The sequence below is a fragment of the Saccharibacillus deserti genome (genome assembly GCF_013618475.1).
GTDB classification, from domain to species: Bacteria; Bacillota; Bacilli; order Paenibacillales; family Paenibacillaceae; genus Saccharibacillus; species Saccharibacillus deserti.
Map to the genome: position 1 here is coordinate 518,757 of NZ_JABJVN010000001.1, position 57,671 is coordinate 576,427.

A 57,671-nucleotide genomic window follows, 5' to 3' on the forward strand; every position below is an offset into this window, starting at 1 on the left:
TCAAGGAAGCGGATGCGCCTTGGCGGATCGGGATCCGGGTCAAGCTGTATAACGGGCTGTGGGCGCTGGAGATCCGCGACAACGGCGACGGATTCGACGACGAGACGATCCGGCAGGTACTGGGGAAGATACGGGAGACGGAAACCTGGGAAAATCAAGAAAACGGACTGCCCAAACAGGCCCATGCCGTATCCGGCGATTCGGAGTCCGTGTACGGCGAGACGGGAATCGGCGGCATGGGCATCGTGAACACGGTGCGCCGGATGCAGCTGATGTACAAAAACCGGCTGTTTTTCAATATGTACAACCATTCGGACGACGGCGGGGGAGCGGCGGTTCAGATCATTGCTTCGCTGACGGAAGATTTTTATTAGCGGCAAGGAGGAGACGGCATGTACAAGGCCTTGATTGCGGAAGACAGCAAGCCGATTCTGCGCAATATCCGGATGCTGATTCAGGCCGCCGGTCTGCCGGTGGAGGTGACGGCTACGGCTTCGAACGGTCTGGATGCGCTGCGGCAGCTTCAACAGAGCCACGCGGATATTCTGCTGACGGATATCCGGATGCCGAAGCTTGACGGTCTCGGTCTGATCGAACAGGCCAAACGATTCGATCCGCGGCTGCAGACGGTGCTTATCAGCGGATACAGCGACTTCGAATATGTGCGGCGCGCACTGAATCTGCAGGCGTTCGATTATCTGCTCAAGCCGGTGGATCAGCAGCAGGTGACGGATGTGCTGCGGCGCCTGCTGCTGCAGCTGGAAGAGCAGCGGCGCAGCGACCGCAAACTGCTCGAAGGAGCGGTATCGCCGGAATTTCTGGTGGATATGCCCCCGGATGCCGGCAGGATCGCCGGCGAACACCAACTGCTGCTGGTACAGCGCAGGCCGTTTGCGGGAAGCTTCGCAGACCGATGGAGCGTGGAACGAGCGGCCGAAGCCCTGCTTGAATTGAGCGGTGCGGAGCGGACGATCGTACTGCCAGCGCTTCGCGAAGGACAATTTCTGGTACTGGCGGGTACGATCCGGCCGGAGCGGGACCTTGAATCCGAACAGCCGGAAGTGCCGGGATCTGCGGAAGTGCCGAAAAAGCTGTCGGCCGACCGTGTCCGGGCGGCGCTGGAAGCGGCCGGGCTTCCGGCCGCGGTGCTGGAGGCTTCCGAGCCGGCGGGACTGCGGACGCTGTCGGCCGTGTACGGCAGCCTGGATCGCACGCTTCGCGAACGGCTGACGCTGGGCGGGCAGCTGGTACCGCCGGGAGCGGGCGATCCGGAAAGCGATCTCCCGCCGGGCGGCGAAGCTTCAAGACTTGCGGTGCAGGCGCAGCTGGCAGAGCTGATCGCGCAGCGCAGCAAAGAGCGCTTCCTGCTGCTGCTCCGCCAAAGTCTGCCTTCCTGGACAAGCGATTCGTCCCGGCTTGCCGGGCTTGAGCGGTTTGTGCGCCTGCTGGCGGACGGTTTCGCAGAAGCGGGCCGTGCGGAGGCGGAGCCGGAAGAAGCCGGATGCGGGGACGAAGAGATTCGGGGTTTGTTTGCGGCAGGCAGCCGCGAAGCTTTTGCCGAGGCGCTGCAGGATTGGTGCGCACGCCGTTTCGATCGGCTGCAGGAGCCGAGCAGACGCGGCGGAGAAGAGCTGTTCGGGCAGCTCGACCGCTATCTGCGGCAGAATCTGTACGCGCAGCTGTCGATCACGGAAGCGGCGCAGCAGTTTCATGTCAGTCCTTCGTACATCAGCCGCCTCGTCAAGCGGTATACCGGCAGCACTTTTGTCCACCGCTATATGGAGCTGAAGATCGACGAAGCGCGCCGCCTGCTTGTCTCGGACCCGGAAGTGAAAGTGAAGCACGTGGCCGAAGCGCTCGGGTTCGGCGATCCGCATTATTTTTCCAAAGTGTTCAAGGAGTATACGGGCTGCAGCCCAAGCGATTACAAAGAAAACCAAGATCAAGGAGGGCCTACACATGGAATCGTCTCCACGTGACGAAGCGGTTCGGCAGGGAGCGGAAACTTTGGCCGGAACGCTGCACTTTTTCAGTCTGGGTATGGGCATTCTGCTGCTCGCTTTCGGCATTTACGTGATCTGGCCGAAGAAATACGACCGGCACCGCAGCGGAATAAAAACGTTCGGCGGCGTACTGTGCGCGCTGTTTGGCTTGGTGCTGCTGGTGAACGGATTGATCCAGCTGTAGAGGCGGATGATCCGCGGGACGAACCGCAGGGCTTAAAGCTGAAGACGGCCGCGAATGTGATGCTGGCGATCGTTCCGATAGGCATCGGGGTTGTTTTTATGGGGATCGGAGCGGTGTTGAGCCGGGCGGTGATATGAATTCAGGGGAAAGACCATAGATCCACAAAAGACCCCAAACCAAAAAAAGAGCTGCGGATCTCATTCCGGCAGTTCTTTTTTGGCTTTTTGCAAAGTTAACTGTACATATATTGCAAAGTATACTATGCTTAATGTGCAAAGCAAACATTGCAATTCGTAAGGAGGCGTCTATTGAAAACCCGAATTCCCGAACTGCGCAAGCAGCGCAAACTTTCCCAGGAGGAACTGGGCATGGCCGTCGGCGTAACCCGCCAGACCATTACGTCGCTCGAAGTGGGCAAGTACACGGCTTCCCTGGTCCTCGCTTACAAAATCGCCCGTTATTTCGGATTGACGATCGAAGAAGTGTTTGATTTTAGCGAAGTGGAGGAATAGAACATGGAAACATTCAAGAAGAAAGTACGAATTCGGATTCGCGTCTTGTGGCTGCTGGCCGCAGGCATCGCTCTGATCTACGCGGGATTTATGTTTTATCGTTTCGAGCTGCCCGTCTTGAACAGTTTTACAAAAGGGTTCCACCAAGGGATTTTCTTCGGTCTGGAGCTGATTATTATCGGTTTCCTGGTGCAGTATATCCGAAGCTCCAAAAGTGAGGAAGCGCTCAAAAAGATGTATATTAAAGAAAACGACGAGCGGGAAAGCGCGATTATCCGCAGCGCCGCAGCGCTTGGCACGTCGATCGCTTTTGTAGGACTCGCCGTCGCCACGGTCATCGCAGGTTTCCTCGATACCACGGCGTTCATCACCCTGCTGGGTACCCTGCTGTTCATGCTGATCGTATTTTTCTCGCTGTGGGGGTATTACGGGAAACGGATTTGAGCGGAGAAGCAAGGGCCTGACGGTTAGTTGGAAAATCGCAAAGGAGGCTGTTCATGAATCTTGGAATCAATGACCGCAACCATCCGCTGACCCGGCTCAGCTGCCTGTCCGCATCGGAAGAACTGCGCGGAATCGATCTGGCATTCTTCCTGCTGCGCAAGCAGAAAGAGTCGGATCGCTATTACCGGGCCAAAGAATTTGCGCTGTCGGAAGAAGTGGGCGAATGGCTCAAAAGACAGATCGTGCAGGAAGTGCGGCGTCTGCAAATCAAGGAAGAAGACGGTTCGCGGCGTTTCGAGATCGGCGAATACCATCTGGAAGTGAAAAAGCGCGACCGGCTGGCCAGGCTGAAGCTGGAGAAGGAAATCGGGCTGCCGTACGAGCGCAAGACGGCTCTGCTGCGCGCGCTGGCGAACCCCGATCCGCTGCTCGATCCGGCCAAGACCGAGTTTCAGATCGTGCAGACGGAACTTGACGGGAAACGGCTGCATTTCTTTTTCTACCGCAAACCCAAACAGAGCGCTTCCCGCAAAAGACTCGCTTTCGGCCGTTCCGGCGAACTGGATTTTGCCAAAGAAGAACTGGTCGAGTTGGGTGGGAATATCGAATTTGTATTGTGGGACAACGAACTGTATATTTCGAGACTCGATGCGTTCGAGAATGCGTTCGATTACCGCGATCATGTGCTCAAAGCCAAAGAACGCAATCTGGAGGCAATTACGTCGCTGCCTTTTTTCGAGATGGAAGAAGCGGACAAAGACCGGTTCAAACGGGACTGCGGAGCTTTTTTCTACACAAGGACCCTCGCACAGATGGGACCCAAGCAGTTGGAAGCGATCGAGCGAAGCTTCGGCGAACGCTGCGGCGAACTGAGGATGATCCGCAAACGTGTGCCCGCGCATCCCGAACGGGCGGAGGAATACCGCCGTATGTATGCGCCGCTGTGGGAATTGTACGATTTTCTCGATCTGGAGCGGGAACGGGTCGTGTATCCGGAAGGGCGGCGGCCTACCGTTCTGCTGCATTTTTTCGCGGACAAGATTGTACAGTCGTTCCTGACCAAAGAGTTCGGACTGACCGACTTTATCGACCGTGCGGAAGAACAAGAAAGCGATCGCGCCTAGAGGAAGGAGCCGGATCATGTGGAGCAAAAAAGAACCGGTCATCCTCTGGACGACCGCTTATGCGCCGCTGATTGTCCTAATGATCGGCGGATTTCTGTACCGGAACGGCCTCCTGCGGCAAGGGTTGAGCGAGGAAGAATGGTCGAAGCGGCTGGGCGGACAGATCTGGATGGCGGAGGCGCTGTTTCTGCTGGCGGTTCTTGGCGGTTCGCTGCTGCTCTACCGTCTGGTCATCGTCTGGCTGCTGGGCAAACCCGTCCAAAAAGTGCGTGCGAACCGCGGCGGACGGAGGTATGCGATTCGCCGCTTCGAGAAGCTTCCGGCGGGCGACTATACCTTTTTCCTGATGACGCTGCTGCTGCCGAGACTGGCCCTCGACTATTCGTCGATCACCCATTTCGCCGTATCGCTGCTGATGATTGTCTTCATTATTGCCGTATTCGTGAAGACCGATACGATCGCGACCTGTCCGCTGTTCTTCGTGTCGGGATTCCAGGTGTTCAAAGGAACGATCTCGGAACACAGTACGGAAGCGGAAAAAGAAGACAAAGAGCTGCGGCGGGAAGTGGTTCTGCTGGTGCGGGAGAAGGATCTGGATCTTGGGAAGAAGTACCGGGGGGAACGCTTGACGGGGAATTTGTATGTCGTGAGCCGGGAAGATACGGAGAAATGAATATAAGAATTCAAACAGAAAATGGATCATACAGCTGTCTAGTAGCCTGGGCGGGAGACTTGAGTGAGAAGGCACAGCCACCGTACCTTGCATTTGGAGTTGGGACTATTCGTGATCTTCTGAGTTTTTCCAAGTTCTACCTCATGTTTACTTGGATTCCGGCTTCTTGGCTTGCCATTTGAGTTCCGTTTCCAGCTGGGTGATCTGTTCTTTTAGGGTGAGTTCGTGTGTGGAAGGACGTAGGGAAGCTTGCTCACTGGCATCGACAAGACCTGTGATTCCCTTGCTCTCTTAAGCCGTCCGCCAATTAATAGAAGGCTGTTTGGCTCTAAAATCTCTATGTCAAAGCCATCTTATTGAAAAATATCATATGGGAGTCTATCTTGTTGGCGCGTTTGGATGACCTTATCGTTAAGTGCTATTTCTATTGAGCTGCTTCAACAAACCTGACTGATTCAAATGTATCACTAGGCTTGTTTGAATCTATGCTCTTCTCAACGCAGCCGCCTGGGCGATTAATAAAAAATATTAATCCACGCTCCCGCATGGGGAGCGACCGGAAGTCGTTTATGAAGGAAAAAAGCTCGGGCTTGTTTCAATCCACGCTCCGGCATGGGGAGCGACGAGATTCTGCAATTGCAGGATCTACCGGAAGATGTTTCAATCCACGCTCCCGCATGGGGAGCGACTGTTACTCCCACCTCTACCCTTCTGAGATCGTCGAGTTTCAATCCACGCTCCCGCATGGGGAGCGACTAAACCAGTGATACGGTCCCGCCGGGTTGCAGTTGTTTCAATCCACGCTCCCGCATGGGGAGCGACCGAACGAGCGCGGCATCAGCGCAACCTCGTCGAAGTTTCAATCCACGCTCCCGCATGGGGAGCGACTTGTAATTGGGGTGGGGTCATCAGCCCGAATCATGGTTTCAATCCACGCTCCCGCATGGGGAGCGACAACGATCGACGATGTATTGGATCGCGTATGGGGCGTTTCAATCCACGCTCCCGCATGGGGAGCGACTGATACTGCGGATAACCCGGCGTCAAATCGAGTTCGTTTCAATCCACGCTCCCGCATGGGGAGCGACACTCCATTATGGTACTTGACTTGAATGTTGTACAAGTTTCAATCCACGCTCCCGCATGGGGAGCGACAACGAATCTGCTAAGCCCAATGTTTCAACAGATAGGTTTCAATCCACGCTCCCGCATGGGGAGCGACGGTCGAGCGCAACGCGTATTCGGGCGGCCGAAACGTTTCAATCCACGCTCCCGCATGGGGAGCGACACATAACCGAATAAACATTGGCCATGCCCTGTTCGTTTCAATCCACGCTCCCGCATGGGGAGCGACGTATTGGTGCCCGTTTGTACGCTGATTTGCGTTTGTTTCAATCCACGCTCCCGCATGGGGAGCGACGCGGTTATCTGCTGGTCGAGGCGCCCGATCTCCGCGTTTCAATCCACGCTCCCGCATGGGGAGCGACAGGAGTGTGAAGACCCAATGACGGACGACAAAAAGTTTCAATCCACGCTCCCGCATGGGGAGCGACGCCCGCGACCAATGACCCCGGTCGGCCTGCGTTGGTTTCAATCCACGCTCCCGCATGGGGAGCGACCTTCTTCAATACTAAATACGCAATTATCCGTATACGTTTCAATCCACGCTCCCGCATGGGGAGCGACATGATGCTTTGATTGATAATATTAAGTTTTGGCGATCAGGTTTCAATCCACGCTCCCGCATGGGGAGCGACCCGGGCATGGGCCGTTACATGTGCGGCGATTGCCGGGTTTCAATCCACGCTCCCGCATGGGGAGCGACCTCAACATATCGTTCACGCTCCTACCGTCTCATTGTTTCAATCCACGCTCCCGCATGGGGAGCGACGCTAACGTAGCGACACCATTAATGTTGCTTTGAAGTTTCAATCCACGCTCCCGCATGGGGAGCGACCCCAGGCTGCTTGGATATCTGGTAACCAAGCGATGTTTCAATCCACGCTCCCGCATGGGGAGCGACGTTAGCTTTTTTGTAATAAGCAGCAATGTTTTCGCGTTTCAATCCACGCTCCCGCATGGGGAGCGACTGCGCCCACTTTTAAACCAAGCCCAGCAAGACTTCCAGAGCTTAAAAGTGCGAACCTCAAATTCAGCCTACATAAACCGATACAAAAACACAAGTAAAACGATCTCATCCCTTATACCGCACGGGGTGCGAACCTCCCGGGGATTTTATGGGAGCTTCACGTTCGCACTTTTCGGCTGACGTATAAACGCGTACCCTTTTACCTCCAGAAAGTGAGAAATATTAAGTAGCAGATGAGAATATTTAGTTAGTGATCTTTATATTGGGATGCGTGTATAGTTGGAGAAAGACGTTCTCGACAAGGGGGGCCAAGCATGAAATACATCGCACATATTCGCCAATCGGACAAAGAGGAACAGCTTCTCGCGAATCATTTGATTCGTGTCCGGGATTCGGCCGAACAGATAGGAAGCCGGATCGGAGCCGCGCATATCGCCGGTTTGGCCGGTCTTCTGCACGATCTGGGAAAATATGCCGAAGCTTTTCAGACTTATATTCGAGAGGCTGTCTATTCGCCTGATCTTGCACCCAAAAGAGGCAGCGTAGACCATTCGACGGCAGGCGGCAAATGGCTGTTCGACCGATTTCATGATTCTGCTCAGCCTGGTCGGTTGATTTTGAAGCTTTTGTCGGAAGTAGTCGGCAACGCGGTCATTTCCCATCATGCTTATTTGCACGATTTTATCGGTCCGAATTTGGAGTCGAAATATTTGCAGCGTGTAAAGGAGAAAGAAATACCCGAATACGACCGGATGCCGGAGCTTTTTTTTGCCGAAGTCATGAGCGAAGTCGAATTTGATCACTATGTGAATCGCGCTGCCGAAGAGCTGGGAAGTTATATGAAAACGGGCAAAGGGAGCGTGGATCATAAAGCGATGCTGCTCAGCAAATTCATCTTCAGTGCGCTGATCGACGCGGATCGGACGGACGCCCGGTTGTTTGAAGAAAATCGGGAAGGGGAACAGGAGTCGGCTGAGCGAAAAGAATTGTTCGGGCTCTACCATCGGCGGCTGCTGAGCCGGATCGATTTCTTTCGTGCCGCTTCGGACGTCGTCTCGCCGATCAATGCGCTGCGGCAGCGGATGTCCGAGCAGTGCGAAGCTTTTGCTGCTCGCCCCTCGGGAATTTATACGCTGTCGATTCCGACCGGCGGAGGCAAAACGTTGGCCAGTCTGCGTTATGCACTAAAGCATGCCGAACAATTTGACAAAAAGCGTATCGTTTACGTCGTTCCGTACACCACGATCATCGAGCAGAACGCGGCGGAAGTCCGGACGATTTTACAAGACGATGCCAACATTCTGGAGCATCACTCAAATGTTGCGGAACAAGAAAAGGAAGCCGAGGACGAATATGACGAAGCGGGACATTCCATACGGCAAAAGTTGCGGTTGGCCAAAGACAACTGGGATTCCCCGATCGTGTTCACGACGATGGTGCAGTTTCTGAATGCTTTTTATGCGGGAGGCACACGCAGCATTCGCCGTCTGCATAATCTTGGGGAAGCCGTGATCGTTTTCGACGAGGTGCAAAAAGTGCCGGTATCCTGCGTTTCTTTGTTTAACCAAGCCGTAAATTTCCTGAAACAGCGTGGAAACTCCAGCATTTTGTTGTGTACGGCTACGCAGCCGGAGCTGGGATTTGTCCGCAATCGGCTGGAAGTCGAACCGGATGCCGAGATCGTGCCCGACCTGAACGAAGTAGCGCGAGCTTTTCGCCGCGTGAATATGGTGGATCGGACAAAAGAAGGATCTATGGGAACCGAGGCGCTTGCGCAGTTTACGCTTGAAGCCGCGGAAGAAGCCAAGAGCGTGCTGGTTATTTTAAACACCCGATCCGTCGTCAAAAAGCTGTACCGCAGGCTGCGTGAAATCGGGCCAGAAGAAGAAGTCTATCACCTCAGCACGAATATGTGTCCCGCACATCGCAAAGACATTCTGGCTGCCGTAAAAAATCGTCTCAAGCAGCGGCTTCCGGTGATTTGCGTAAGTACGGCGCTTATTGAGGCGGGCGTCGATATCAGCTTCCGCTGCGTGATCCGTTCGCTTGCCGGTCTGGACTCGATCGCGCAGGCGGCGGGCCGCTGCAATCGGCACGGCGAAGAAGCGGAGCGCCCGGTCTATATGATTGAACATGCCGAAGAAAACCTGAATTATCTTCGGGAAGTACGCGCAGGCCGAACGATTATCGGAAAAATGCTGCGCGATCTGCGGACCGATCCGTCTCTATATGGAGGAGATCTGCTGTCGGCGGCTGCGATGGAACGATATTTCAGGGAATTTTATACGGAGTTTCAAGCTGATCTGAACTATCCCGTGTTAAAGTTGGATCGAAATATGACCGATCTGCTGTCGGCGGGGCCAAAAGGGAAGAGTTACTTGATGGCGTACCGGAGTAAACATGGAGCGGCAGCCAAGTACCCTTTGATGCTTGCAGACAGTTACGGAACGGCTGCCGAACATTTCGAAGCGATCCACGGAACAACGACTTCCGTGATTGTGCCTTACAGGGAAGGGAAGCAGCTCATTCAGCGGTTAACATCCGAGGACTCGAGCGTTCCTACCATTGCCGAACTGACGCGGCTGCTGCGCGAAGCACAGGCGTATACGATAAACATTCGAGAGTATGAAAAAGAGAATTTGAAAAATCGGGGATGGTTGATTCCGGGTTTGGAAAACCGTGTGCTGGTGCTGGCAGAGGCAGGGTATCGGGAAGAGTACGGGCTTGAGCTTGGACAAAGTTGAATGTAAAGGAGATGATTGAATGCCGAGAATTAGAAGGCTTCCTGAACTCAATAGGCATGAAATTTCCAAAATCCCTACAGAGCTTCTTATCGTACCTACGCCTGAGAGCGAAAAAGAAGCAGCTCGTAAGGAAGTTTCCGATTACCTCCAGCAAAAACAAGAACAAATGAGACCCACAGCGGTTGCGGAAATGAAGCGGGAATCCGCAGCATTTTATGAACAAATCACAGGTCAGAAAGTCCGTTCAAATTGAACGGGCTTTTTTTGTGCCATGAATGAAGCATGATTAAAAATCTGCCTTTATATGAATGAGGTAGGTTCCTGTATCCATATTGACTAAGCAAGTTAGCTAGTTTAAACTTCTGGTAGATTCTCCTAACCCACACATTTCCTAATTAAACGAAAGGAGGAATCCTTCGCTATGCGCAACAGCATCGAATTTAAAGTTTACGGAAAGTATGCACTGTTCACCGACCCATTGACGAAGATCGGCGGAGAGAAACTGACGTACAATGTGCCTACCTATCAAGCGCTCAAAGGCATATGCGAAAGTATATACTGGAAGCCCACCATCATGTACTACATCGACGAAGTCCGCATCATGAACCCGATCCGCATGGAGTCCAAAGGCATCCGCCCCATGGAATACGGAGGAGGCAATACGCTGGCCAACTACACCTATCTGAAAGATCCCTGCTACCATGTGCGCGCTCATTTTGTGTTCAACATGAATCGTCCGGAACTTGAGCACGACCGCAACGAGCACAAGCACCACAATATTTTGAAACGTTCCGTCAACGCGGGCGGCCGCCGGGATATTTTTCTGGGTGCGCGAGAATGCCAGGCCTATGTCGAATCTTGCGACTTTAATGAAGGAACGGGGTTTTACGACACAATCTCCGAGATTCCGCTCGGCACTATGGTTCACGGCCTCAACTACCCCGACGAGACCAACCGAAACCGACTGGAGGTTCGTCTCTGGCAGCCGGTCATGGAGAACGGGATCATTCGATTTATTCCTCCCGAAGCGTGCACGCAAGTTCGCGATATCGCCGAGATGACGCCCAAGTCTTTTTCCGGGGAACGATTGGAGACGGCGGATGAACTGCTGGCGCAGATGGAAGCGGAGGGACGGTTATGAGCCTGCTGCTGAATTTGTATAAGACCTACGAATCGAATCTAGGCCAGGTCGGCCGGATTGAAAAAAAGTATAACGGACGCGAGTATACGCTGCTGCCGATCGCGCATACGACGCAGAACGCCCATATCGAAGTGACGTTGACGATGGACGGAACTTTTCACGGCGCAGTTGTCGTAGAGAAGGAAGACGCGGATACGCTAATTCCTTGCACAGAAGAATCGTCCAGCCGCGCCGGTTCCAAAATAGCGCCGTATCCGCTGCACGACAAATTGAGCTACGTAGCGGGAGATTTTGTCGCTTACGGCGGTCAGATTAAGAAAGAAGAGCCTTTTGCCGCTTATATCCAGCAGCTTGGCGATTGGGCGAACTCGCCGGATGCCACCGAAAAAGTCAAAAGTATCTACCGTTATTTGAGTCAGCGGCGGCTGATCGAGGATCTGGTGAACGAGAAAGTTCTTTTTCTGGATGAAGAAGATAAGCTGATCGGCAAATGGGACAAAAAGTACGAAGCGCTGCACGGCGAGAAGCCGAAAATCTTCTCGGTACTGGCCGGTGAGCAGGAGAGCGCGCTGGTGCGTTTTACCATCCATTCGCCGCATGAAATTTTGGATAAAGTATGGCGCGACGCGGAGATGTACGACTCGTTTATTCGGCATTACAGCCGGCAGTTGGGCGGGGAGGATTACTGCTACGTTACCGGAGACAAACTTCCGGCTACGGAACGTCACGCGAATAAAATTCGCAATTCCGGCGATAAAGCGAAGCTGATCTCCTCCAACGATACGAGCGGTTTTACGTTTCGCGGCAGATTCACGCAGAGCGGCGACGCGGCTGCGATCGGCTACGATGTCTCTCAGAAAGCGCATAACGCGCTAAAATGGCTGATCAACCGCCAGGGCAAGATTATCGACAATCGGGTGTTTCTCGTCTGGAGCTACCAGGATCTGATCGCCCCCGATCCGATGGACGACAGGTTGGCGTTGGAACAATTTTTGAACCCCGATCAAGATCAAAGCCAAAAGCCAGAAGAGACCGAGACTCCGGTGTATACGAGCCAGGAGCTGGCTAAGGAATTCAATAAAATGCTTGGCGGTTATCGCGGTGACCTGAACTGGGCGGACGATCAAATCAGTATCCTTATTCTCGACTCCGCGACGACCGGCCGTATGGCTGTTTTGTATTATCGCAGTATGAACAAGGAACTCTACTTTGAGCGCCTGCTTGAATGGCAAAAAAGCTCCGCCTGGCTGCACCGTTACCGCAAAAATAACGAAGGTAATCCGGTCGTGTTCTACGGGGCGCCAGCGCCTCGGGATATCGCGTTGGCCGCTTACGGTTCCAAAGCCGGCGACAAAGTCATCAAAGGATTAATGGAACGAATGCTGCCCTGCATCGTTGACGGCGGCAAAGTTCCGATGGACATTGTGCGCAGCGTGACGAATCGCGCTTCCAACCCGGTCTCGATGGATCGCTGGGAGTGGGAGAAGACACTGAGCATCGCCTGCTCACTCATTAATCAAAGGGAGGGCTACCCGTTGAGCCTGGACAAAGAGAATCAAGATCGCAGTTATCTGTTTGGCCGTTTGCTCGCGCTTGCCGATGTGCTGGAACGCAGCGCGCTTGGCAGAGAAGAGAAAAGATCGACGAACGCCATTCGTTACATGAACGCTTTTGCCCGGCATCCGGAGCGGACCTGGCAGACTATTCAAGCCGCGATTCAACCTCACCAAGCCCGGCTTGGCCGAGATGCCACCTATTATTCCATGCAAATCGACGAAGTCGCTTCGCGTATTCCAATCGACGAGTTCAACAACAAGCCGCTTACGGGAAAATATCTGCTTGGTTTTTACAGCCAGCGGCATGAATTGTATCAAAAGAAAGGTAAGAACGAAGATCAATCGACCACAGATTCCGATCAAAATCCTACAGCCGAAGGGGAAAATAATAAATGACGACGCTGGATCATAAAATCGACTTTGCCGTAGTACTTTCCGTGACCAAAGCCAACCCTAACGGAGATCCGCTGAACGGCAACCGTCCGCGCCAAAATTACGACGGCTTCGGAGAAATGTCCGACGTTTCGCTGAAACGCAAAATCCGCAACCGGCTGCAGGATCTCGGCGAATCCGTATTCGTCCAATCCAACGATCGCAAAAACGATGCTTTCGGAAGCTTGAGAGAACGGGCCGACGGCAATGCCGAATTGAACAAACTGATGAAAACGAAAGGCAGTTCGGGCGACGATTTTGCAGCCGCCGCCTGTCGGGAATGGATCGACGTACGCAGCTTCGGACAGGTATTCGCGTTCAAGGCGAGTACCAAAGGCGAAGGCGTATCGGTCGGAGTCCGAGGACCTGTTTCTCTCCATCCGGCCACCAGCGTCAGCCCGATCGACATTACGAGTACCCAGATTACGAAAAGCGTCAATTCCGAACCGGGCAGCGACCGGGGATCGGATACAATGGGCATGAAGCACCGGGTCGACTTCGGCGTGTACGTCTTTTGCGGCAGTATCAACACGCAGCTGGCTGAGAAAACAGGCTTTACGCTAGAGGATGCGGAGAAGATCAAGGAAGCTCTGCGTACGCTGTTCGCCAACGATGTCTCTTCTGCCAGACCGGACGGCAGCATGGAAGTGCACAACGTATACTGGTGGGAACACAGCTCCAAGCTCGGCCAGTATTCGTCTGCGAAGGTACATCGGCTGCTCCAGGTAACCACGCAGATGGATGAGCCGAGAGCTTTTGAAGATTACAAAGTAGAGTTGGGCGAATTGAACGGGTTGAAGGTTGAGGTATTGGACGGGCTGTAAGCTAGGGAAGTTCTGCTATCTTGTAAGAGCCTAAAAAGAATAATGGGTTAGTCGAGGTTAGGCTGTCGGAAAAATATCGACAGCCTTTTTGTCTGGTCTTCCGAAAGTATGAATCGAAGTATACATAAAGAAAGCCAGATACTCCTTATGGAGTATCTGGCTTTCTTGTGCTGAACAGTGGCGTCCAGAACGGCACTGTTTCAATTCACGCACCTGCACGGGGTGCGACTTATGCGCCTCGAAGGCATGTACGATTACCCGTTCTGGTTTCAATCCACGCACCCGCACGGGGTGCGACACAGCAAAGGCAGCAGCCGCAAAAGCGCAAGAGGTTTCAATCCACGCACCCGCACGGGGTGCGACGCTGACGTCGAGTCGTCCTTCAATTCGGTCATGCAGTTTCAATCCACGCACCCGCACGGGGTGCGACCGGATACGACGAGGCGATCGGCAGCCGGATCAACGTTTCAATCCACGCACCCGCACGGGGTGCGACGGAATTGTGGGTGACAAGAGGACAATATGAAGCGTTTCAATCCACGCACCCGCACGGGGTGCGACGCGCATTTAACCCTGTGCCGGTAACGGACAATCCGTTTCAATCCACGCACCCGCACGGGGGGCGACGATAACGACCATAACCGTCGTAGCGATCGAGGAGTTTCAATCCACGCACCCGCACGGGGTGCGACCTGATCCTGCACCTCCAAATCTGCATCGACTGCTGGTTTCAATCCACGCACCCGCACGGGGTGCGACCACACATCAGTCCCCAGAGCGTGCCTCCGTGCATGTTTCAATCCACGCACCCGCACGGGGTGCGACTCTTCTCGGTGCCTGGACGGATTTCGAAATTCTTGTTTCAATCCACGCACCCGCACGGGGTGCGACATAGCCTAAAGCAACTAAATTCGGGATAGCCTGCGTTTCAATCCACGCACCCGCACGGGGTGCGACTGCCACGATCCTGCTGTGCGGATCAACTTATCCCGTTTCAATCCACGCACCCGCACGGGGTGCGACATTATTACGGATACACGGATGCGGAGTTTTTTGCTGTTTCAATCCACGCACCCGCACGGGGTGCGACACGGCGTTTTCTAACAACGGTCCGGCTTGGGCCGTGTTTCAATCCACGCACCCGCACGGGGTGCGACGCTCATGCGGTTGTTCCGGTTGCGTTGGCTGCGCCGGTTTCAATCCACGCACCCGCACGGGGTGCGACTGTTCCCACTTCCGGCCCTTAACCAGCAAGACTTTTAAAGACCAAAAGTGCGAACCTCAAAATCAGCCTACCCAAAATAGGACAAAAATACAAGGGCAATTGCTGCATCCCTTATGTGGCGTGGGGTGCGAACCTCCCGGGGATTTCATGGGAGCTTCACGTTCGCACTTTTGCAAGACTTGCTCTTCCTCTAAAGTGTTATCAAATAAAGGATTACGGAAAACGAAGAGATTACCAACTTGCTGAGAGAATAGGGGATCAAGATAGCATTCGTTTTTGAAATTGGACGAGTTCGACAGCGCGCTCGACGAATCGCGCAAATCGGACGTCTTCGATCTGTATCAGACCGAGCTGTCGCGCAAGATGCTGATTCTGTCTCCAAAATCGCATCAAGCCGATTACCTGAATCATTTTTCGCGAACGTTCGTCATTTATCATAATCCCAAGGTTCCGAGCAGCGACGTGATTCGGATTTTAAATACCAAATCGGAAATTTCAAATTCTAACAATAAAAAGTGGTTCGTATTCGATCCCAGAACTCCTCCTCCATGTTTTCCCACAAGCCAATCCGGTTATTGCTTAGCATAGGGAGGTGATACGGATGTCCAACAACCACGACGGCAAGCATTCTTCGAAGAAGATGTCCGCATTGGCGGCCAAAGTGCTTCACGACAAAACGTCCGAGAAAAAGGCCAAATCGCTGGCGGGTTCGGTGCTGTCCCAGGCCGAGACGCATGCCGACGATCACGCTTCCGATCCGGATTCCGGCAGATTGCACAAATGATTTTCCCTCAAAAAGGCCCATGCAGACCGTCGCAGTGACGTTCGCGCATGGGTTTTTGCCCGGCTTTTGCCGCATGTCCGATCTGCAGATTCCGCATTTACTTGCGCGGCGCCAGCCCGATGGTGTCTTGGGTCGACGGATCGATATACACGATGATCCTCCCGAGTACCGCATCCTGCGTTGTCGGGAAAATCACCTGTGTGACCCGGGGTGGCATGTCTTTCTGCTCCAGTGTGGATCTCATCAGAGGATACGGAACGTCGGTTCCGTCGATGACGGACACTTCCGCTTCCCGCCAATCGATCGTCAGCGTATCCTTGGAGTTCTCATGGATGCCGCTCCAAGCGATTTGGCGCATCTTCATCTCGTCCGTTTGCTCCGGGATCTGCCGGGCAGATTCCTGCGTCACCTGCGGCTGTACAACGGGCAACTTGTCTTCCGTGCATCCCGACAGACCGGAAACGGCCAGCCCGATCAGAATAGACAGGCCTACGAGGGCACGCGATCTTCTCATTGGAATATCAGCTCCTTTCGGGTTATTTTTCTGACGTTGGCGTCTCCTTTAAGGTTGCAGATTCGACTGCCCGGCTGTCCTACGTAACTCTATTAAAGAAATTTTTCAATCCTTTTCTGAAAAGAAGGGGCTTTTTTTCGGTTCGCGGACACTTTATTGGTTTAAAGGAGGTAGAACCATACTACTGTACAGAAGCTGTACATAAGGGAGGCATCAAGATGGACAACAAGCAGCCCGGAAAAGCGAAAAAGTGGCCGTTTGCCGTATTGGCAACGGTCATAGCGGCAGGAGGCGTGTACGCTCTGCCGCAGGTATTCGCCGACGAATCAGCCGGTTCCCGTACGGAATCGGCGCAGACGCAAACGTCTTCCGCCTATACGGCGCAGAAGGTGCAGCCGTCTTCGGCAGCCGTAAATACGTCTTTAACGGACACGTCTTCCGTATCGCCGAACCTTCAGCCGACCCAAATCCGTACGTCTTCCGGCTCGACAGCGGGAAACGCCGAAGTGGTTCTGCCGGTCATTTCGGTTGATCCGAATAAGACATCGGCGTCCGCTTCGCGCAGCGCACTGCTCCAGCTGCAGATCATGGGTCTCAAAACCGAACAATACCTGGCTTTCGGCGCGGCCGAGAAGCAGTCGATCAAACTGATCGAAGCGCGCAACCGGGCGACCGAAGTCTTCTCCGATCCGAACGCACCGGCGGACCGGGTATTCTCGTCTTCGCGCAAGCTCGAAGAAGCGATCGACCGTTACAACGACGAAGCGCTTGGCGGAGCCAACACGATTGCAAGCGCGCTGGCCAAAGCCCAGACCCAAATTCTAAACGGACGCAGCGAGAGCGATCTGGACGCATCCGGAAAGCTGGCGCTGCAAGGACTGAGAGAAGCCCAGGATCGCCTGAACGCCAATTCCACGGAAGCGGGCGCTTTGTCGGCCTATAAATATTTCCTGCTGCGTTCCGCCGAAGCAAACGATATCCAATCGTTTAATCCGGCGGATTACAGCACCGTGCTGAAGCAGTACGAAGCGAACATCAAAGCGCGTACGGAAGCGGCCGGCTCTTATGCCAAAGCGGCGGACAAGCTGAAGAAGGCATACGACGTATCCGCGAAGTCGTTGGCCTCGGCGCTGGAACGTTCTTCCGGCAAAAATGCGTTGGATGCCGCCCAGGCAAGTGTAAAAGTCACTTACGATGCCCTGAACGAAGGACTGACGCTGGCGGAAGAAATTGTTCAGGCGCGGCCGCTGCTCGATTCTCCCGCAGGCAAAGAAAAAGGGCAGTACGGCGCATCCAAGATTGGCACGCTCAAACGCGCGATCGGCAAAGCGGAACGTTCGCTCAAGACGTCGAAAACGATCGAACCGCTCAAGGAAGCGCGTACGAAGCTTGCCGCGGCGGTGACGGAGTTCAAGAACAGCCGGAATTCCTAAAAGCAAGCGCGATATAAACAGCAGAAAAAGCTCTCCCGCATGTTTACGTGGGAGAGCTTGACGCGTCGAGAAAGCCAGACTCCAAGCAAAACGGGAAGGCGAAGGGAGGAATTCAGGGTAGGAACTAAAGCATTTCGAAGAAATGCACTTCGAAAGCTTATGCTAGTGTTCGCCTTTGAAATCGAGAAAATTCCGCTGCAATTCAATCCTTTTTCTCGATTTCAACACGCGACCGGAACGAATTCCTCCCGCAGCCGACAAGCATTTCATACGAATAGGACTTTCTCGACAGCCTGAGCTCTTCCGCATTTTTAGGCGGGGGAGCTTTTTTGCCGTTTCAAAAAAATAAGATTCTGATCGAAAGGAAACTGCCGGGCGGATCGGTCAGTCGACGGCGCCCAATTTCCATACCCCCTCCTTGTCGGCAATATACCAGAGCTGCGGCGAAAAAACGGTTTTGCCGTTTTCGTTGTCCGTGACGTAGTTCAAAGTGAACACAATCCGGTGATCTTCCCGATGAATGCCGTCCACTCCTTTGAAAAGAAGGCCGCCGCTTGTGCCGTAACCGAAATCTTTCATCTCCTCCGCTGCCCGTGCCGTATTTTCGTCGATAAAGCCCGCGGCATATTCGTCCCAATCGTTGTCGATCGCGCCTTCCATGACCTGCAGCAGGCTTGCCCGAATGTCGGCGTTCAGGGCGGGATTTTCGATCCGGTCCATATCGAATTCGATTTTGCGGACAGGGGACGAAGCGGTCTTCAGCTCTTCCATTCCGCTTTGGGCATCAGAGGCCGGAGCTGCCAGGCTGGCCGCAGGCTCCGCCGGGCTTCCGCATGCGGACAGGCCCATGCCCAGACAAAGAAAAAGGACAACAAACAAACCGCGTTTATTCATGACAGAGGCCTCCTTGACTTCAAGTACTTTATAGACTTCAGGATCAAGAAGAAAGTTGCAAGTCGGATTGAAATTTATTTTAGGCAAAAAGAAATATTAAATTTTGTATAGGGGTTTTTTTTCGCTTCTAACGATATAAATCGGTTTATATAATATTCGGCAATTAATTTATACATAGGAGGAAAATGGATCGGAAAGAAAGTCAAACCATTCGCTTGGCTGATAAGTGGAATCCGTCCTGTTTTGGATACATTCGATGCGTGTCAAAAGCAAAAAAATCCCCAACCCGTCAATTTTAAGGAGGACGTACATTGAACAGTACAAATCGTAAAGTCTTCGTCCGGATCTCGAGCACCGCTCTGGTCGCCGCAATCGGCTTGGGGGGTCTGGGCTTCCAACATTCCGCCGTCCGGGCGGCGGAGCCGGCAGTATCGTCACAGGCGCAGGAATCGATCGCTTACCTTAACGATCCTCTTCGACTCGAACTGGCCCGAATCGCCGCGAAGCAGGACCAGGTATTCTCCATAACCGGATCGTACATCTATGATCCCGATTCGTACCAGTATTACGATCTGATCGCGGCGGAGAAGCAGGCGTATGTGGCGGCGATCGATCCGAATTCTTCGTCGGCCTTGTTGTCCGAGACGGCCCAAAATTACGAGCAGAAGCTCAATGCCTATATGGACCGGTATCTGGGTAAACAAAACGTGACGAGAGATTTGGCGAACTGGTATCATGTGCTGTACTATCTTAGAGCGCATGAAGATGTCAACAGCCTGAATCCGTACGATCGCGCCCTCTTTCAAGCCGTATTGGATACGCAGGCCTATTGGAAAAATACCAATGCGGCCACGGACCAAGAACATGTGGACGGCTTTAAAATTTTTCTGAACACCGTCGCACGATTGGGTGATACCAAATCGTATGACGCGCAGGCGTATCTGCAGAAAGCAGCCTCTTATCGCGCAAATATTCAGTCCCTGCTCGCGAATTCGAACGGAGGAGCCGCCGGACACGAAGCTTCGCTGAGTTTGTTCGAACGTTCCGCGTCGCTGCTCGAGCAGGCTTCGTCCGCCGGCTATAATTACAACGTGGTCAATTTGCTCGAAAACAATTTGGAAAGCCGATATGTCGAGCTGGAGAAGGAACTTAGGGAAGACGGCCCGCCGCTGGCCACCGAAGAGAAATTCTACCTGCAAAACATGATCAAGTATTCCTGGACGCTGATGGAATTTCCGGCCGGCATCCGTTCGGGCGAAACTCCGCAGTCCGCGTTCGGCGACCTGCGCCGCGCGATCCGCAAAGCGGAATCCGTCTACGAAAAAGGGACGACATGGTCCGAATTCAACTCGGCACGCAAGGAATTGGAGCAGGCCAATCGCGCTTTCTTCATGCGCAGAAAGCCTTGACGAACCGGCGCGCATGCTGCGGTTCAAACCGAATCTTTTCGGTTTGCGCAGCCGGAAAAGCCTTCTGTTCAAACGAAAAAGCCTTCCGCTCAAGCGGAAGGCTTTTTGTGTCTGCGTATAGGCGGGCAGCAAAGCAGGTTTCCGCTTTGCGTCGGGCTGTTTCGCGGACAGGAGGGACGTCGCGCGCGGTTATCGCCGCGCCCGTACTTCCTCCGACAACTTGGCGACGATCCCGCCGAGCGGCATCCGAATCTGCGCTTCATCGTCATAACGCCGGACGTTGACGCTGCCGGACTCCCGTTCTTTTTCCCCGACCACGAACATGTACGGAATCTTGTCCTGCTGGGCGGCCCGCATCTTGTAGCCGAGCTTGTTGCCGCTGACGTCCGCTTCGGCGCGCAGTCCGGCTTCCCGCAGCTGTCGGCGGACCTCGAAGGCATAGTCGTCGTAATGGGCCGATACCGGCAGGACGCGGACTTGAACCGGCGACAGCCACAGCGGAAACGCTCCGGCGTAATGTTCGATCAGAATGCCGATAAATCGGTCGATCGAACCGTAGATCGCCCGATGGATCACGACCGGCCGATGTTTCGCCCCGTCTTCGCCGATATACGACAGATCGAATTTCTCCGGCATCTGGAAATCGAGTTGGATCGTGCCGCACTGCCAGCTCCGGCCGAGCGCATCAAGCACATGGTAATCGATCTTCGGTCCATAGAAAGCGCCGTCGCCTTCGTTCAACCGGTATTCCGCGCCCCGGCTTTCCAGCACGCCGCGCAGCGCATGCTCGGCTTCGTCCCACAATTCTTCCGAACCCATGGAATCCTCGGGACGCGTCGACAGCTCGATCCGGTAGTCGAAGCCGAATACCCGGTACATCCCGTCGATCAGATCCATGACTTTGCCGATTTCTTCCTCGATCTGGCGCGGCAGCACGAACAGATGCGCGTCGTCCTGACAGAACGTCCGCACCCGCATCAGGCCGCTGAGCGCTCCGGAATATTCGTGCCGGTGGACCTGGCCGAACTCCATCATCCGGATCGGCAGATCGCGGTAGGAGCGCAGCTCGTTTTTGTACATCAGCATATGGCCCGGGCAGTTCATCGGTTTGAGCGCGAAGGCTTCGTCGTCGACTTCGGAAAAATACATATTGTCTTTGTAATGGTCCCAGTGACCGGACTCCTGCCACAGGCGGCGGTTCATCATGAACGGCGAGCGCACTTCGTCGTAGCCGCTGCGAAGCTGCATGCCGCGCGAGAAGTTTTCGAGTTCCGTCCGCAGCAGCATCCCGTTCGGCAGATAGAAAGGCATGCCCGGCGCTTCGTCGGAGAACATGAACAGTTTCAGTTCGCGCCCGAGCTTGCGGTGATCGCGCTTCTTCGCTTCTTCCAGCAGGCGCAGATGGTCGTCGAGCTGTTCTTTGCGGGGGAAAGAAGCTCCGTAAATCCGCTGCAGCACCGGACGGTCCGAATCGCCGCGCCAGTAGGCGCCGGCGACGCCGAGCAGCTTGAACGCTTTGAGCCGCCCTGTCGACGGAAGATGCGGACCGCGGTCCAGATCCGTGAATTCGCCCTGCTCATACAGCGAGAACCTCTCGTCTTCCGGCGCCTCTTCGATCATTTCGAGCTTGAACGATTCGTTGCGCTCCCGGAAAAAGGCCAAGGCTTCTTCGCGTTCGACGACCCGCCGGCGGATCTGCAGATTTTCTTCGGCGATCTTCCGCATCTCGCGTTCGATCGCAGGCAGATCGTCGGCGGACAAAGCGGCAGGCAGCTCGAAGTCGTAGTAAAAGCCGTCTTTGGTCGGCAGGCCGATGCCGAGCTTGACCGCCGGATCGCCGTACCGGCGTTTGACCGCCTGGGCCAGCAGATGGGCGGCGCCGAGCCGGTAGATCGGCAGGCTGTCTTCGTCGCCGGGAAGCAGAATCTCGAGCGAAGAAGATTCGCGCACCTTTTCGCCCAGATCGACGAGGATGCCGTTCAGCCGGGCGGCGACGGCATTCTTGCCGAGCGAAGTGCCGGCGGAGCGGGCGATTTCGAGCACGGAGGTACCGGCTTCTACCCGGCGGATATCGCCGTTCGGAAACGTGATTTCGATCAAGGCGGAGACGGATGGGCTTTGGGAGACGGATAGGGACGGGAATTGTTCGGACATGCTGCATTCCTCCAAGTATAGTGGGATGGCGAGCGCAGACGATCTTCCGGAGAACGCAAAAACGCACTCTCCCCGGAAAGGGACGAGTGCGCTCGGCTCGTGGTTCCACCCTCATTCGGTCCCGGCTCCGGGGGCTTACGCTCCCGGGCAAACAGCCGTGACCCTTACTTGGGATCCGTTAACGGGGATCGGTCGGCGGAGGCTACCGGCCGCCGTGCGCATCCACTCAGGACGGGCATCGGGCGCGGCGTTCGCTTCCGCGGCTGCGGAGAGGTAATTCCGGGCCGCTTACCGAAGAAGCTCACAGCAATCGCTTCTCTCTCTGGACGGTGCGCACGGGGAATATTGACTCCGGTCAAAGCCGAATGTTTCGTTGATTCTGAATTATAGGCGTCCGTTCGGCAAAGGTCAAGCGAAAAAAGAAGAAAGCGAAGCGGCGGTTTGAACGAACCCCCTGTCAGCGGTTATGATGGAGGTATACAACAGATACGGATAAAAGGAGGGCGGGTCATGTACGGACATACTTTTGCCCAGGCATTGTGCAAATTGGGCGGCGACGAACTTCGATTGGTCTACGTGCTGTGCTGCGACACGGCGGTTCAGGAACTGCTCGTTTCCAAGATTCGGGGTTGGATCAAACGCGAACCCCAGCGGTTCGCCGCTCAGCTGCAGGAGAAGGCGCTTGCCTACCGGGAATGGAACGACGACGAACTGCGGCTTGCGATTCTGCTGGAACTTGCCAAACGTTCGCGCCTGCACGGAGCGCCGCTGACAACGGCGGCCGAGCTGGAGGAATTTGCCGGAGGAATCGTGGAACATATCGAGCTCGGGGCGGCCGAAGAAGACCGCGCGTATTTCGGTTACCGGGAAGAACATCCGGAAGCGAGCGCTCTGGAAGCGCTGATCGATTATCAGAACGAGCAGCTGATCCAGGGGCTCGGACGTCTGCTGGACGCGGCTCCGCAGTCCGAATGGGAGGAGTATATCCGGCGGATTGAGCCGTTCCTTCCGGAAGACCTGACCGATCTGCCGGAAGCTTCCTACGTCTCGGATACGGCCGGCTCGGACTTCGATTATTCGCGAAGCGATACCGGATCGGCGGAAGAGTACGGGGATAGCGAACAGACGGACCCGATACTGGATCTGCCGGGCATTGCCGAATCGCCGGCGGCCGCCGCTGCGCAAAACGAAGCGGCGGAAGAAGGACATGTCATCCGGGAAGACGGGCAGATCGCCGGTTCGGCGCCACAGGATGGAGCGGGCGATAAGCCGGCCGCAGCGCCGGTATGCCTCGACAAGGCCGGAGAAGCCGCCGAAGAACCGTTCGGAAGTGCCGGATTGACGGATGCCGAATACGAATCTTTGCTGGGTTCCGCACGGGACTTCGAAGAACCCGAAGCGGCGTCGGAGCCGGCCGCTCCGCTGCGGCCGAGCGGCGTCAAGCTGCTGCTCGCCGCGCTGGAGCATCAGCGGGGCTGCGCGCATTATGAAGCCGTCATGTCGCTGCTCGCTTCGGCGGAAGGGCTGTTCGGGATCGGCGAGATGCCGGAATTGTACGGACGCAGGCTCAGCTTCCGGGTCGTATCGGCGAGTCCCGCTTTCTTGAATGTGCTGCCCGGAGGCGGAGCGAAGAACGCGCCCAAAGCGATTTATCGCAGTCTGAATCCGCAGCGCCGCCGGCTGCCCCTGCTGCTCGTACAGCTGTTCCTGCCGGAGCTGGTCTCCGAAGACGAGACCGAAGCGGATTACGGTTCGCTGCTGGCTTTGTGGCGCTCCCGCGCGGAGCAGCACGGCGCGTTTAAGAGCGAGCTGGCGGAGGAAGATTCGCGAATCGAGTATTATAAGCGCGAATCGGCCAGCTGCTCGGAGCAGCTGGAAGCGGCGCGTACCGAGCGCGCGGCTTCCAAGAAGCGGATCGCGGATATCCGGGAATCGCTTGTGAGCAAGCTGCGCGTGAGCAGCATGCAGCTTCCGCCGATTTCCGAATCGTTCGATCAACTGCTGGAAGAGTATGCCGATAACCGGCACCGGATCGAAGAAGCGGAAAGTTCCCGCCGGGAACGCGGTCAGGGTTTCTCCGCGCTGATCAAATATACGCTGAATTATGCGGCGTCGAGCGTCAGCTTGATCGATTTGAAGCGCAAGCAGGATCGTCTGCTGGGTCAGATGGCCGAAGAAGCGCTGCGCACCGACGGCGAATGGGGGCAGGGTGAGCGTTACGTCGTGGCGGCGGAACAAGAACGGATCGGTTTCCTCGAAGCGGAAATCGATCGGCTCGAGAAGCTCCAGACCGAATATCGCGAAGAGCTGCGCCGCTCCGAACAGGCACGCAAAACGCTGGAACAAAGCAAGAAAAAGCTGGAGAAGCAGGTCTACGGGCTGATGGATCTGTAATTCCGGCAGAGCGGGCAGGCGGAGAGTCTGTCCGGACGATTCAACTCCGCGCGGCCTGTACAAAAAGGCGCAGAGCGGCAAAAAGCCGGGGTCCCATAAACGGGACTCCGGCTTTTTGGTATGGATTCGACTTATTGCCGAGTCGGCTGTTCAAGCGGCGGTTCGGAAAAACAGATTCGTTCCGGGTGCTCCGTTTATTGGGTGACGGGCGCGTAGAAGCTGATGGTGCCTGTACTTTCGTCCGCACTGATAAACAGATCGCGTCCGTTGACCCGGTGAATGCCTTCCGGCGATTCGCCGGCCGTCTTGATCAATCCCAGATACTTGGGATTCGCGGCGTCTTCGATATCGAAGAACAAGATGGCATCCGCGCGTTCCGCCGCAACGGCCAGCAGGGAACGTCCGTTCACGGTGGACGTTGTCAGGTTTTCGACTTCGCTGCCTTTTTTGCCGCTGCGATCGTCCGGATACAGACCGGCTTTGGCCGTGGCTTCGTCGACCAGGCTCATGCTGTCGTAGACGAGTTTGCCGTCCAGACTCCATACGGCGATGCCCCGGCCTCCGGCGCTTACGCCGTCTTTGAACTCGTTGCCGCCGAGATCGCCTTCATTGGCGGTAATCAGATGCCGGCCGTCCGGCGTAAAAGCGATTCCGTCGGGTTCGAAACGTCCGGTCATCGTGTCGGAGAACGAGATGACGCCGTCGTCTTTGAGGTCGGCGGCATGCTTGGTCGTGCCGAGAGCGAATACCTTCGTTACTTTTTTGGAAGCGAGGTCGACGAGAGCGATCGCGTTGTTCTCCTGCAGCGTAACGGCCGCCATCGTTCCGTCCTTATTGATCGCGACGTACTCCGGCTGCGGCTCGTGCGGATAAACGGCGCCTTTCACGGTACTCAGATCGACCGGAAGATCGGTCAGCGTGCCGCTCAGCGCGTCGCTGCCGGCAAACTCCATCACGGCGATACTGCCCGGACGCTTGGCGTTCGGATAATCGAATTCTTCCGTCTTCGGATCGAGTTCTTCGTCCTCGATCGCGATCACGGCGTATTTGCCGTCCGGCGAAATCGCGATCGAATCCGGCCCGATACCCAGCTTGTACGTTTTGGCGATTTTGTAGGTCTCCAGATCGACGACGGCCAGAAATCCGGGGTTCGCAAGCTGCATCGTGTCGCCGCCGCGGACGGCGGCGAGCGCGTACTTGCCGTCCGGCATGACCGCGACGCTTGTCACTTCCGCCGCTTCGGACAGCGACTTGAAGCTGACCGTTTTCAGCAGCGAGGTCCGGGCGACATCGGAGATGTCCAGCACGCCGATACTGCCTTTGTCGGCTTCCGTCACGATCAGGCGTTGTCCGTCAGGCGTGGACGAAGCGATCTCGGCTTTGCCGGAAGGCATAGGGAACGAAGCGGTCAGGGCGAAGCCTGTCCGGTTCTGCGCGGACGCCGCCGCGCCCAGCAGAGCGTCCAGTGCCGACTGCGGGATATATACCCGGCCTTTATCGACGTAAGGGGCTTTATCGAGCTTGACGGTTTTGCCGTTCAGCGTCATGGAGGAACCGCCGAGCTTGAACATGGCGGCGATTCCCTCGGCCCGAACTTCCACGCTGCCCGCCGCCGAATTCCATGTGGCTTTGCCCAGCATGTTCTGAACGGCGGTGCGCAGCTGCACTTCGTTCGAAGCGGCGTGCAGGGGAGGCGTGTTCAGCGTCAGTACGCCCGAAGCGAGCGTAAGCGTGCCGACTCCCAGCAGGAGGCGGCGGATTTTTCCGGATAGGGTTTGTTTGCGGCGATTCGTATTCATGTAAATTCTCCTTTGTGGGTGCCGGATCGATCGATTTGGGTTCCGGGCTTCCTATGTAAAAAGTTCCGCGAATACCGGCCAAAGAGCCGGCAGGCTTCTGCCATTGTAAAGAGACAGTGTATGCCGGGTGTCAAAAACAAAGCCGCTTTTTGTAAACGTCTATCCGCGCCGGTGCCGGGTTCGGCCGCATATGATAAACTTGGACGAGAAGCGAACGGGACGTTGGATAGGCCAAACGCAAAACGGATGAAGAAAGGAAGAAAGATATGACACAGCAGCAAACGCAGGGAACCTTGTTCAAAAACGGCCGGATCGGCCTCGGAGCTTCGGAAGGAAGTCCGGACGCGATTTATACGGAGAACGGCAGGATCCGGGCGATCGGGACCTCGGCGGAACTTGCGCTCCAGCTGTCGGGCCGATCTTGCGAAGTCGTCGATTGGGCAGGGGCAAACGTACTGCCCGGCTTGACCGACTCGCATATGCATTTGTCGATGCAGGGCGTGAAGCTTGCGGCTCTGGATTTTTCGGAGACGGCCTCCAAAGAGCAGATGCTTTGGCAGATTCGCGAACGTGCGGCGAAGACGCCGGAAGGCGAATGGATCTTCGGGCTTAACTGGAACGAGAACGCCTTCACGCCGGCCGAAGCTCCGACGATTGACGAATTGGACGAAGCGGCCGGCAGCCGCCCGCTGTATTTGACGCGCACCTGCTTCCATGCTTTTCTCGCCAACCGCGAAGCGTTCCGCCGTGCAGGCGTTACCGCAGACACGCCCGATCCGCTTTCCGGCGCGCTGGGACGGGGCGAGTCCGGAGAACTGGACGGCTGGCTCTACGAAGAAGCGTCCAAGCTGCTGACAGCCGTGCAGCCGAAGCCGGATTACGCGGACAAAAAAGCGGCGATCCGCCGCGCCTGCGAATCTGCGCTCAGCCTGGGCCTGACCGCGGCGCATACGGAAGATCTGCGCTATCTCGGCGGAATCGACGTGATGCGGCGTATTCACCATGAGCTGCGCGAAGAAGGACTGCACTTTCGCTCGCATCACCTTATCTTCCACGACTATCTGGACGAAGCGGAAGCGCTCGGGCTGACAGCGGGTGACGGCGACGAATGGCTGAGGATCGGCGCGGCGAAGATTTTCTCCGACGGAGCGATCGGAGGCCGGACGGCGCTCCTTAACGCGCCTTACCACGATGCGCCGACCACGAGCGGAATGGCGATTCATGCCCGGGAGCGGCTGCACGCGATCACGGCCCGCGCGCGGTCGCTCGGATTTCCGATTGCCGTGCATGCGATCGGCGACGGTGCGGCGGATTTGACGCTCGGCGCGATGGAAGCTTATCCGCTTGCGGGCATTACGGCGCTGCCGGACCGTTTCATCCACGCGCAGGTATTGGATGCGGCGCTGCTGGAACGCATGACGAAGCTGCAGCTGATTGCCGATATCCAGCCGCGCTTCGTCGTCAGCGATTTTCCGTGGGTACTGGATCGGGTCGGACCGCAGCGGACCGATTATTTGTACGCGTGGAAAAAGATGATCGACGCGGGTATCGTCTGCGCCGGAGGCAGCGACGCGCCGATCGAGCCGCTGAATCCGCTGCTGGGGCTGCACGCGGCGGTTGCCCGGCGCCGTCCGGACCGTGCCGAACCGGCGGAAGGCTATCTGCCGCAGGAGCGGCTTAGCCTGCAGCAGGCGCTGTGGCTGTTCACGGAAGGCAGCGCGCTTGCGGCGGCCGAAGCCGGCGAACGCGGACGGATTCAAGTCGGTTTCGCCGCCGATTTCACCGTGTTGGACCGCGATATTGCCGCAGGCGAACAAGCGCTTACGGAAGCCCGGGCGCTTATGACCGTCGTGAACGGCAAAGTCGCTTACCGGGCTTGAGCAGGGAGGGACTCAGGTGAGCCGTACCGGGCCTTCTTCGGCGGGATTCATACGTTTGTACGCGCTTGCGTTCATCTTCTTTTTCGCCAATTCGGTACTGACCGTTATCCTTCCTCTGCGCGGCGCGGAAGCGGGATTGGAATCGGGCGGAATCGGTCTGATGATGGGGACGTATATGCTGACCTGCATGCTGCTGCGTCCGCTCGCCGGGCAGTGGATCGGCCGGTTCGGGCCGCTCGCCGCCATGCGCGGGCTGCTTGCGGTACATGTACTCACGCTGCTGCTGTATGCGATCTCGGATATCGGCGGATACGTCTGGCTGCGGGCGCTGCAGGGAGCGGTGACCGCTTTCTTTTCCATGACTATGCAGGCGGGCATTGTGGAGAAGCTGGACGGACGCGACCGGGGGCAGGGGTTGTCGCTCTATACGCTCTCGACCATGCTGCCTTCGCTGGCCGGTCCGCTGCTCGCGGTCGAACTGTGGGAGAGAGGCGGAAGTTGCGGCTTCGGCGGATTCATGCTGCTCCTGGCCGCGGCGGCGGTACTCGCCGGTCTTGCGCTTCCGCTGCCCGGAGCGTCCGAGCGGCAGGGTTCGTATACGCTGCGCGGCATGCTCGGCTCGTTCCGCGAGATTCGGCGCAGCCGCGCGCTTGGCGTCAGTACGCTGGTCATGCTGCTGATTTCGTGCGTATTCGGCGCGACAGCCACATTCCTGCCGCTGTATATGATCTCTTCGGGAATCGGAAACGCGGGCGGGTATCTGGCGGTTCAAGGGGCGGTAGTCGTGCTGTGCCGGTTTGTTTTTCGCAAAAAGATTCCGTCCGACGGACGCTGGAGTTCTTCGCTGATCGCGGGGCTGCTGCTGTGTTCGGCGGCGGGAACGCAGATTCTGGCGATGCCGCAGACACTCGGACTTCTGCTGTACGTCTCGGCGGTATGCAGCGGAATCTCGCTTGCGTTCCTGTATCCGACGCTGACCACGTATCTGTCGTTTGCCCTGCCGGCCAAAGCCCGTTATACGCTGATGGGTTTGTTCATGTCGTCGTACGACCTGGGCTTTGCGCTCGGCGGGCTGGCGTTGGGATGGGTCGCGCAGATCTTCTCCTATCCGGCGGTATTCGGCTGCTGCACGGGGCTTGCGCTGATTGCCGCAGTCATTGTGTGGGCCAACGGCAAACGGATGAACGGGAGTGTAACGGCGGAAGCGGCCGGACCGACTTGACCGGCTGCTTCATGCAGATAGATCCGGAGTCGAATGTATGAGCGTTCCGTCCTGCTCCGTTTTTTTTCTCCTGCCAAAAAACAAAGACGCTTTCCCGCACCCCGGAACCGGTGCAGCGGGAAAGCGTCTTTTTGCGTCGTGCGTTGACACCAAGCCTGATCCGTAGTTAAATAGTAATGATTACTATTAAACAAACGCCTGCAGGGCGCAGCTATAGCAGTGCAGCGAGAGGAGCTTGTCCGCAGTGGGAAAATCCGCAATGACCGCACGGCTGCCGAAGTCCAAAGGGACCGAGATGGCGACCGTTTACGAAGCCGGAGATTGTACGCGCAAGGTGAAGCATCTGGTGCTGCCGGAGCGCAACCAACGCATTGTCGAGGAATTCATGCAGATTCTGGAGATGAGAGAAGAATTCGAGCAGCATGATGTGCCGATTCCGAACAAAGTCGTGATGTACGGACCACCGGGGACAGGCAAGACGCTGACCGCTTTTCACGTGGCGGCGTCTCTGGGACTGCCTCTGATTTTGGTTCGCTTGGATGCGCTGATTCACAGTCATCTGGGTGAGACGGGCAGCAATATCCGCAAAATATTCGATTATGCGCGCGCTGTCCCCTGTGTACTGTTTCTCGACGAATTCGATGCGGTAGCCCGTACCCGCGAGAGCGGAGACGAGGTCAAAGAAATGGCGCGGGCCGTCAATACGCTGCTGCAGTGTCTGGACGAATTCGGCGATGTCAGTATTTTCATGGCGGCGACCAATTTGGAAACCGAGCTTGATCCCGCCATCTGGCGCCGGTTCGATACGCGTATGACCTATCAGCTGCCGAACGAGCAGGACCGGCGGCATTATATCCGGCTGCTGATCGGGGAATTCGGCTGCCAAAACGGAGCGGAAGCCGAAGCCTGCCGGCTGCTCGGCGGCTGCAGCTTCGCGGATATCGAGCAGATCGTGCTGAAGGCCAAGCGCAAAGCCATTATCGATCGACAGCCGCTGGACGCGGCGCATATCGCTTTGTCTTACGAAGAGTACGCGCCGACGCCTACCGAAGTCCGAATGCATGTGTAGATTTCTTTTTGGCAAAAGCAAATCCCAAAAAAGCTCCGCCCTGCGCGGCATCGATCCGTCGATACGCGCAGGGCGGAGCTTTTTCGATTGATGATGCGGCCGGTTCCGTTATTCGTGTTTCTCATCCCCGCGGTTGGCGTGAAGGATCTCTTCGCGGTTCTCCCAGAGCATACTGCGCAGATTGGATTTGGAACCCTGAATAATAAAGTAAGGGACGCCGGAGGTTTTGGCCAGTTCGACGCCTTCCCACGAAGCACGGTGCGAGGTCGACGTAATCAACAGGAACAGGGCCTGCGCACGCCGCAGATCGGACGCGACGAGATCGGGACGTTCTCCGTTCTCGTGGACGTAAGTCGCACCGCTCTCGACCACCACGTCTTCGAACCATTTGCGCTGGCCGCCCAATACGACGATCGTGCATCCTTCGAGGAAAGGCTCGGGTCTGCTTTTGCGACCTTCCTTTTTAGGCTTGGACGAAGCGGGGACGCTCTGCCGCGCAGCGGCCGGATCCCGGCGGGGTGCCGCTTCCGGATCGGAGAAATCGCGGTAGACCCTGGCCAGGCGGGCCACCGTTTCTTCTTCGCCGACATTGAAGATACACGGAGCCCCATCTGCGGGGCGCTGGATATCCAGGTCTTTGGCATGGATCGGATAACGGCGGTCGGCATCGTTCATATCGACCGCATACCACACTTCGTGTTCCCCCAGTTCCACATACCCGTTGTATTGGCGTACGGGGGAATACGCATCGTCTCCCTGGAACAGCAGCTCGATTTCGTACTGCGTCCCTCCATGGCCGTCCTCGCGCGGGGTGCACCAGACTTCGGCTTCGTGCTGAAGCCGGTGCTTGTACACCATCGACTCGGTAATATTAAACGTCTCTCCGGTCTCCAGCACGATATATCCGCCGTGATCCCGTCGATGGAACGTTCCGCCGAGCCCCGGAGCGGCTTCGGAACCGACCTGTTCCAGCGCTTCTTCCATGGAAAAGGTTTCGCTGCGTGACTTTTCCATGGAAGAAGCAGTTTCCGCGTTCGGTTTCTGCTGCGGCTGCGGCGTTTCGATCCCGCGCGGGAAAACGCCGGCTCCGGCTTCCGGCAGAGCCGCCGGAATACCGCCTGTCAAACGCCGGCCTGCGGCGTACGCATCGACGGCGTCGAGCAGATCGAGCGCACGGCGCAGCAGCGTCCGCGCTTCCAGGTCGCCCGCTTCGCTTCCGCCGGGCATACCGGCGGAAGCGAAGCGCATATCCTGACGCAGCAGCGCGCCGAAGCGGCTGAACAGTTCTTCCGCTTCGTCCGAACCTGCCTCTGCGGCCGCATTCGAAGAAGCGGGCTGCGGCGAGGTACGGACGGAGGGTTCTCCGTTTCCGTAAGCCGGGCGAGCCGGGAATCCTTCTTCCGATTCTCCGCGGGACGCCCGGACCTCCAGGGCATGTTCGGCTTCTTTCATCTTTCTCCGCAGATCGGCCAGCTCCTCTTCGGTCCGGCTGCGCTCCTGCCTGTAGTTTCGTTTAAGCTCCGCGAGCCGGCCGGCGGTTTCTTCGCGTTCTTCGGCCAGACGGCGGTTCTGGCGTTTCTCGGCTTCGAGTTCCCGCACCAGACTTTCGGTTTGCTCCCGGAGTCTGCTTGCGTCCCGCCGGGAATCCAGCGCTTCTTTGTCGGCGCGGCGCGCACGCTCTTCTTCTGCGCGGCAGCGCTGCTCCAGCATTTCGATCCGGCGGTTAAGCTTCTCGATCCGGCGCTGCTCCGAAGTTTCGCTTGCGGCTGCCGCCGAATTCGTCTTCGCTTCGTGCTCGCTGCCCATAGGAGCGGGAGAGCTTCCGGCATCGCTTGCGGCCAATCGTTCGAGCCTCTCCCGATCGACGCTTTCGCTTTCTGCGCCGGTTTGGAAATACAGAGCCCAATAGCTGTGCCATTTGCCGTACTTGGCGACCCGGCTGCCTGGATCTTCGTCGAAATGTTCCGGCGTTAAGTCCGATCCTGCCGCTTGAAGCAGCGGTCGAAGCTCGGCCAGCAGCGCGGCGGCCAGGCGGGCGCGCAGTTCGCGGCTGCCCCGGGCCTGGGCGGCCAGATCAAGCATCGACTTGGCGAACAGCGCTTCCGGCCATTTGCGGGTGTTCCTTTTGGCAAAAGCAAAGTCGAGGGTTTGAGCCATCTTTCGCTTCGCCGCTTCGTCCATTTCCCGCAGAAGCGGCAGCACAAATTGGAGCGGCAGAAGCGAGATTTGCTCTTCTCCGGGTTCCCGAGTGTCCGGGGCGCTGTCCGCTGCGGGCGGAGGCGCCTTCGTGGATTTGGCTGACAGGGAAGGTTTGATTCGTTTCATGGGCTCCTCCTTGTGGATGGACGGCGGTTTCCGCTGGGGATTTACACTCGCCGAAGATTTCTATTCTTTTTAATATAGCGGACTTTGCACACGCTTTACAAAGAGAAAATCAAACTTTACGACATTATTCTACAAAAAAACAGAAAAAACTGGCATCTCCCACTCATAAAAGGGAAGAAGATTCTATGCTGTAATCGAAACCGATGCCAAGAGGCCGACCAAAAGTCGAATCCGGCCGGCGAATTTGCCCGATCCGGATCGTCTTCGATTAGAAAGCGGCCGATTATGGGTAAACCATTAGGAGCGTGCAAGCAAAGACAGAATGAGCTTTTTTATCAAAGGAGAATGACCTTGACTTCGCCTTATCATCCAAACTTATCCGTTTATTCACGTATGTATAACAAAATGACAACCGGTGTGCTGATCCTGGACCTTTCGGGCCGCTGCATCGGTGCAAACCCGGCCATGGGCCGTATTTTCGGTTGGGACACGGAAGAGCTGCTTGGAGGCGGCTACAGTACCGTCCTGCGCGCCGATCCCGACACGGAAGCCGATCTGCTGGAATCGCTGGCGGAATGGCTGCACGCGCCCCGGGCTTTCGGGCCGCTACGGATCCGGCTCTTACGCCGCAGCGGCGAAACCGCCTGGATAAAGGTGGAATGCGAACTGCCGGAAGAAGGCGACGATCCGCTAATTCTTGTTTATCTGGACGACATCTCGAATCTTGTGGACGAAGCGGAAGACCGGACAAGAGAGATGTACAAGCTGATTACGCAAAATACGCCGGATATGATCTCTTTCAGCAAACCGGACGGAACGCTCCTGTACGTCTCGCCTTCCGTGGAACACACGCTGGGCTATACAGTGGAAGAAATGCTCGGACGCAACCGGACGGCTTTTTACCATTCCGGGGATGCAACCAAGATGAAGATAGAAGGGACCCTTTTTGCGGAAAATCGGAGTTTCGAGCGCCGTGTACTGCACAAAAACGGAAGCGTGCGCTGGGTCGATACGTCTTTTCGTCTGATTCGCAATACCAAAGGCGAGGTCAGCCGGGTACTCGTAATTGCAAGAGACATCACCGAACGGAAAATGAACGATACCATTTTGGCAAAGGCCCAGCAGCTGGCAAGCATCGGTTCCTGGCATTGGGATATTCAGCAGGATAAACTGTTCTTTTCACGCGAAATGCGGGAGATTTTCGATTACTCGATTCAGCCGGTCGAGAAGAACGCCGACTCTTTCCTGGCGGCTATTCATGCCCAGGACCGCGAGCATGCGGCGGAACGGATCGGATCGGCGCTGAACGGCGGACGCGACGGGGAACTTACTTACCGAATCGTGCTGCCGGGAGGCAGGGAAAAAACGATTTACGGAGTCTGGGAAGTGTCCAAAGACAGCATGACGGGAGAACCTCTGCAGATTATCGGCATCGTGCAGGACGTGACCGAACGCGTCCGGATCGAAGAGAAGCTGCGAAGCAGCGAGAGCCGCTACCGCTCTTTGTTCCTCAATCATAATTCGGGCATCATTTCCATGGATATGAAAGGGCGCATTCTCTCCGTCAATCCGGCCATGGAAGCGATGAGCGGCTATACGCGCGAGCAGATCACCCGTGTGCGTATCGGAGTGCTCCAGCCCAAAGAATACGCCGGAACGTCGCGGGACCATTTCCGGGCTGCCAAAAACGGGGAATCGCGCGTATTCGAGACTTCGTTTCACCGGCGTGACGGAAGGCTTCGCCATATCAGCGTAGCTTATGTTCCGATCGGTTCCAAAAAAGACCAGAGCGGCATCTATGCGATCATTACCGATATTACGGAACGCAAGCAGTATACGGCGCAGATCGAAGCGTTAAGCTATCAGCATTCGCTGCTGCTCAACACGGTATCCGAAGGCATCGTCGGCTTCGATCCGGCCGGCCGGATCATGTTCACCAATCCGGCAGCGGCAGCCATGCTCGGCTACGAAGGCGGGGAAGCGATCGGACGTTCCTACGCCGAGATGCTGCGTCAGGCCAAGACCCAGGAGAGCGCCTACCAGTCGGGTATCACGGCGCTGCTGGACGCGCTGGATTCCGGTGTGGCTCATGCGCAGCCGGAGGCCGTTTTTTGGCGCAAAGACGGAGGAAGCTTCCTCGCTTCCTATCAGGTAACGCCGATTCTGGACCGCGGAGAAAACAAAGGAGCCGTACTCGTCTTCCGGGACAAGACGGGGGAGAAAGAAATCATTCGGGCGAAAGAATCCGCGGAACGGGCCGATCAGGCCAAGTCGGAGTTCCTGTCGATTGTCAGTCACGAACTGCGGACTCCGATGAACGGCATTATCGGCATGGCCGATCTGCTGCGCGAGAGCGGGCTGCAGGGCGAGCAGCGGCAGTATGTCGAGATCATTCACGAGAGCAGCTATGCGCTGCTGAAGATTCTGAACGAAATTCTGGATATCAGCAAGATTGAATCGGGACGCATGGAAATCGAACCCGAGCCGATCGAACTGCGCGAAGTGCTGGGCAATGTGGTTCAGCTGTTTATGCCTCGTGCATCGGAGAAGAAGCTTGCGCTCGAATTCGTGACGGACGAAAGCGTGCATCGGCTTCCTTCGGTCGTTCTGGCAGACAGCGAGCGGCTTCGCCAGGTGCTGATCAACCTGGTGGGCAACGCGGTCAAGTTTACCGACAGCGGCAGCGTGACCCTCTGCGCCGCGCCCAAGGCATTCCGCGCTCCGAACGAAATCTGGATTGAATTTTCGGTGAAAGACACGGGGATCGGGATTGCGGGAGAGAAGCAGCATCGTTTGTTCCAGCCGTTCTCCCAGCTGCATCCGATCCTGAACCGCAAATACGGCGGTACCGGGCTCGGATTATCGATCAGCCGCAAACTGGTCGAGCTGATGGACGGCACGATTTCCGTGGACAGCGAAGAAGGCGAAGGCGCGACTTTCCGGTTCCTGCTGCGTTTCCTGCTTCCGGAAGAAGAAGGCCGGCTGTTCCTCTCGGGCTACCAAACGGAGGGAAAGATCCATGAAACTGCCGGGAAACCGCCCGGTTTGGGAACCCGGATAGAAACACGCGAACTGCGTATTCTGGCGGTCGAAGATCACCCGATGAATCTTAAAGTGCTCCAAGCGATGTTGGCCCGCTTCGGATGCCGCGCCGATCTGTCCGAAGACGGCGAAAGCGCGGTCCGTCAGGCGCTCGCCAAGGATTACGATCTGATTTTTATGGATGTGCAGCTGCCCGGCATGGACGGGATCGAAGCGGTCGGCCAGATCCGGACCCATCTTCTTCCGGGGCATCATCCGCTGATTGTCGGGGTCAGTTCTTTTGTACGCCAAGAAGAGATCGACCGCTGCCTGCAGGGCGGAATGGACGACTTTATCGGCAAACCGGTCTCTGCGGGCGAAGTGGAACGCGTACTGAACGAAGCAAGGCTGCGTTTCGGCAGCCCCGCCGGAACCAGGCGCGGAGAAAGCGAATAAGGGAATCGCTATATTTCGTAGAAAGCCTGCCCGATCTGCGGATCGGAGCCGGGCTTTTTTTTATGAACCTCTGCCTTTATTTTTCCATTTCAAGCAACATTTTTTCTTCTCCGTTCGTTGATAAAGGAAGAACAGGTTCGCAGGCCGAGAACCGGCGGATCTGCAAATCAAGGAGGGATGCATCATCGGGAAGAAGAACAAACGACCCCAGAAGGCAGTTTGTACGCTGACGGCCGCAGTAATGCTGACTGCATCGGGAGGCTGCTCAAACAGCCCGTACCCGGTTGAATCGCTGTCGTACAAGTCGACTTACACGGGAAAAGATGCCGACCCCAAACTTGCGGCGTCGATGAACGCGTTCGCGCTGGATTTCTACGCCATGCTGGAAAAGCAGCCGGGCGAAGACGAAGTCGGTCCGAACCGGATGGTCTCCCCGGCGGGACTGTCGATCGCTTTGTCGATGCTCAAAGCCGGCGCGGAAGGCGAAACGGAACGGCAGATGGACCGAACGCTGCAGCTGAACGGGATGTCTCCGGAAGCGTTGAACGAAGGGCAGAAAGTGCTACGAGATCTGCTGAGAGGATCGGATCCGTCGGTGCAGATGGCCGTTGCCAATTCGCTTTGGAGCCGGGAAGGGTTCGCGTTGAATCCGGACTATGTATCGCAAATGGAGGAAAATTATGCCGCGCAAATTCAGGTGCTCGATTTCTCGTCTCCAAAATCCGTTGACATCATGAACCAATGGGCGTCGGACAATACGGCCGGCCGTATTCCGAAAGTGCTCGAATCCCCGCTGAGCGGCGATCTGGTCCTGCTGCTGATGAACGCCATGTATTTCAAAGGCGATTGGACCGAACCGTTCGAGAAATCGCAGACGGAAGAGCTTCCGTTTGAGACGGCCGGCGGAGAGTCCGTGAGAGTACCGACGATGCGCCAAAGCGGCCAATACGCGTATCTGGACGCAGAGGGCTTCCAAGCCATCCGTCTGCCGTACGGGGAGTCGGAGAACTTCGGGATGGTGCTGGCCCTGCCCGACGAAGAGCGGTCGCTGGACGAATTCAAACGGCAGCATCTGCCCAAGTTCGAGCAGTGGAGCCGAAATCTGTCCAAAAGCGAAGGGAGTATCGAACTGCCGCGGTTCAAGCTCAAGGACAAGCTGCAGCTGAACGACGCTTTATCCGAACTCGGCATGCCGGACGCTTTCGACCCGGCCAAGGCCGAGCTCGGCGGCCTGGCCGCTTCCGGCGCGGCACCCGGCGAAAATTACGTCAGCTTCGTCACGCAGGACAGCTTTGTCGAGGTGAACGAGGAAGGAACGGAAGCGGCTGCCGTCACAAGCATAGGGGATGCGGGAGGAGCTCCGCCTCCGGCCAAGCCGTTCGATTTGAAGCTGAACCGTCCGTTTTTCTTCGCCATTGCCGACAAGACTACCGGCCTGATCGTCTTCATGGGCGAAGTGGGAGATCCGTCGCAGGATTGACGGCGAAGAACCAAAAAGCCCTGCGGGTTAACCCGCAGGGCTTTTTGAGTGAAACAGGTTCAAAACAAGATCGCACCGTAAGAGACGACAGGCGTCTCCAAGGCTAAATGTTACGAGCGTGGACCGAACAGGCCGGAGTTTTTCAGACCGTCCCAGAACGCGCCGAACTGAGGAATATCGAGCTGCTGCCCGGCATCCGACAGCGCCGTTTGCGGGTCGGGGTGAACTTCGATCATGATGCCGTCCGCGCCTGCGGCGAGAGCCGCTTTGGCGCATGGAAGCATGATGTCTTTGCGTCCCGTGGAATGCGTGACATCGACCATAACCGGAAGATGCGTTTCCTGTTTAAGCAGCGGAACCGCCGAGATGTCGAGCGTGTTGCGCGTCGCCGTCTCGTAGGTGCGGATCCCGCGTTCGATCAGCATGATCTGCTCGTTGCCGCTGACCATGATGTACTCGGCCGCATGGATGAACTCGTCCAGCGTCGCGGAAAGGCCGCGTTTGAGCAGAACCGGGATTTTGGCGCCGCCCAATTCTTTGAGCAGTTCGAAGTTGTGCATGTTGCGGGCGCCGATTTGGATGACGTCGATGTAATCGGCTGCGATTTCGATATGCGACGGGTGTACGATTTCGCTGATGGTAGCCAGACCGAACTCGTCCGCGACTTCTTTCAGCAGTTTCAGACCGTCGAGGCCCAGACCCTGGAAATCGTAAGGCGAGGTTCTCGGCTTGAATGCACCGCCGCGCATAACCGTAACGCCGGATTCTTTGAGCGCCTTGGCGACCGTACGCAGCTGTTCGCGCGATTCGATCGAGCAGGGACCGGCTACGAGAATCGGGCTCGGACCGCCGACTTCGACGCCTTTGAACTTGACGATCGTATCTTCAGGACGTTTTTTGCGGCTGACAAGCAGTTGGCGCTTATGTTCTTCCTGCTGAATGTTCAGCGAGGCTTTGAAGATCTCTTTGAACAGATGCTTCAGCGTACTGTCCGAGAACGGTCCTTTGTTCAGGCCGGTGACGCGATCCAGGATTTCTTTTTCGCGTTCCGGTTCGAACTTCGGCACACCCTGGGTTTCTTTGACTTGTCCGATCTGATGTACCAATTCGGCGCGTTTGCTGAGCAGGTCCAGAAGCTGTGAATCGATTCCGTCGACGCTGGCCCGCAGCTGTTCCAATGTTTCATTCATGTCTGCATAGTCTCCTTTGCGCTGTTTTCCCGCTTCGCCGCGTTATTCCGAAGCAGGATTAAAAAGCGTATTTCTACACATTCTAATCCGGTTAGCGCATACATAGCAAGACGTGATAGATTTTTCGGTCAAAAAAACGCTTTCAAAAATCGGATTTCTTTTATTCTCCGGCATGTTAAAATGGAATTAGGAACTTTAACCACCCGTTCAAACGGTTGAAGTCGCCTCTCTTACCGGTTATCCAACCTATCATTCGGGGGGAACGAGCATGATTATCGGAGTGCCCAAAGAAATCAAGAACAACGAATACCGGGTCGGGATGACGCCGGCTTCCGCCAAAGCCTATGTCGCCGAAGGGCACGAGGTCCGGATCGAGAGCGGTGCGGGCTGCGGAATCGGATTTGCGGACGAAGATTATGCGGCAGTGGGCGCGTCGGTCGTACCGAATGCCGGGGAAGCCTGGGCGGCCGACATGGTAGTCAAGATCAAGGAGCCGCTTGCGGCCGAATACGGATATTTCCGCAGCGGGCTTATCCTCTATACGTATCTGCATCTTGCGGCCGAATCCGAACTGACCTTGGCTCTGAAGGACCAGGGCGTAACGGGTATCGCTTACGAAACGATCCAGCTGCAGAGCGGAAGCCTCCCGCTGCTGACGCCGATGAGCGAAGTGGCCGGCCGGATGTCTGTTCAGATCGGCGCCCATTTTTTGGAGAAGCCTTTTGGCGGCAAAGGCGTGCTGCTCGGAGGCGTGCCGGGTGTCGAGCCCGGCAGGGTAACGGTGGTGGGCGGCGGCACCGTAGGCGTGAACGCGGCCAAGATGGCGATCGGGCTCGGCGCGGAGGTCACCATTCTCGATATCAACGCCGACCGGCTTCGCCAGCTGGACGACCAGTTCGGCGGACGCCTCAAGACGCTGATGTCCGATCCGCACAACCTCGAGACGGCCGTGGAACGCGCCGATCTGCTTGTGGGCGCGGTGCTGATTCCGGGCGCGAGAGCGCCGAAGCTTGTCACCGAAGAGATGGTGCGGAAGATGGATGCGGGCTCGGTCATCGTGGACGTGGCGATCGATCAGGGCGGTTCGATCGGAACCATCGACCGGATCACGACCCACGACGATCCCGTTTACGAAAAGCACGGCGTTCTGCATTATGCGGTCGCGAATATGCCGGGAGCGGTGGCCCGTACGTCGACGCTTGCTTTGACGATGGTCACGACGCCCTACGGTCTGCAGATTGCCCGCAAAGGCTTCCGGCAGGCGGCAATAGACAACCCGGCCATCGCCAAAGGCATCAATACCTGCGAGGGCTGCGTCACCTACCGCGCGGTCGCGGAAGCGCACGGTTTGGCGTATACTGAAGTAGAATCCATTCTAAGCGAAAAGGGAGAGAGTCTCGCATGAATCATATTTTCCGGCTCAAAGCGGACTGGAACGGAGGACGGGGCGGCACCGGACGTATCGAAAGCGGACAGCTGAAGACCGAAATCTCGATTCCCGAACCGATGGATGGACCGGGAGTCGGCACCAACCCGGACGAAATGCTGCTTGGAGCCGCTTCAACCTGCTATATCATTACGCTTGCGGCCATGCTGGAACGCGCCTCGATCGAGGTCGAGAGCCTGACGCTGGATTCGGAAGGCGTTGTGGACGTTACGAATAATGTGTTTACCTACAAATCGATTACGCACCGCCCGCTGCTTGTGCTCGCCGGCAGCCAGAAGGAAGAAGTGCTGGCCCTGGCCGAACGTTTGGCGCACAAAGCCGAAAGTTCGTGCATGATCACACGGGCGCTCGAAGGCAATGTCGAGGTATCGGCGGAGCCCACGGTGACTTTCGCGCAGAGAACGCATTAAACTTTCGCAGGCCAAGGAACAGTGTATTTGGAAAGGCGGGAAAGACCGTCAAGGACGCGGCGGTCTTTCTGGTTCTTTTTTGCGCGCCTTCGCCGGCTAATCCTTACGTTTGGACTATCCGATATATTCGCATAGAAAGTCAATTCACGCCGACAGATTCATACACACGGCTTCGGGAGGACGGAAAATCATGCAACCGCAGTTTCGGATCGAAAAAGACTTCCTGGGAGAAAAGCAGGTTCCCGCCGACGCCTATTACGGCGTTCAGACGATGAGAGCGATCGAGAATTTCCCGATCACGGGCTACCGGATTCACGAATCGATGATTCGCGCACTGGGCATCGTCAAAAAAGCGGCCGCACTCGCCAATATGGAAGTGGGACGCTTGAAAGGGCCCCTGGGCGCTTCGATCGTCGAAGCGGCGGGCGAAGTGATGGACGGAGCATGGGACGGCCAATTTATCGTCGATCCGATTCAGGGCGGCGCGGGAACATCGATCAATATGAATGCCAACGAAGTGATCGCGAACCGTGCGCTTGAACTGATGGGCAAACCCAAAGGCGATTACTTCCATTTGAATCCGAATGTGCATGTCAATATGGCGCAGTCCACCAACGACGTGTTTCCGACCGCTATCCATATTGCCGCACTGTCGCTTGTCGGGAATCTGGAAGATACGATGGAGCGTCTTCAGCATTCGTTCGGGAACAAAGCGCGCGAATTCGATCATGTGATCAAAATGGGACGCACGCATCTGCAGGATGCCGTACCGATCCGGCTCGGCCAGGAATTCGCCGCGTATGCGCGGGTGCTGGGCCGCGATCTGCATCGGGTGCGCCGTTCCAAAGAACTGCTGCACGAGGTGAATATGGGCGCGACGGCTATCGGTACCGGCTTGAACGCCGATGTCACCTATATGGAGACGGTCGTCGTCAAACTGGCGGAGATCAGCGGCATGCCGCTGCGCCACGCCGAAGATCTGGTCGACGCGACGCAGAACACGGACGCCTACACCGAGCTGTCCGGAGCGCTCAAGATCTGCATGATCAACTTGTCGAAGATCGCCAACGATATCCGCCTGCTGGCTTCCGGTCCTCGCGCCGGATTGGCCGAACTCAAACTGCCGGAACGTCAGCCGGGTTCTTCGATCATGCCGGGCAAAGTCAATCCGGTAATGTGCGAAGTGGTCAATCAGACGGCTTTCCAGGTCATCGGCAACGACCATACGATTTCGCTTGCGTCCGAAGCCGGGCAGCTTGAGCTGAACGTCATGGAACCGGTGCTGGTATTCAATCTGCTGCAGTCGATCAGTATCATGAATCAGGCACTGACCGTCTTCCGTACGCACTGCATCGACGGGATCGAAGCCAACGAAGCCAACTGCGCGGAATACGTCGAACGCAGCGTCGGCGTCATTACGGCGCTCAGTCCCTATCTCGGCTACGAAATTTGCGCCCGGATCGCCCGCGAGGCGATGACGACCGGACGTTCCGTACGCGATTTGTGCCTGATGCACAATGTGCTCAGCGAAGAGGAACTGGATATCATCTTGAACCCGTTCGAGATGACCAAGCCCGGCATCGCCGGTTCGTCGCAGCTGACCCGCGACTAGGCTTCGCAGGCGGGAATGCGGCGCAGGATCGCGCTCCATGCCATACGGCCGTTTTCGAGAGCCCTTCGGGAATTTCGGGGACGGTTTTTTGGCGCGGAATCGGTGCGGCAGCCGAACATTTGCCGCATGACTTCAAGCCGTATGCGGGCGCATACGGCTTGAAGTCATGCTTTGGGTAGGGGCACAAAAAGCGGAGCGCATCGGCAGCCGCTTTCGAAGCGAAGGCGCTTAGGAGCGAACTTCGCTTATGGCGGCCTGGGTGCCGCTGCCGAGCGCGAAAGCTTCGGCGACCAGACGAACCGATTTCAAGCGGGCTTCGAAATCATGGATCGACGCGACGATCATCAATTCGTCGGTCTGGTATTCTTCGGCAAGTTCCAGCAGCCGGGCTTTGACTTTATCCGGAGTACCGACAACGCGGTAAGCGCGGGTTGCGGCAATCTGCTCGCGTTCGTACGGCGTGTAGGGATAATCCGCCGCGGTCTGCGCGGACGGCAGATAAGGAAGTTCCATCCCTTTGTACATCGCCAGGAAGAACAGATCGGAACTCGAAGCGAGCCGCTCGGCTTCTTCCTGCGTATCGGCGCAGACAACCGTAATGGCAGCCAGCGATTTCGGTGTGGGCGACATCAGCGACGGTTCGAAGTTGTCCCGATAGAATTCGGTCGCTTCGCGGCCGCCCGGCGTGCCGAAGAACTGCGCAAACGCATACGAGGCTCCGGTCTGAGCGGCCAGACGCGCGGTGCCTCCGCTTGAGCCGAGCAGCCACAATTCGGGTTTGGTCGCAACCGACGGCGACACGCTCAGCCCGGCAAACCGGTGGTCGGCCGGAACGGCGTCATTCAGATAGGCGATCAGATCGACAATCTGCTGCGGATACGGATCGGCGCTATGGTACTGGCCTTCCTGCAGGGCGCGGGTGGACAGCGGGCGTCCGCCCGGTGCGCGGCCTACGCCGAGATCGATCCGTCCCGGATAAAGCGCTTCGAGCAGGCGGAAGTTCTCCGCCACTTTATAAGCGCTGTAATGCGGGAGCATGATTCCGCCGGAACCGAGCCGGATCCGCGAAGTATTCGCGGCCAGATGGGCGATCAGGACCTCCGGGCTGGAATGGGCGAGAGCTTTGGAACTATGGTGTTCCGAGACCCAGAAGCGGCTGAAACCGAGTTTGTCGGCTTCGATGGCAAGGCGTGTCGTGGCCTGGAGCGCTTCGACAGGGCCGGAGCCTTCCGTAATGGTGGATTGATCGAGAATGCCGAGCTTAAGCATAGGAGTTTCCCCTTTCAACGCGCGATCTTCGAAGATGCGCGGAACCTGAAGCGTAAATGAGTGAAGCACGGTCGAAACGAATGTACGGTCTTCCGAATGGGGGGATCGCTGGTAGGGTCATCCGGTCTTCGGTTTCGCCGGAACGATTCGTTTGTCTTGTTTATTGTATCAAATTCGTAAATAAACGTCAAAAAATAACTTGCTATACTTTATAAAGTTAAAATCGAGTAAGGCAGGGCCTTTTGCCCGAGTTCCAGACGGCAGACAAAGAACGCGGTTTCGAGTATCCTTCTTGAAGCCAGGCACAACTATTGGCCTGCGAACCGGTATAATACAACAGATACAGCATCGAAGGCGATAACAGGAGGATGTACACACATGGGATTCAGGTTCAAAAAAAGTTCCGCCGGCATCAAAAGAGTATGGGGAGCCGCACTGGCGCTGGCACTTGCTGCGGGAACGGCTTACGCGGCCGATCCGGCCGCGGCCGCAGTCGCAGCCGTGCGGCCAAGCGCGGGCCCGGCTGCGGCCGCCATTTCCGCGGAAATCGACGGGCAGCCCGCACTGTGGGGCAATCAAGCCTATCTGTATCGTTCGCTGACCTATGTTCCGGTCCGCGAAGGCGCGGTATCGCTCGGCGCGCAGGTCAAGTGGGACAAGACGCGCCGCGCCGCGACCGTCACTTACGGCGGCGACGAACTTCTATACCGCCCGGGTTCCGACCACGTGTCCGTCAACGGCTTCGAACTGCATATGCCGGGAACGGCCCGGTATGTGAACGGCATTCTGACTGTGCCTCTTCGCGGCCTGACCGAACCGCTGCAAGCGGGAATCCGGCCGTCGACGAATACGGGCAGTCTGAAATTGTCGCTGACGACAGATAAAGAGACGAAGATCGAGCCTGGTCTTGCAGCCGTTGACGATTATTTGAAACGTCAAGGTTTCTCGGGCAGCGTACTGGTGGCCCAAAACGGCGAAGTGCACATGCGCAAAGCTTACGGGCTGGCTTCCGCGGCGACGCGCGTCCGTCCGACCGACAAGATGAGGCTCGGTTCGCTGACCAAAACATTCACGGCGGCTTCCATTATGAAACTCCAAGAAGAAGGCAGGCTGAACGTCGAAGACACGCTGTCTTCGTATATTCCCGATTATCCGCGCGGCGACGAAATCACGCTGTCCATGCTGCTCTCGCATACATCGGGCATCGCGCTCAATTTTGCCCGCAAAGAAGGCACGCCGCTGCTCCGGACCGTCGAAGAGATCAAAGGCAGTTCGCTGAAATTCGCTCCGGGTACCGATTATATGTACAGCAACAGCGGTTATGTGCTGCTGGCTTTTATTATCGAGCAGGTATCCGGCATGAGTTATGCGGACTTCGTGCAGTCGCAGTTCTTCGAGCCGCTTGGCATGAACGACAGCGGGACGGCGTCGCGCGACATCCGGATTCCTACCGGATACGAATACGACAAGTCGCATCGGATCTGGAAAAGCGTCGACGAGTATTACTTTTCGCCTTCCGGCACCGGCAGTTTGTATTCGACCCTCGACGATCTGCAGATCTGGGCGGATTCGCTGAGCGCGGGCAAAGTGCTCTCCGAACAAACGTTGGAAGCCATGTACACGCCGACTCCCTACAAGAACTACGGCTACGGCTGGATGACCGAAGGGGAAGGCGAAGACAAAGTGGTGTTCCACAGCGGCGGCGGAAGCGGCTATACGACCGGGATTCGGCGCGGCCTCGGCGACGGTACCCTTGTCGTGCTGCTCGGCAATCTCGGCGGTCTCGATACCAACGCCATGACCGCCGAAATCCGGGAGCTGGCGTTCGCGGAATAAGTCGGCGGAATCCGAAAGTCCGATAAAAACCACAAACAAAGCCGCCAGCTGCAGGCCCGGCGGCTTTTGTCGTATCGAAAATTCCGGCTGTGGAGGGAAGCGGACCTGCCCGGACGCCTGTCTCCCGCAGTCTGTATGCCGTTGGATTCAGCCCAGTCCGTTCTCGGCGGCATAGCGTCCCCAATGCGGACGGGTTCCGTCCGCGTCGACGAAGCCGTACCGGTCCGAAAGTTCCCAGGAACTCAGTGCCCGGCCCGTAAAGGCCATCAGCTCGGGATCGGCGGCGAGCCTGGCGGCGGCCTGTCCGACATAAGCGGGAGTTTCCGACGATATAAAATGCGGTTCCTGTTTCGCCGCTTCGCGCCAATTCGTTTCGCTTACGCCAAAATGGTCCAGCATCGCTTCGGATCGGAGGAATCCAGGCGTCAGCGCGACGGCGGCAATTCCGTGCGGCCGCAGTTCTTCGGCCATGGCCGCGGCCAGATGGATGCCCGATACTTTGGCCAGGCTGTAGTACACGTTGCCGCGGAAACGATAGTCCGTACCGTCGGTGATTTCCATGACAACGCCGCCGGGGCGATTCAGCATCAGCGGAAGCATATACCGGGACGTGATCAGATGCGTATGCACCGAGCGGCGCTGGATGAGCAGACCGTCTTCGAGAGAATGTTCCCACAGTTTCTGGTCCCAGCGTGTCAGGCCGTCTCCGCCCCAGATATCGTTGACGAGGATGTCCAACCCGCCCGCTTCGGCCGCGATCCGCTCGGCCAGGCGTTCTACCTGCCGCGGTTCGGAGTGGTCGACCCGGACTGCCGAAGCCGTGCCCCCGGCAGCCTGTACCATTTCGGCCGTCTCTTCGATCGTTTCGCTCCGGCGCATATCGGATTGATCCGCTCTTGTGGTGCGTCCGGTTACATACACATGCGCTCCCAAGGCACCCAGCTCGCGGGCGATTCCGCGCCCGGCTCCCCGGGTCGCTCCTGCGACCAGTGCCGTTTTGCCGCTCAGCGGCTTGTTATTCATAGACATGCCAGCCCCTCTTTCCGTATTTGTCGTGTCGGATACGGCCGATCGGGAAGATCGGACCCTTGCCCGCTTTTTGAATATAAGCCATAATAGATGACAACCTTTGTCTTATATCAAAAGCCTGAAAAAATACGGAAAAAGGGAGCCTGACGCATGAGAGGGGATCGACTGCTCAAGATTGTGCTGCTGCTCCAGAGCCGAAGCCGCATGTCGACACGCGAGCTGGCGGAAGAGCTGGAAGTGACGCCGAGAACCGTAAGCCGCGATCTGGAGGCGTTGGGACAGTCGGGTATTCCCATTGTCGCCTATCGCGGACGCTTCGGCGGCTGGAGTCTGATGGAAGGCTACCGCAGCGGCCTGACCGGCATGACACCGGATGAAGCGGCGGCCCTGCTGCTGCGCGCTTCTTCGGGGCCGCTGCAGGATTTGGGTTTTAAAGAACCTTATGAACGGGCGCTGCATAAATTGAGAACCGTTTATCCCGAGCCCCGTCCCAAAAGCGCGGACTTTCTGAGCCGGCGCCTGCTGATCGACGAATCGGGTTGGCACGCTCGCGCAGCCGGCGTTCCCGAATCCCTGCCGGTCTGCCAGGAAGCGGTTCTGGAACAACGGCAGCTGCGTTTTGTATATGTCAAATCGGCAGAAGAGCCGACCGGATCGCCTGTCGGCCGGATCGTGGATCCGCTGGGTCTCGCGGTCAAGCGAAGCGTGTGGTACCTGGTGGCCCGGGAGGATACGGCGATCAAGACGTTCCGCGTCTCCAAGATCACGGAGGCCCAATGTCTGGAGCGGACGTTCGATTATCCGGGCACGTTCAATCTGGCCGATTACTGGCAGGAATCGCTGCGGACTTTTCCGGACACGCTTCCCCGATACGAAGCCGGGCTTCGCGTCGAGGCGGAAGCTCTGGAAGCATTTCGCTCCGAGCGTTACGTGCGGGTGCGGCATACGGAACTTTTGGAAGACGGCGGGTACGCGGTTCAAGCGGATCTGGCCACTGCGGAGTTCGCGCTGCGCTTTGTACTCGGTTTGGGGACGGCGGTGAGGGTTCTTGAACCCCGGGAGCTGGCGGAGCGGGTAGCGGCGGAGGCTGAGCGCATCATGAAGCTGTACCGGCCGCTGCCGGTCGAAACGCCCGGCAGCGATACGACAACGGAAAAGAGGGAACAAGCATGATTTTGCACAAAGGAGAAATATTGTTCCGGCAGGGCGACGACGGAAAATATTTGTATCGGGTACACAGCGGGCTGTTCAAAGTCACGCGGCTGCACGAGAACGGAAACATCATTTTGTTCAACGTGTTTTATGCCGGGGAAGTGGTGCCCCATCATTCGCTTATCAGTCCCAAAGAAACGCACGGAACCGCTACGGCGATGGTTCGCAGCGAAGTGGAGCCGATTCTGGCGGCCGACTGGTACAAGAACCTGGCGGAAAACCCGGAGAAAGCTCTTGAAATTGCTCTGCTGCTGCAGGAGAAAGTCCGTTTTATGCAGCAGCGGATCGATCATCTGACAGCCGGAACGCCGGCGGAGAGATTGAGTCTGCTGCAGCATTGGATGGGAACCTATACATACGGCCAGCCGCTCACCGATCTGCTGACCCAGGAAGAAATCGGCCAACTGATTGGACTGCGTCGGGAAACCGTCAATCGTCTGCTGCGTGCGGCCAAGTAACTTTTTTGCGAAAAAAACATATATTTTACATGGAAATGACAAAGAACACCATCATTTTGTCGCTTCGGCGGCATTTTTGTGGTAAAATAGTTTAAAAAGGTGACTGCGCTGGGTAAGTAATTCTCAGACTTCACCATCCAATTACAGAAAGGATCAGGATACCATGAGTCCCCGAAGGAGTATTCCCCAAAGGACAATCTGGAAACGTTACGATCTCTCCTATACTTAGCGCCTTTCGTAGATAGTTTGTCGGACGACCGTTATTGACAAACGCTGCGAAAGGAAGGGAACACCCATGCGAAGGACGAAGGCCTCGCGGTTTTCCTCTCTTGGCCGCAGCATTTTGTCGATTTGAGACAAATACTGCGAAAATGAGGAGATCATCGTATGAAGGCAAAAGGGAAAAGGATGAAGCGGTCCGCGCAGGCGGCCGCGATCTTAACAGGCACGTTCGTTATGGCATTCGCGTTTTATCACATTAATTTTCAAAACCATCTTTCGGAAGGCGGTTTTGTCGGCATTTCGCTGCTCGGCGAGTATGCGTTCGGGCTTTCGCCCGCGCTGACCATTCTGCTGCTCGACATTCCGTTCATGCTGCTGTTCGCCCTCAAAAAAGGGTGGAGGAACATGGGACCTGCCGTTCTTGCGGCGGGATCGTTTACGGTTTTCTACGCCGGCATCGAACATTTCTCGACCCTGAATTTCGATCTGCACGGACAGCTTTGGCTGGCCGCTCTGCTGTCGGGAATTCTGACGGGAATCGGCGGAGGACTGGTGCTGCGCTGCGGCGGAGCGACAGGCGGAGACGATTGTGCCGCTATCTGGCTGCATGAGAAGACCGGCCTTAAAATCGGAACCGTCTTTATTTTGATGGATGCTTCCGTCCTGCTGCTGTCGCTGTTTTATCTGCCGCTGGCCGAGACGCTGTACACCGTAGCTGCCGTATGTATCGGAGGCAAAGTGATTACCTGGATGGTGGAACCGCAGATTCTGCGCCACGGTCTGGTATCGATCACGCGTATCTTGGCACCTTCGAAACGTCATGGACATGTCGCACCGGAAGTCAAAGGTTTGAATAGAGTGTAAGATACAGGGCCCAAGGGGAAGGCCCGGAGCCGCCAACTTCCCCGTCCCTAAAAAACCGTTCCGATTTTCTCCGTGTTGGAGAAAGCCGAAACGGTTTTTTTTATCCGCTGCCTGTACAGCTGCGTTAATCCGACGATTTCGAATTTCCGTGCTGAGGATGGTTTTCGTCCCATTCTTCCGCTTTTGCCGTAGCGATCGCGATCGCGCGGCCTTCTTCGTACCCTTCGTCAAGCAGCGCGTTGGCGATTTCGATCGCTTTTTCGCGCACGCGTTCGTCCAGGTTTTTCATCGACTGCGGATAATCCTTTTTGTTCCAGGGCATGCCGGTTCCTCCTGTTCGGATAAAATGAATACCATAAAGCTATGTTTATTACCTACCCGGAACGAAAAGAGATAAATCACAGAAAAATGACGACAGGCGGACAAAGAATGTTCAAAATTAAAACTTCCTGTTATGATAAAAAACGGGTTCCAAAAAAACAGGAAAATTGACAGGGATGGAAGGGGCTTGACCATGAAAGTGACTTTGATTGCAGGAAGCAACCGGGAGCAGGCCAGCAGTACGCAGTTGACCTTCTATATCGCGAAATTGCTGGAAGAACAAGGATTCGAAGCGGAAGTGTTCAGTTTGTACGAACACCAACTGCCGCTGTACGGCCCCGGAGAAGCCTACGGACATGAAGAAGTGCTCAAATTGTCGCAGGCTGTCAAGTCGGCTCAGGCCGTTGTCTTGGCTACGCCGGAATATCATTCTTCGATCTCGGGCGTGCTCAAAAATGCGCTTGATTTCCTGAACAGCGAATATTTCGAAGGCAAACCCGTGCTGTCGGCAAGTTCGGCGGGCGGAACCGTGGGCGTCTCTTCGCTGGGCACTCTTCAAGGCATCGTCCGCAATCTGCACGGCCTGAACTGCCCGGAATGGATCTCGATCGGCAGCGACCAGCGCAAATTCGACGAAAACGGCGATCCGACCGATTCGGCTACCGAACTGCGGATCCGCAAAGCGGTCGATACCTTCGTTCATCTGATCCGCCGGATGTACGTTTAAGACTTCCGGAAAAATCCTTCGGCGCTTGCCGGCGGGGGTTCCCAAAGCCTAGCAGATTCAATGAAAAACCCCCGGAACGCCGCTGCAGCGGTGTCCAGGGGCTTTTGCGATTTACGGCTGGGCAAACATCGCGCGGTACTCGCCGTAGCCTTCTTCTTCGAGTTTATCCGCCGGTACGAAACGCAGAGCCGCGGAGTTGATACAGTAGCGCAGACCGTCCGGGCCCGGACCGTCGTCGAATACGTGGCCCAGATGGGAATCGGCTTCTTTGCTGCGGACTTCGGTCCGGATCATGAAGTGGGTCAAATCGACTTTTTCCTTCACGTGGTAATCGCGGATCGGTCGGGTGAAGCTCGGCCAGCCGCAGCCGGAATCGTATTTGTCGAGGGAGCTGAACAGCGGTTCGCCCGAGACGATATCGACGTAGATGCCTTCGCCGTGATGATCCCAGAATTCGTTGCGGAAAGCGGGTTCCGTTCCGTTTTTCTGGGTGACATTGTATTGGATATCGGTCAGCTTTTGTTTCAGATCGCTTTTGTCGATCGTTTTTTTCCAATGATCTTCGATAAAAGCTTCGCGTCCGGACGCTTTTTTGTAGCGGTTGTAATGTGCCGGATTTTTTTTGTGGTACTCTTGATGGTACTCTTCGGCTTCATAGAACGTTTCGGCCGGACGGATCGGCGTGACGATCGGTTTGTCGAAGCGGCCGCTTTCGCCCAATGCTTTTTTGGAAGCTTCGGCTTTGATCCGCTGCTCCTCCGTATGGTAGAAGATCGCGGTGCCGTAAGAAGATCCGCGGTCGTGGAATTGTCCGCCGCCGTCCGTCGGATCGATCTGCTGCCAGAACAGTTCGAGCAGTTTCTCATACGGGAAAATGTCCGGATTGAACGTGATCTGAACGGCTTCGACGTGTCCGGTCGTTTCGGAACACACTTCTTTGTAAGTCGGGTTTTCGGTATGTCCGCCTGTATATCCCGAGCGGACTTTGACGATGCCGGGCAGGTCTTCGAACGGCGTAACCATACACCAGAAGCAGCCTCCCGCAAATGTTGCCTTTTCGATCATGGAAGATGAATAATCGGCCATGGTTAATCCCTCCGCAACTTTTATTTTAAACGATTATCTGACGGGCAATTAAATGGAACTATATTTTAAATTATAAACGATTTCGTCAAGTTCGCCAAGTCCGCGCCTTTCTTTGCACGCGGCTTCCGGTACTTTTGCGTCCTACTAAAGCTAGTAAACGTTCCGTCAGTCCGCGAATCAGGAGAGAAGGCGAAGAAGTCTTCCGGAGACGGACGTTCTTTTTGCCAAGCTTCGGCCGTGAGGGTATACTCGAAAAGGAAGCGATACGTCCCGCCGAGGGAACATCGCAAGCGGCACTTGAAGAAAGCGGGGAACCCGAAATGAAGAATACCGCCCGTCCGGCAGCAGCCGGAGAAGCGAAGCGGAGAACACGCATTGCGCTGGTAGGAATCGGAGGCATTGCGGAAAAGGTGTACCTTCCTCTGCTGGCCGGGCATCCGGAAGCGGAAGTCGTCGGTCTGGTCAGCCGGACGGAGGAGCGTGTACGCGAAGCTTCTTTGCGGCATCGGATCGAGCAGGCCTCGACCGATCTCGACGATCTGTTTCGCTGGCAGCCCGACGCGGCGTTTGTGCACACGGCCACCGATTCGCATTACGCAATCGTAATGAAGTGTCTGGAGGCGGGCCTGCCGGTCTATGTCGACAAGCCGCTTTCGACCGATCCGGCCGAGTGCCGGGCCATGGCCGCCAAAGCGGAACGGCAGGACCTTCTGCTCGGCGTGGGATTTAACCGCCGGTATGCGCCGCTGTATACGCAAGCGCGAGCCTGGATCGAGGCATCCGGGGGATTCGCCCAGGTTCATGCGGCCAAACACCGGACTTCGCTGCAGAACCGATCCGCCCGCGAAACGGTATATGACGATCTGATTCATATGCTCGATCTGCTGCTCTGGTTGGGCGGCGGAGAAAGCGGCAGCTTGTCCGGCAGTGTGGATACGGATACGCAAGGCCGTCTGCTGCAGGCTTTCGGTTCGATGCGTCTGGGCAAAGGCCTGGGCAGCTACGGCATGGTTCGTTCCGCCGGCCGCGATCTCGAGCGTCTGGAACTGCACGGAAACGGGCGCACGGCGGTCGTGGAAGATCTCGAGCGGGCGGTCTTTACCGAAGCGGGCGGCAGTCCGCAGGAGCAAGGCTTCGGAAGTTGGGACACCGTGCTGAAGCGCCGCGGCTTCGAAGATGTCGTGCAGCATTTCCTCGGTACGCTGCATACGCCCGGGGAATGCCGGATCCGCGCGGACCTCGTGCTGGGCTCGCATGAACTGGCGGAGCGCGCCGCAGGCCTGCTGTAACCGACGCAAAAGGAAGGAGACAAAAAGATGAGCGATTACGGAGACGACGATTACGAACGTTACGAGAGTGCCGAAGGACGGCGGGAGTGGGAGAAGAAAACGCAGGAAAAGATCGTGGAAACCTACCGCCAGGAAGAGGACATGATGATTCTCGTCTATGCGCAGTGGTGTATCAACAACGATCTCGACCCGGTTGAGCTGTATGCCAAGGCCTATCCCGAACAGCTGGCCAACGAACGGCTGGAACGCGTGCTGAAGCTGACCGTGACCAAAGAGGAAGCCGGCGATGTCACGGACGAGACGCTGCTCGGCGTCCTGTCGATGTTCGGCAACGCGGATCTCGGCATGGTGGTATCGGAAGTGATCGAAGAGAAGAAGCGCGGCAGGAACGGCTGATCCGCCGCTTGCCTGCTTGAAGTATGGGCTGCCGTTTGCAAAGAAACCGAAAATCCCGCGGGACGCCTTGAAGCGCCTGCGGGATTTTCGGTTTGGCGGCTGTCGGTTCTTACATTTTTTCCTGACGCGTATGCCGGAAAGCTTTGGGAGACATCCCGAATTTGCTGCGGAATACCCGATGGAAATACGTATAGTTGGCGAACCCCGATGTCTCGGCCACCTGTTCGAGCGGCATGGGACTGAATACGATCCGTTCTTTGGCCATATCGAGACGCACTTCGAGCGCATACTGCATGATGCTCATATCGAACGTTTCCTTGAACAGATGGACGCAGCGGGAGACGCTGGTATCGACGTAAGCGGCCACATCTTCGAGTTTAAACAGGGAAGACGCATTTTCTTCGATGTACTGTTTGATCCGGTGAGCGAGAAAAGACTTGCCCGAGGAAATCGGCTGCTCGCTCAGCAGACGGTCGGTCTCCAGACACAAAATACGCAAATAGTAATCGGAAATGCGGGGGTCCGGGTTGGAGATCCGCCGCTGTTCGATCACGATCTGGCGAAACAGGCCGAGAAGTCCTTCGCTGAGCGGGATCCGGATCCGGGTCGGGCGCCTGCGCTGGTTCCACCAGTGATCGATCCAGTCGCCGCCGAAAAAAATATGGTAATCGCCGCTTTCCATAGGACGTTCGGAGCTGCCCGAAGCGTCGGGCGGGAATATTTTCAGCTCATACGTGTCGTTCGGGCCGTACAGCAGCAAATCCCCGGCTTCGATCAGCTGCATTTTGCCGTCGACCAGCGCTTCCGAATTGCCGTCCGTCTGGAGGCGGAGCAGATAGCTGCCCAACCCTTCGGTACGGTGGACATGGAACGGTGTTCGATGGAAGGAAAATCCTGCGGTAAAAACCTGGCAGGAGAGGTCAGTCGTCTGCATAATGGCTGCTCCTTGAAAAAGAAAATAAAATAATGACCAGATTGTTCATGTTTCGATTATATTCTTCATTTTAATACAAATCGATTTGCAATACCATGAATTCGAACCAACCACACAACCGGAACCGAAAAAGAAATCGAACTAAAATCGAAGAACGACAACTTAACGGTAAGGAGTGGTGTTCCTTGAAACGAATGAAGACCGGAATTATAGGCTGCGGCAACATCAGCGCCATCTATTTGCAGAACTTGGGGAACAGCGAATGGGCCGAGGTAGTCGCAGTGGCTGACCGCATACCCGAGAAGGCGCAGGAGCGGGCCGCCGAATTCGGCATTGCAACCGCTTGCACCGTCGAAGAGCTGCTGGCCGACGAGTCGATCGAACTGGTCGTCAACCTGACGATTCCCGCCAGCCACGCCTCGATCAATCTGGCCGCTGTCCGAGCCGGCAAGCATGTGTACGGAGAAAAACCGCTTGCGGTTTCTCTCGAAGACGGCCGCCTTGTTCTGGAAGAAGCCAAGAAACGCAGTGTAAGCGTCGGGTGTGCCCCGGATACCTTTTTGGGAGCAGGCGTCAGCACCGCCCGCCGCGCCATCGAAGACGGACTCATCGGCCGGCCGGTCGCCGGTACGGCGTTTATGCTGGGTGGAGGCCCCGAAGACTGGCATACCGATCCGGAGTTTTTCTACGCCTACGGCGGCGGACCGATGTTCGACATGGGACCGTATTACCTGTCGGCGCTTGTGAATCTGCTGGGTCCCATTCAGCGGGTCAGCTCTTCCACAGGCATTCAGATTCCCGACCGGGTGATCGGATCGGGCCCCAAAGCCGGCACCCCGATTTCCGTCCAGACTCCGACCCACCTGGCCGGGACGCTCGATTTTGCGGGCGGAACGATCGTGACCATGATCATGAGCTTCGACGTTCGCGGAGCCACCGAACTTCCGAGAATGGAGATTTACGGCACATCGGGTACCTTGTCCCTGCCGGATCCCAATTTCTTCGGCGGAGACGTGCGCCTGCGGCGCGCCGGTTCGGACAATTGGGAGACGCTCAAGCCTGTATTCGAAACGGAGCGCAACGAGCGCGGGATCGGCGTGGACGACATGATCAAATCGATCCGGGAAGAACGGCGTCACCGGGCCAGCGGCGATCTGGCTTACCATGTGCTCGAAACGATGCATGCGTTCATGCGCTCATCGGCCGAAAGCCGGCATGTCACTTTGGAAAGTTCGTACAAGGTTCCTGCCGCAAGAAGAGATTCGCTCAAATTATAATTTGATGAAAAGGTGGAACGAAAATGACCCAAGTAGGACTGCAGCTGTACACCGTGCGTGAAGAAATGGAACAGGATTTCCGCGGCACGCTCGAAAAAGTGGCGGAGCTCGGTTATAAAGGCGTGGAATTCCATACGTTTTTCGGCCGCAGTGCGGAAGAAGTCAAGTCGATTCTCGACGAACTTGGCCTTGAAGCGCTCGGGACACACACTTCTTATGCCCAACTGCTGGAGCATCTCGACAGCGAAATCGCATACAACAAACAAATCGGGAACGACACGCTGATCGTGCCTTATCTGCAGGAAGAAGACCGGGTCTGGAACGAAGTCTTCGCGAATCTTGCCAAGCTCGGCAGCCGGGCGCGTGAACAGGGAGCGGTATTGGCTTACCACAACCACGATTTCGAGATGACGGAAGAAGTGAACGGCAAGCCGGTCTTCGACGCCATGTACGAAGCGGTCTCCGCCGAAGACCTCCAGGTCGAGATGGATACATGCTGGGTACATTACGGCGGCTACGATCCGGTGGAATACATCGGCCGCTACCAAGGGCGCCTGCCGATTATCCACCTCAAAGACATGACGCGCGACGCGGACGGCAAAGCCATTACGGCGGAACTTGGCGTAGGCGAAGTGGATCTCAAAGCGATTGCGGACGCCGCGGTCGAAGCCGGCGTGGAATGGATTGTCGTCGAGCAGGATTACTGCGCGGGCGGCAAACCGCTCGAAAGTATCGCCACAAGCATGGAATGGGTCAAAAAATATGCAGCCGAAGGAGCCAAACTGAATGTCTAAGACACTGAACGTTGCCGTAATCGGATGCGGAGGCATTGCCAACGGCAAACATCTTCCCGCGCTTTCCAAACAAGACAAAGCCGTACTCGTCGCTTTCTGCGATCTGGTTGAATCCCGTGCCGAGGAAGCGGCTGCCCAATACGGCGCCGAAGGCGCGAAGGTTTATACAGATTATACCGAACTGCTCAAAGACCCGAGTATCGAAGTCATTCACGTGTGTACCCCGAACGATTCCCATGCGGAAATCACGATTGCGGCGCTCGAAGCGGGCAAGCATGTCCTGTGCGAAAAACCGATGGCCAAAACGACCGAAGAAGCGCGCGGCATGATCGAAGCGGCGAAGCGTACAGGCAAAAAACTGTCGATCGCTTACCAGAACCGTTTCCGCGACGACAGTCTGCACCTGAAAGACATGTGCGAAAAAGGCGAACTCGGCGATCTCTATTACGGCAAAGCGATTGCACTGCGCCGCCGTGCCGTGCCAACCTGGGGCGTTTTCCTGGATGAAGAAAAGCAGGGCGGAGGCCCTCTGATCGATATCGGTACGCACGCGCTTGACCTGACTCTCTGGCTGATGGATAATTATAAACCGCAAAGCGTCATGGGTTCGACTTTCCACAAGCTGGGAAGCCGTGAAAATGCGGCCAACGCGTTCGGTCCTTGGGATCCGGAACAATTCAAGGTCGAAGATTCCGCATTCGGTTTCATCAAGATGCAGAACGGAGCCACGATCGTACTCGAATCCAGCTGGGCGCTCAACGTCCGCAAATTCGGCGAAGCGCAGACGCTGCTCTGCGGAACCGAAGGCGGTGCGGATATGGCCGACGGCCTCCATATCAACGGCGAGAACCGCAGCCGCTTGACGGAAACCAAAGTCGATTTCGGTTCGGGCGGCGTAGCGTTCTACGACGGCGGATCGGAGAACGCCGAAGACCGCGAAGCGCGTCAATGGCTTGAAGCCATTCTCGAAGACAAAGAGCCGATCGTAAAACCGGAGCAGGCTCTTGTCGTGACGCAGATTCTCGAAGCGATCTACGAATCCGCGAAAACGGGCAAAGCGGTGTACTTCGACTAACGAAAAACAGCCGAAAGAAGCCGGCAGCCGGAAAGTGGTACCATTTTCGGTTGTCGGAAAAGTCGAAAAATAAGGTTTTTTCGCACCTCTTTCCTATTCAGATCAAGCTAAAAATACGGATATAATAGATATATCGAGGAGGTTCGATTCAGTGAAGCTTGGAGTATTCATGGTCCTGTTCAATGGACGGGGATTCGAGGAATCCCTCGATTACGTGGTGGAAAAAGGGCTTAAAGCGGTAGAGATCGGTACAGGAGGTTATCCGGGTAACGAGTACTGCAACCCGGAAGAACTGTTGGCCGACAAGTCGAAACTGGAAGCTTTCCGAAAAGCGGTAGACTCGCGCGGCTTAACGATCAGTGCGCTGAGCTGTCACGGCAATCCTCTCCATCCGCAAAAAGCGCTCGCAAAAGCCGATCACGACGTGTTTTTGCAAAG

Annotated in this window: 46 protein-coding genes and 2 CRISPR repeat arrays (2 of these 48 cut by a window edge); of the genes, 35 read left to right on the forward strand and 11 right to left on the reverse strand. The window is 56.5% G+C overall.

Going from position 1 to position 57,671, the window contains the following annotated elements:
• The 13 genes from HOP44_RS02315 to HOP44_RS02375 all read left to right on the forward strand — a co-directional run.
• A protein-coding gene (locus tag HOP44_RS02315) for a cache domain-containing sensor histidine kinase (protein ID WP_343059711.1) crosses the window boundary here: on the forward strand, positions 1–374 show its end. The gene continues 1,456 nt to the left of window position 1, outside the view; only the last 374 of its 1,830 coding nucleotides appear in the window; the start codon falls outside the window, past its left edge; its stop codon occupies positions 372–374.
• An 18-nt stretch (positions 375–392) separates the two neighbouring features.
• Entirely contained in the window at positions 393–1,979 is a 1,587-nt protein-coding gene (locus HOP44_RS02320; protein WP_172250186.1) for a response regulator transcription factor, read from the forward strand.
• Positions 1,960–2,187 carry a hypothetical protein gene (locus tag HOP44_RS02325; protein ID WP_172250188.1) on the forward strand — a complete coding sequence of 76 codons (228 nt, stop codon included), beginning with the start codon at positions 1,960–1,962 and terminating at the stop codon, positions 2,185–2,187. Before HOP44_RS02320 ends, HOP44_RS02325 begins: the two co-directional genes overlap by 20 nt.
• A gap of 308 nt (positions 2,188–2,495) precedes the next feature.
• A complete protein-coding gene (locus tag HOP44_RS02330) occupies positions 2,496–2,699 on the forward strand; it encodes a helix-turn-helix transcriptional regulator (protein ID WP_172194795.1) in 204 nt (67 codons plus the stop codon).
• Between the two features lie 3 nt (positions 2,700–2,702).
• Positions 2,703–3,143, forward strand: a complete 441-nt coding sequence (locus HOP44_RS02335; RefSeq protein ID WP_172250190.1) for a hypothetical protein — start codon at positions 2,703–2,705, stop codon at positions 3,141–3,143.
• A gap of 53 nt (positions 3,144–3,196) precedes the next feature.
• Positions 3,197–4,267, forward strand: a complete 1,071-nt coding sequence (locus HOP44_RS02340) for a Kiwa anti-phage protein KwaB-like domain-containing protein (protein WP_172250192.1) — start codon at positions 3,197–3,199, stop codon at positions 4,265–4,267.
• A gap of 16 nt (positions 4,268–4,283) precedes the next feature.
• Positions 4,284–4,940, forward strand: coding sequence for a hypothetical protein (locus tag HOP44_RS02345; RefSeq protein WP_172250194.1), 657 nt, complete (start codon positions 4,284–4,286; stop codon positions 4,938–4,940).
• Positions 4,941–5,465: 525 nt separating this feature from the next.
• A CRISPR array of direct repeats spans positions 5,466–7,030; the repeat unit is 32 nt; unit sequence GTTTCAATCCACGCTCCCGCATGGGGAGCGAC.
• Between the two features lie 313 nt (positions 7,031–7,343).
• Positions 7,344–9,773, forward strand: a complete 2,430-nt coding sequence (gene cas3 / locus HOP44_RS02350; RefSeq protein ID WP_172250196.1) for a CRISPR-associated helicase Cas3' — start codon at positions 7,344–7,346, stop codon at positions 9,771–9,773.
• A 19-nt stretch (positions 9,774–9,792) separates the two neighbouring features.
• Positions 9,793–10,026 carry a hypothetical protein gene (locus tag HOP44_RS02355; RefSeq protein ID WP_172250198.1) on the forward strand — a complete coding sequence of 78 codons (234 nt, stop codon included), beginning with the start codon at positions 9,793–9,795 and terminating at the stop codon, positions 10,024–10,026.
• A gap of 168 nt (positions 10,027–10,194) precedes the next feature.
• Positions 10,195–10,914, forward strand: coding sequence for a type I-C CRISPR-associated protein Cas5c (gene cas5c / locus HOP44_RS02360; RefSeq protein ID WP_172250200.1), 720 nt, complete (start codon positions 10,195–10,197; stop codon positions 10,912–10,914).
• A complete protein-coding gene (gene cas8c, locus HOP44_RS02365; RefSeq protein WP_172250202.1) occupies positions 10,911–12,866 on the forward strand; it encodes a type I-C CRISPR-associated protein Cas8c/Csd1 in 1,956 nt (651 codons plus the stop codon). The genes cas5c and cas8c overlap by 4 nt, the downstream gene beginning before the upstream one ends.
• Positions 12,863–13,726, forward strand: a complete 864-nt coding sequence (cas7c, locus tag HOP44_RS02370) for a type I-C CRISPR-associated protein Cas7/Csd2 (RefSeq protein ID WP_172250204.1) — start codon at positions 12,863–12,865, stop codon at positions 13,724–13,726. Before cas8c ends, cas7c begins: the two co-directional genes overlap by 4 nt.
• 197 nt (positions 13,727–13,923) lie before the next feature.
• A CRISPR array of direct repeats spans positions 13,924–14,951; the repeat unit is 32 nt; unit sequence GTTTCAATCCACGCACCCGCACGGGGTGCGAC.
• A gap of 601 nt (positions 14,952–15,552) precedes the next feature.
• Positions 15,553–15,735: a hypothetical protein gene (locus HOP44_RS02375; protein ID WP_172250206.1), complete on the forward strand. Its 183-nt coding sequence runs from the start codon at positions 15,553–15,555 to the stop codon at positions 15,733–15,735.
• A 97-nt stretch (positions 15,736–15,832) separates the two neighbouring features.
• On the opposite strand, the gene HOP44_RS02380 is transcribed toward HOP44_RS02375, so the two are convergent.
• Positions 15,833–16,249 (reverse strand): hypothetical protein, encoded by a 417-nt coding sequence (locus tag HOP44_RS02380; protein WP_172250208.1) that lies wholly within the window; start codon positions 16,247–16,249, stop codon positions 15,833–15,835.
• Between the two features lie 218 nt (positions 16,250–16,467).
• Here HOP44_RS02380 and HOP44_RS02385 point away from each other — a divergent pair, with 218 nt between their 5' ends.
• A complete protein-coding gene (locus HOP44_RS02385; protein ID WP_172250210.1) occupies positions 16,468–17,682 on the forward strand; it encodes a hypothetical protein in 1,215 nt (404 codons plus the stop codon).
• A 384-nt stretch (positions 17,683–18,066) separates the two neighbouring features.
• Here the strand turns inward: HOP44_RS02385 and HOP44_RS02390 are convergent, their stop codons facing one another.
• The gene (locus HOP44_RS02390; protein WP_172250212.1) at positions 18,067–18,576 is read right to left on the reverse strand and encodes a hypothetical protein; all 510 of its coding nucleotides are present in this window, start codon (positions 18,574–18,576) and stop codon (positions 18,067–18,069) included.
• A 311-nt stretch (positions 18,577–18,887) separates the two neighbouring features.
• Here HOP44_RS02390 and HOP44_RS02395 point away from each other — a divergent pair, with 311 nt between their 5' ends.
• Entirely contained in the window at positions 18,888–19,985 is a 1,098-nt protein-coding gene (locus tag HOP44_RS02395) for a hypothetical protein (RefSeq protein ID WP_172250214.1), read from the forward strand.
• Between the two features lie 189 nt (positions 19,986–20,174).
• Here the strand turns inward: HOP44_RS02395 and thrS are convergent, their stop codons facing one another.
• Positions 20,175–22,139: a threonine--tRNA ligase gene (gene thrS, locus HOP44_RS02400; protein ID WP_172250216.1), complete on the reverse strand. Its 1,965-nt coding sequence runs from the start codon at positions 22,137–22,139 to the stop codon at positions 20,175–20,177.
• Between the two features lie 510 nt (positions 22,140–22,649).
• Here thrS and HOP44_RS02405 point away from each other — a divergent pair.
• Complete coding sequence (locus tag HOP44_RS02405) at positions 22,650–24,533, forward strand: hypothetical protein (RefSeq protein ID WP_172250218.1); 1,884 nt, start codon at positions 22,650–22,652, stop codon at positions 24,531–24,533.
• Positions 24,534–24,727: 194 nt separating this feature from the next.
• On the opposite strand, the gene HOP44_RS02410 is transcribed toward HOP44_RS02405, so the two are convergent.
• Positions 24,728–26,332: a choice-of-anchor I domain-containing protein gene (locus HOP44_RS02410; RefSeq protein ID WP_172250220.1), complete on the reverse strand. Its 1,605-nt coding sequence runs from the start codon at positions 26,330–26,332 to the stop codon at positions 24,728–24,730.
• Between the two features lie 266 nt (positions 26,333–26,598).
• On the opposite strand from HOP44_RS02410, the gene HOP44_RS02415 reads away from it, so the two are divergent.
• The 3 genes from HOP44_RS02415 to HOP44_RS02425 all read left to right on the forward strand — a co-directional run bounded on the left by HOP44_RS02415 (position 26,599) and on the right by HOP44_RS02425 (position 30,503).
• Positions 26,599–28,212 carry an amidohydrolase gene (locus HOP44_RS02415; protein ID WP_172250222.1) on the forward strand — a complete coding sequence of 538 codons (1,614 nt, stop codon included), beginning with the start codon at positions 26,599–26,601 and terminating at the stop codon, positions 28,210–28,212.
• Positions 28,213–28,228: 16 nt separating this feature from the next.
• Positions 28,229–29,434 carry a staphylopine family metallophore export MFS transporter CntE gene (cntE, locus tag HOP44_RS02420; RefSeq protein ID WP_172250224.1) on the forward strand — a complete coding sequence of 402 codons (1,206 nt, stop codon included), beginning with the start codon at positions 28,229–28,231 and terminating at the stop codon, positions 29,432–29,434.
• Between the two features lie 244 nt (positions 29,435–29,678).
• Positions 29,679–30,503 (forward strand): AAA family ATPase, encoded by an 825-nt coding sequence (locus HOP44_RS02425; protein ID WP_425501788.1) that lies wholly within the window; start codon positions 29,679–29,681, stop codon positions 30,501–30,503.
• Between the two features lie 108 nt (positions 30,504–30,611).
• On the opposite strand, the gene HOP44_RS02430 is transcribed toward HOP44_RS02425, so the two are convergent.
• Positions 30,612–32,828: a hypothetical protein gene (locus tag HOP44_RS02430; RefSeq protein WP_172250226.1), complete on the reverse strand. Its 2,217-nt coding sequence runs from the start codon at positions 32,826–32,828 to the stop codon at positions 30,612–30,614.
• 351 nt (positions 32,829–33,179) lie between these two features.
• Between HOP44_RS02430 and HOP44_RS02435 the strand changes: the two genes are divergently transcribed.
• On the forward strand, positions 33,180–36,305 hold the full coding sequence (locus tag HOP44_RS02435; protein ID WP_172250228.1) for a PAS domain-containing hybrid sensor histidine kinase/response regulator: 3,126 nt from the start codon (positions 33,180–33,182) through the stop codon (positions 36,303–36,305).
• A 241-nt stretch (positions 36,306–36,546) separates the two neighbouring features.
• Positions 36,547–37,785, forward strand: a complete 1,239-nt coding sequence (locus HOP44_RS02440) for a serpin family protein (protein ID WP_172250230.1) — start codon at positions 36,547–36,549, stop codon at positions 37,783–37,785.
• Between the two features lie 110 nt (positions 37,786–37,895).
• Here the strand turns inward: HOP44_RS02440 and HOP44_RS02445 are convergent, their stop codons facing one another.
• Complete coding sequence (locus HOP44_RS02445) at positions 37,896–38,975, reverse strand: bifunctional 3-deoxy-7-phosphoheptulonate synthase/chorismate mutase (protein ID WP_172250232.1); 1,080 nt, start codon at positions 38,973–38,975, stop codon at positions 37,896–37,898.
• 268 nt (positions 38,976–39,243) lie between these two features.
• Here HOP44_RS02445 and ald point away from each other — a divergent pair, with 268 nt between their 5' ends.
• The 3 genes from ald to aspA all read left to right on the forward strand — a co-directional run bounded on the left by ald (position 39,244) and on the right by aspA (position 42,444).
• Positions 39,244–40,380 (forward strand): alanine dehydrogenase, encoded by a 1,137-nt coding sequence (gene ald / locus HOP44_RS02450; RefSeq protein ID WP_172250234.1) that lies wholly within the window; start codon positions 39,244–39,246, stop codon positions 40,378–40,380.
• Complete coding sequence (locus tag HOP44_RS02455; RefSeq protein WP_172250236.1) at positions 40,377–40,832, forward strand: OsmC family protein; 456 nt, start codon at positions 40,377–40,379, stop codon at positions 40,830–40,832. The genes ald and HOP44_RS02455 overlap by 4 nt, the downstream gene beginning before the upstream one ends.
• A gap of 187 nt (positions 40,833–41,019) precedes the next feature.
• A complete protein-coding gene (gene aspA, locus HOP44_RS02460) occupies positions 41,020–42,444 on the forward strand; it encodes an aspartate ammonia-lyase (RefSeq protein ID WP_425501814.1) in 1,425 nt (474 codons plus the stop codon).
• Between the two features lie 228 nt (positions 42,445–42,672).
• Here the strand turns inward: aspA and HOP44_RS02465 are convergent, their stop codons facing one another.
• Positions 42,673–43,713: an LLM class flavin-dependent oxidoreductase gene (locus tag HOP44_RS02465; RefSeq protein WP_172250240.1), complete on the reverse strand. Its 1,041-nt coding sequence runs from the start codon at positions 43,711–43,713 to the stop codon at positions 42,673–42,675.
• Positions 43,714–44,091: 378 nt separating this feature from the next.
• On the opposite strand from HOP44_RS02465, the gene HOP44_RS02470 reads away from it, so the two are divergent.
• The gene (locus HOP44_RS02470) at positions 44,092–45,549 is read left to right on the forward strand and encodes a serine hydrolase domain-containing protein (protein WP_172250242.1); all 1,458 of its coding nucleotides are present in this window, start codon (positions 44,092–44,094) and stop codon (positions 45,547–45,549) included.
• Between the two features lie 147 nt (positions 45,550–45,696).
• On the opposite strand, the gene HOP44_RS02475 is transcribed toward HOP44_RS02470, so the two are convergent.
• The gene (locus HOP44_RS02475; protein ID WP_172251521.1) at positions 45,697–46,572 is read right to left on the reverse strand and encodes an SDR family oxidoreductase; all 876 of its coding nucleotides are present in this window, start codon (positions 46,570–46,572) and stop codon (positions 45,697–45,699) included.
• Positions 46,573–46,728: 156 nt separating this feature from the next.
• Between HOP44_RS02475 and HOP44_RS02480 the strand changes: the two genes are divergently transcribed.
• The 3 genes from HOP44_RS02480 to HOP44_RS02490 all read left to right on the forward strand — a co-directional run bounded on the left by HOP44_RS02480 (position 46,729) and on the right by HOP44_RS02490 (position 49,334).
• Complete coding sequence (locus HOP44_RS02480; RefSeq protein ID WP_172250244.1) at positions 46,729–47,751, forward strand: helix-turn-helix transcriptional regulator; 1,023 nt, start codon at positions 46,729–46,731, stop codon at positions 47,749–47,751.
• The gene (locus tag HOP44_RS02485) at positions 47,748–48,248 is read left to right on the forward strand and encodes a Crp/Fnr family transcriptional regulator (protein ID WP_172250246.1); all 501 of its coding nucleotides are present in this window, start codon (positions 47,748–47,750) and stop codon (positions 48,246–48,248) included. Before HOP44_RS02480 ends, HOP44_RS02485 begins: the two co-directional genes overlap by 4 nt.
• A 387-nt stretch (positions 48,249–48,635) precedes the next feature.
• On the forward strand, positions 48,636–49,334 hold the full coding sequence (locus HOP44_RS02490) for a YitT family protein (protein ID WP_172250248.1): 699 nt from the start codon (positions 48,636–48,638) through the stop codon (positions 49,332–49,334).
• 124 nt (positions 49,335–49,458) lie between these two features.
• Here the strand turns inward: HOP44_RS02490 and HOP44_RS02495 are convergent, their stop codons facing one another.
• Positions 49,459–49,656, reverse strand: a complete 198-nt coding sequence (locus HOP44_RS02495) for a DUF2188 domain-containing protein (protein ID WP_172250250.1) — start codon at positions 49,654–49,656, stop codon at positions 49,459–49,461.
• 192 nt (positions 49,657–49,848) lie between these two features.
• Here HOP44_RS02495 and HOP44_RS02500 point away from each other — a divergent pair, with 192 nt between their 5' ends.
• Positions 49,849–50,382: an NADPH-dependent FMN reductase gene (locus HOP44_RS02500; protein ID WP_172250252.1), complete on the forward strand. Its 534-nt coding sequence runs from the start codon at positions 49,849–49,851 to the stop codon at positions 50,380–50,382.
• A 111-nt stretch (positions 50,383–50,493) separates the two neighbouring features.
• Here the strand turns inward: HOP44_RS02500 and msrA are convergent, their stop codons facing one another.
• Positions 50,494–51,468, reverse strand: a complete 975-nt coding sequence (msrA, locus tag HOP44_RS02505; RefSeq protein WP_172250254.1) for a peptide-methionine (S)-S-oxide reductase MsrA — start codon at positions 51,466–51,468, stop codon at positions 50,494–50,496.
• Between the two features lie 320 nt (positions 51,469–51,788).
• Here msrA and HOP44_RS02510 point away from each other — a divergent pair, with 320 nt between their 5' ends.
• Positions 51,789–52,757, forward strand: a complete 969-nt coding sequence (locus HOP44_RS02510; RefSeq protein WP_172250256.1) for a Gfo/Idh/MocA family protein — start codon at positions 51,789–51,791, stop codon at positions 52,755–52,757.
• Positions 52,758–52,784: 27 nt separating this feature from the next.
• Positions 52,785–53,153 (forward strand): hypothetical protein, encoded by a 369-nt coding sequence (locus tag HOP44_RS02515; protein ID WP_216667448.1) that lies wholly within the window; start codon positions 52,785–52,787, stop codon positions 53,151–53,153.
• Between the two features lie 109 nt (positions 53,154–53,262).
• Here the strand turns inward: HOP44_RS02515 and HOP44_RS02520 are convergent, their stop codons facing one another.
• Positions 53,263–54,087, reverse strand: coding sequence for an AraC family transcriptional regulator (locus HOP44_RS02520; RefSeq protein ID WP_172250258.1), 825 nt, complete (start codon positions 54,085–54,087; stop codon positions 53,263–53,265).
• Positions 54,088–54,272: 185 nt separating this feature from the next.
• Between HOP44_RS02520 and HOP44_RS02525 the strand changes: the two genes are divergently transcribed.
• The 4 genes from HOP44_RS02525 to HOP44_RS02540 form a co-directional block, all read left to right on the forward strand.
• The gene (locus tag HOP44_RS02525; protein ID WP_172250260.1) at positions 54,273–55,364 is read left to right on the forward strand and encodes a Gfo/Idh/MocA family protein; all 1,092 of its coding nucleotides are present in this window, start codon (positions 54,273–54,275) and stop codon (positions 55,362–55,364) included.
• A 23-nt stretch (positions 55,365–55,387) separates the two neighbouring features.
• Entirely contained in the window at positions 55,388–56,158 is a 771-nt protein-coding gene (locus HOP44_RS02530) for a sugar phosphate isomerase/epimerase family protein (RefSeq protein ID WP_172250262.1), read from the forward strand.
• Positions 56,151–57,233 (forward strand): Gfo/Idh/MocA family protein, encoded by a 1,083-nt coding sequence (locus tag HOP44_RS02535; protein ID WP_172250264.1) that lies wholly within the window; start codon positions 56,151–56,153, stop codon positions 57,231–57,233. Before HOP44_RS02530 ends, HOP44_RS02535 begins: the two co-directional genes overlap by 8 nt.
• Positions 57,234–57,384: 151 nt before the next feature.
• Positions 57,385–57,671, forward strand: the 5' end (the start) of a protein-coding gene (locus tag HOP44_RS02540; protein WP_172250266.1) for a TIM barrel protein. Its footprint extends 682 nt past the window's final position; only the first 287 of its 969 coding nucleotides appear in the window; it begins with the start codon at positions 57,385–57,387; its stop codon lies off the right edge, out of view.

Bases quoted from the DNA above. Each gene is read 5' to 3' on its own strand.
- HOP44_RS02320 (WP_172250186.1), top strand. From the start codon at position 393: ATGTACAAGGCCTTGATTGCGGAAGACAGCAAGCCGATTCTGCGCAAT.
- HOP44_RS02325 (WP_172250188.1), top strand. From the start codon at position 1,960: ATGGAATCGTCTCCACGTGACGAAGCGGTTCGGCAGGGAGCGGAAACT.
- HOP44_RS02335 (WP_172250190.1), top strand. From the start codon at position 2,703: ATGGAAACATTCAAGAAGAAAGTACGAATTCGGATTCGCGTCTTGTGG.
- HOP44_RS02340 (WP_172250192.1), top strand. From the start codon at position 3,197: ATGAATCTTGGAATCAATGACCGCAACCATCCGCTGACCCGGCTCAGC.
- HOP44_RS02345 (WP_172250194.1), top strand. From the start codon at position 4,284: ATGTGGAGCAAAAAAGAACCGGTCATCCTCTGGACGACCGCTTATGCG.
- cas3 (WP_172250196.1), top strand. From the start codon at position 7,344: ATGAAATACATCGCACATATTCGCCAATCGGACAAAGAGGAACAGCTT.
- HOP44_RS02355 (WP_172250198.1), top strand. From the start codon at position 9,793: ATGCCGAGAATTAGAAGGCTTCCTGAACTCAATAGGCATGAAATTTCC.
- cas5c (WP_172250200.1), top strand. From the start codon at position 10,195: ATGCGCAACAGCATCGAATTTAAAGTTTACGGAAAGTATGCACTGTTC.
- cas8c (WP_172250202.1), top strand. From the start codon at position 10,911: ATGAGCCTGCTGCTGAATTTGTATAAGACCTACGAATCGAATCTAGGC.
- cas7c (WP_172250204.1), top strand. From the start codon at position 12,863: ATGACGACGCTGGATCATAAAATCGACTTTGCCGTAGTACTTTCCGTG.
- HOP44_RS02375 (WP_172250206.1), top strand. From the start codon at position 15,553: ATGTCCAACAACCACGACGGCAAGCATTCTTCGAAGAAGATGTCCGCA.
- HOP44_RS02380 (WP_172250208.1), bottom strand. From the start codon at position 16,249: ATGAGAAGATCGCGTGCCCTCGTAGGCCTGTCTATTCTGATCGGGCTG.
- HOP44_RS02385 (WP_172250210.1), top strand. From the start codon at position 16,468: ATGGACAACAAGCAGCCCGGAAAAGCGAAAAAGTGGCCGTTTGCCGTA.
- HOP44_RS02390 (WP_172250212.1), bottom strand. From the start codon at position 18,576: ATGAATAAACGCGGTTTGTTTGTTGTCCTTTTTCTTTGTCTGGGCATG.
- thrS (WP_172250216.1), bottom strand. From the start codon at position 22,139: ATGTCCGAACAATTCCCGTCCCTATCCGTCTCCCAAAGCCCATCCGTC.
- HOP44_RS02405 (WP_172250218.1), top strand. From the start codon at position 22,650: ATGTACGGACATACTTTTGCCCAGGCATTGTGCAAATTGGGCGGCGAC.
- HOP44_RS02410 (WP_172250220.1), bottom strand. From the start codon at position 26,332: ATGAATACGAATCGCCGCAAACAAACCCTATCCGGAAAAATCCGCCGC.
- HOP44_RS02415 (WP_172250222.1), top strand. From the start codon at position 26,599: ATGACACAGCAGCAAACGCAGGGAACCTTGTTCAAAAACGGCCGGATC.
- HOP44_RS02430 (WP_172250226.1), bottom strand. From the start codon at position 32,828: ATGAAACGAATCAAACCTTCCCTGTCAGCCAAATCCACGAAGGCGCCT.
- HOP44_RS02440 (WP_172250230.1), top strand. From the start codon at position 36,547: ATGCTGACTGCATCGGGAGGCTGCTCAAACAGCCCGTACCCGGTTGAA.
- HOP44_RS02445 (WP_172250232.1), bottom strand. From the start codon at position 38,975: ATGAATGAAACATTGGAACAGCTGCGGGCCAGCGTCGACGGAATCGAT.
- ald (WP_172250234.1), top strand. From the start codon at position 39,244: ATGATTATCGGAGTGCCCAAAGAAATCAAGAACAACGAATACCGGGTC.
- HOP44_RS02455 (WP_172250236.1), top strand. From the start codon at position 40,377: ATGAATCATATTTTCCGGCTCAAAGCGGACTGGAACGGAGGACGGGGC.
- HOP44_RS02465 (WP_172250240.1), bottom strand. From the start codon at position 43,713: ATGCTTAAGCTCGGCATTCTCGATCAATCCACCATTACGGAAGGCTCC.
- HOP44_RS02470 (WP_172250242.1), top strand. From the start codon at position 44,092: ATGGGATTCAGGTTCAAAAAAAGTTCCGCCGGCATCAAAAGAGTATGG.
- HOP44_RS02475 (WP_172251521.1), bottom strand. From the start codon at position 46,572: ATGAATAACAAGCCGCTGAGCGGCAAAACGGCACTGGTCGCAGGAGCG.
- HOP44_RS02480 (WP_172250244.1), top strand. From the start codon at position 46,729: ATGAGAGGGGATCGACTGCTCAAGATTGTGCTGCTGCTCCAGAGCCGA.
- HOP44_RS02485 (WP_172250246.1), top strand. From the start codon at position 47,748: ATGATTTTGCACAAAGGAGAAATATTGTTCCGGCAGGGCGACGACGGA.
- HOP44_RS02490 (WP_172250248.1), top strand. From the start codon at position 48,636: ATGAAGGCAAAAGGGAAAAGGATGAAGCGGTCCGCGCAGGCGGCCGCG.
- HOP44_RS02495 (WP_172250250.1), bottom strand. From the start codon at position 49,656: ATGCCCTGGAACAAAAAGGATTATCCGCAGTCGATGAAAAACCTGGAC.
- HOP44_RS02500 (WP_172250252.1), top strand. From the start codon at position 49,849: ATGAAAGTGACTTTGATTGCAGGAAGCAACCGGGAGCAGGCCAGCAGT.
- msrA (WP_172250254.1), bottom strand. From the start codon at position 51,468: ATGGCCGATTATTCATCTTCCATGATCGAAAAGGCAACATTTGCGGGA.
- HOP44_RS02510 (WP_172250256.1), top strand. From the start codon at position 51,789: ATGAAGAATACCGCCCGTCCGGCAGCAGCCGGAGAAGCGAAGCGGAGA.
- HOP44_RS02515 (WP_216667448.1), top strand. From the start codon at position 52,785: ATGAGCGATTACGGAGACGACGATTACGAACGTTACGAGAGTGCCGAA.
- HOP44_RS02520 (WP_172250258.1), bottom strand. From the start codon at position 54,087: ATGCAGACGACTGACCTCTCCTGCCAGGTTTTTACCGCAGGATTTTCC.
- HOP44_RS02530 (WP_172250262.1), top strand. From the start codon at position 55,388: ATGACCCAAGTAGGACTGCAGCTGTACACCGTGCGTGAAGAAATGGAA.
- HOP44_RS02535 (WP_172250264.1), top strand. From the start codon at position 56,151: ATGTCTAAGACACTGAACGTTGCCGTAATCGGATGCGGAGGCATTGCC.